We start from the raw sequence: 57,439 nt of genomic DNA, 5'->3' as shown, positions 1-57,439 counted from the left end.
ACCTCGCCGAGATTGTGCGGCGGCATGTTCGTCGCCATGCCGACGGCGATGCCCGACGAGCCGTTCACCAGGAGGTTCGGGTACGCGGCCGGGAGGGCGACCGGCTCCTGCTCCTGGCCGTCGTAGTTCGGCGAGAAGTCGACCGTGTCCTCGTCGATGGACTCGGTCATCAGCGAGGTGGCGTCGGCCATCCGGCACTCGGTGTACCGCATCGCGGCCGGCGGGTCGTCATTGCCGAGGGAACCGAAGTTGCCGTGGCCGTCGACGAGGGGCAGGCGCATGGAGAACGGTTGCGCCATGCGCACCAGCGCGTCGTAGATCGACGCGTCGCCGTGCGGGTGGAGCTTGCCCATGACCTCGCCGACGACGCGCGCGCACTTCACATAGCCGCGGTCGGGGCGCAGGCCCATCTCGTTCATCTGGTAGACGATGCGCCGCTGTACCGGCTTCATACCGTCGCGGGCGTCGGGCAGCGCGCGGGAGTAGATGACCGAGTATGCGTACTCAAGGAAGGAGCCCTGCATCTCGTCGACGACGTCGATGTCGAGGATCTTCTCCTCGAAGTCGTCGGGCGGCGGGGTCTTCGTGCTGCGGCGGGCCATCGCGCTGCGGCTCCTTCACACTGTGCCGGGGCATGGAACGGAATCGGATGCGGACCATTGTGGACCGCCCCACTGACAACGCCGACCGCGACCCGTCCGTTGGACGTGCCAGGAGGTCGCACGACCCGACGATCCGCCGGCCCGGAGACCCCCGTATCGGCCCCGGTCACACCCCGGTCACACTCGGGTCGGACCCTGGTCCGGCCGTACCGTACGGGAGACCGCTGCTCGCTCTCGGCGTAGCCCGGCCGGGAACTTCGCCAGGTGTCAGCACGCTTGCATACAGTGGCAGGACTGGCACGCAATCTTGAGTTTTCGCGATCGAAGGGACGTACATGCCCATGGGTCACACGGCCACCCAGGCCGGTTCCGGCGGCCTGACAGCGACCGAGCACCGCCTGGCCAACGGCCTGCGCGTGGTGCTTTCCGAGGACCACCTGACCCCGGTCGCCGCGGTCTGCCTCTGGTACGACGTCGGCTCGCGCCACGAGGTCAAGGGACGCACCGGCCTTGCTCACCTTTTCGAGCACCTGATGTTCAGGGGCTCGCGCCAGGTGCACGGCAACGGTCACTTCGAGCTGGTGCAGGGTGCCGGAGGCTCGCTGAACGGCACCACCAGCTTCGAGCGCACCAACTACTTCGAGACCATGCCCACGCACCAGCTGGAGCTCGCGCTGTGGCTGGAGGCCGACCGCATGGGCTCCTTGCTCGACGCGCTCGACCTGGAGTCCCTGGACAACCAGCGGGCCGTCGTCAAGAACGAACGCCGCCAGAGCTACGACAACGTGCCCTACGGCACCGCGTTCGAGAAGCTGACCGCGCTCTCGTTCCCGCAGGGGCATCCCTACCACCACACGCCGATCGGTTCCATGGCCGACCTGGACGCGGCGACCCTGGACGACGCGCGGGCCTTCTTCCGCACGTACTACGCGCCGGACAACGCCGTCCTGTCGGTCGTCGGGGACATCGACCCGGAGCAGACGCTCGCCTGGATCGAGAAGTACTTCGGCTCGATCCCCGTCCATGACGGCAAGCCCGCCCCGCGCGACGGCGGTCTGCCCGACATCGTCGGCGAGGAACTGCGCGAGGTCGTCGAGGAAGAGGTCCCCTCGCGCGCGTTGATGGCCGCCTACCGGCTGCCGGAGGACGGTACGCGCGCGTGCGACGCGGCCGACCTGGCGCTCACCCTCCTCGGCGGCGGCGACTCCTCGCGTATCTACAACCGCCTGGTACGCCGTGACCGTACCGCCGTGGCGGCCGGGTTCGGGCTGCTGCGCCTCGCGGGCGCGCCGTCCCTCGGCTGGCTGGACGTGAAGACCTCCGCCGACGTGGAGGTCCCCGTCATCGAGGCCGCCGTGGACGAGGAGCTGGCCCGCTTCGCCGCCGAAGGCCCGACGCCCGAGGAAATGGAGCGTGCGCAGGCCCAGTTGGAGCGCGAGTGGCTGGACCGGCTGGGCACGGTCTCCGGACGCGCGAACGAACTGTGCCGGTTCGCGGTCCTGTTCGGCGACCCGCAGCTCGCCCTGACGGCCGTCGAGCGGGTCCTGGACATCACCGTGGACGAGGTCCAGGCGGTCGCGAAGGCCCGTCTGCGCCCCGACAACCGCGCGGTGCTGGTCTACGAGCCCACAGAGGCCACCGAGTCCACAGAGGCCACAGAGGCCGCTGAGGCCACAGAGGCCACAGAGGCCGCTGAGGCCACAGAGGCCACAGAGGCCGCTGAGGCCACAGAGGCCACAGAGGCGACTGGCCAGAACGCCGGCGACACCGACCAGACCGCAGAGGAGGCGGCCAAGTGACCGAGGCCCAGCCCACCGTGACCATGGAATTCCACCCCCAGCCGCAGGCCGGCGAGGCCAAGCCGTGGGCCTTCCCGGCCCCCACGCGCGGGACCCTCGGCAACGGCCTGACGGTCCTGCGCTGCGACCGCCCCGGCCAGCAGGTCATCGCCGTCGAGGTGCTGCTCGACAGCCCGCTGGACGCCGAGCCGAGCGGGCTCGACGGCGTCGGTACGATCATGGCGCGGGCCTTCTCCGAGGGCACCGACAAGCACTCGGCCGAGGACTTCGCCGCCGAGCTGGAGCGCTGCGGCGCGACGCTCGACGCGCACGCCGACCACCCGGGCGTACGCCTGTCCCTCGAAGTCCCCGTCTCCCGACTGCCGAAGGCACTCGGGCTGCTCGCGGACGCCCTGCGCGCGCCCGCGTTCGCCGACAGCGAGGTCGAGCGGCTCGTCCGCAACCGCCTGGACGAGATCCCGCACGAGACCGCCAACCCGGCCCGGCGGGCCGCGAAGGAACTCTCCAAGGAACTGTTCCCGGCGGCCTTGCGCATGTCGCGTCCGCGCCAGGGCACCGAGGAGACCGTCGCCGCGATCGACTCGGCCGCCGTCCGCGCCTTCTACGAGAAGCACGTACGCCCCGCGACAGCCACCGCGGTGGTCGTGGGCGACCTCGCGGGCACCGATGTGGACGCGGTTCTCGCGGACACCCTCGGCGCCTGGACGGGCGGCACCGCGCAGCCGCGTCCCATGCCGCCGGTGACCGCCGACGACACCGGCCGTGTGATCATCGTGGACCGGCCCGGCGCCGTGCAGACGCAGCTCCTCATCGGGCGCGTCGGCGCGGACCGGCACGACCGCGTATGGCCCGCGCAGGTCCTCGGTACGTACTGCCTGGGCGGCACCCTCACCTCGCGCCTGGACCGCGTCCTGCGCGAGGAGAAGGGCTACACCTACGGCGTGCGCGCGTTCAGCCAGGTGCTGCGTTCCGCGGCGGACGGCACGGGCGCGGCGATGCTCGCCATCTCCGGCTCCGTGGACACGCCGTCCACCGGCCCCGCGCTCGACGACCTGTGGAAGGTGCTGCGCACCCTCGCCGACGAGGGGCTCACGGACGCGGAGCGGGATGTCGCCGTGCAGAACCTGGTGGGCGTCGCGCCGCTCAAGTACGAGATGGCGGCGTCCGTCGCGGGCACGCTGGCCGACCAGGTCGAGCAGCACCTCCCGGACGACTTCCAGGCGGAGTTGTACCACCGGCTCGCCGCGACGGGCACCGTGGAAGCGACGGCGGCCGTCGTCAACGCGTTCCCGGTGGACCGGCTCGTGACCGTGCTGGTGGGGGACGCGTCCGAGATCGAGGAGCCCGTCAAGGCCCTCGGTATCGGCGAAGTCACCGTCGTCCACGGCTGATCGGCGTACCGCGCGCGTGAGGACCCTGATGACTCCCGAGGCGACTCCCGAGCCACCGGGGTCCTCGGGGTCCTCGGGGTCCTCATATGTCCGAAATGGCAAGGACGTTGGTGTCTGACCTGTGGCATGCGCTACAAAAGCGGTGATCCGTTTGTTGATTGGCAGATGTCCCCTTTAGCGTCGGTCCGGCTGTTCGTCGGGCAGTACGCCACGGCCGTGGCACCGGACAGTCATCGCCGAGTCCCCGTACGGCGCGAGCCAGGGGAGCCGGGGACCCACACCATGTCCCCCGGGGTGAATCGGACGCCCGGCGCGCGCACGCGCGCAGGGGGCCCGTAGGAGACCTTCCTGCTCCGAACCCGTCAGCTAACCCGGTAGGCGAGAAGGAAGGAAAGGATCAGCCACTTCATGGCGTTCACTCGCGCCACCGGCACTCGCCGTGCCACCGGGAAGCACCGCCGTCCCAGCCGTCTCACCCGCACCACCGTGAGCGTGGCCGGCGTCGCCGCCCTCACCACCACCGGCGTCATCGGGAGCCTCGCCGCCCCCGCACTCGCCGCCGACGACTCCCTTCCCGCTGACACCGGCCTCACCCAGGCCGTCGCCATCGGCACCTCGCTCGCCGAGAAGATCGACGAGCAGGCCGCGGCCCAGCGTCAGGCGGCCGACGAGGCCGCCGCCAAGCGTCAGGCGGAGGCCGAGGCGAAGAAGACAGCCGCCGAGGAGAAGCGCAAGGCCGAGGCGAAGGCCAAGAAGGAACGCGAGGCCAAGCAGCGCGCCGCGCGTGAGGCCGAGCGCAAGCGACTGACCGCCTATGTGACCCCGATCGCCGGTTCGTACGTGTCGACCGGCTACCAGTCGGGCGGCTCCGTCTGGTCGTCCGGCAGCCACACCGGCGTCGACTTCCACGCCGCCTCCGGCACCCCCGTACGCGCGGTCGGCTCCGGCACGGTCGTCGAAGCGGGCTGGGGCGGCGCCTACGGCAACAACATCGTCATCCGGATGCACGACGGCACGTACACCCAGTACGGCCACCTGTCGTCCGTCGGCGTCTCCGTCGGGCAGACCGTGACACCGGGCCAACAGATAGCCCTCTCGGGCGCCACCGGCAACGTCACCGGACCGCACCTGCACTTCGAAGCCCGTACGAGCCCGGAGTACGGCTCCGACCTCGACCCGGTCGCGTACCTCCGGGCACACGGCGTCAGCCTCTGAAGCCGGCTTCTGGAGCCCGCCTCCGAAGCCCCTGAGCGAACCTGCGAAGTCTCCGGCGCGGATCTGACGCGAGCCCCCCGGCGCAGACCTGACCGGTGACCGCCACAGAACGTCCCGAAAGCCCCGGCCCATGCCGGGGCTTTCGGCGTTCCGCACCCCCGCTTGTCCAAAAAATATCCCCGGGATCCGGTCCACCGTCGGAAATTCAGGCACCCTGCAATAGAGTCGCAGAACAGGTGTCGATCGACCGCGTTTCGCGGGGATTAAGGCGGAGGTCCGGTCATGCGCATTCCCGCGCACTCGGTATGCACGGCCATCCGGGACGACATCGTCAGCGGCGCGCACGCGCGGGGCAGCCGGCTCACCGAAGAAGTGCTCGCGCGCCGCTACGGAGTCTCGCGGGTCCCCGTACGCGAGGCGCTGCGGACCCTGGAGGCCGAGGGTTTCGTCGTCACCCGGCGGCACGCGGGCGCCTGTGTCGCGGAGCCCACCGAGCAGGAGGCGGCCGACCTCCTGGACATCCGGGTGCTCCTCGAACCGCTCGGCGCGGCGCGTGCGGCACAGCGCCGCACGGAGGCCCATCTCAAGGTGTTGCGCGGCCTGGTGAGGCTCGGTCAGGAGCGGGCCAGGAGCGGGACCAGCGAGGATCTGCGCTCGCTCAGCGGCTGGTTCCACGAGACGCTGGCCCAGGCGTCCGGCAGCCAGGGCCTCACCGCGCTGCTCACCCAGCTCAGGCACAAGATCGCCTGGATGTACACCGTCGAGCCCTCGGCGCACCCCGCCGACGCGTGGTCGGAGCACGGCGCGATCGTCGATGCGGTGGCCCGGGGCGACGGCGAGCGGGCGCGGGCACTGATGACCGTGCACACGGAGCGCTCGGTCCCGTCACACCGGTGGCGATTCCCGGGACGTACCGCACTCGGCGACCGCGTGAGGACCTCGCAACATGCCGTAAACACGGCAAGCGCCTGCCAGTAACAAAGGGGCCGTATACAAAGAGAGGGAAATTCGAGGAGGCGGCTTTGTGCTGCCCTTATTTCCATATTCCCGTATCCCGTATTTCGCGGGTGCACGATATTTCGCGGCCCCGAAGTTGGGGGTCGCGCGCTTACGTGGCGGCAAAGAAAAGTGGTGGTGTCCGCCGAAGCGACGCACACCACCACCCGAATTGACGCACACCCACCCGAATCACGGGACCTCAGACGGTCTCGGGAAGCTCCTCAAGACCCTCGGAGACCAGCTTCGCGAGCCGGTCGAGCGCGGCGTCCGCGCCATCGGCTTCGGAGGACAGGACGATCTCCTCGCCGCCCTGGGCACCCAGACCCAGGACCGCGAGCATGGAGCCGGCGTTGACCGGGTCGCCGCCGGTCTTGGCGATCGTCATGGGGACGCCGGCGGCCGTGGCCGCGCGGACGAAGATAGAGGCGGGGCGGGCGTGAAGGCCCTCCGCCCAGCCGACGTTGACGCGGCGCTCAGCCATGTGATGCTGCCCTTCAGATGTCTCATGGTTGTCTAGACCAGTGTCCCATACCGCCGGACGTGACCCGTTCCGACCCGGGCAGAACCCGGACGCCACCGGGACCGCACCAGGATGCCACCGGGACCGCACCCGGCCGCCGACCGCACCGAACGGCAGCCCTCGCGATCCCCTCAGCCTGCCCCGCACCTTCCGGTGCCGCGACCCGTACGCTGGCCCCATGCGGAACCCGGACGACCGGCATACGTACCCCTCGCACTGGGAGGCGGACGTGGTGCTGCGTGACGGCGGCACCGCGCGGATCAGGCCCATCACCGTTGATGACGCCGACCGGCTGGTCAGTTTCTACGAGCAGGTCTCGGACGAGTCGAAGTACTACCGCTTCTTCGCACCGTACCCACGCCTGTCGGACAAGGACGTTCATCGCTTCACCCACCACGACTTCGTGGACCGGGTGGGACTCGCGGCCACGGTGGGCGGCGAGTTCATCGCCACCGTACGCTACGACCGCATCGACGCGAACGGCCTCTCCGCCACCGCGCCCGCCGACGAGGCGGAGGTCGCCTTCCTGGTCCAGGACGCGCACCAGGGCCGTGGCGTCGCCTCCGCGCTGCTCGAACACATCGCGGCCGTCGCCCGTGAACGGGACATCCGCCGCTTCGCCGCAGAGGTACTGCCCGCCAACAACAAGATGATCAAGGTGTTCACGGACGCCGGGTACCAGCAGAAGCGCAGCTTCGAGGACGGTGTCGTCCGCCTGGAGTTCGACCTCGAACCCACCGAGGCGTCGGTCGCCGTGCAGCGCGCCCGCGAGCAGCGCGCCGAGGCACGGTCCGTGCAGCGGCTGCTGCGGCCGGGATCGGTCGCCGTGATCGGCGTGGGGCGGACCCCCGGCGGCGTCGGCCGCAGCCTCCTGAACAACCTCGTCTCCGGCGGCTTCACAGGGCGCCTGTACGCCGTCAACAAGGCGTTTCCCGACGACCTCACGGAACTCGACGGGGTGCCCGCGCACCGCTCGCTGCCGGAGATCCCGGAGAGCGTCGACCTCGCCGTGGTCGCCGTGCCCGCGCCGCAGGTGCCCGAGGCCGTCGACGCGTGCGGGGCGCACGGGGTGCGGGGGCTCGTCGTGATCTCCGCCGGATACGCGGAGAGCGGCGACGGGGGCAGGGAACGGCAGCGCGCACTGGTACGCCAGGTCCGCTCCTACGGCATGCGCCTCATCGGTCCCAATGCCTTCGGCGTGATCAACACCGCCCCTGGGATCCTCCTCAACGCGTCCCTCGCGCCCGAGTTGCCGCGCGCGGGACGGATCGGCCTGTTCGCCCAGTCCGGCGCCATCGGTATCGCCCTGCTCGCCCGGCTGCACCGGCGCGGCGGGGGAGTGACCGGCGCCATGGGTGTGTCGACCTTCGTCGCGGCGGGCAACCGCGCCGACGTGTCCGGGAACGACGTGCTCCAGTACTGGTACGAGGACCTGGACACCGATGTCGCCCTCATGTACCTCGAATCCATCGGCAACCCGCGCAAGTTCACCCGGCTCGCCCGGCGGACCGCCGCCGCCAAACCCCTCGTCGTGGTGCAGGGCGCGCGGCACAGCGGTGTCGCGCCCCTGGGGCACGCCGTGCCCGCGACCCGGCTGCCGCACGCGACCGTGTCCGCGCTGCTGCGGCAGGCCGGAGTCGTCCGCGTGGACACCATCACCGAACTGGTCGACGTGGGCCTGCTGCTCGCGGGCCGGCCGCTGCCGCGCGGGCCCCGCGTCGCGATCCTCGGGAACTCCGAGTCGCTGGGGCTGCTCACGTACGACGCGTGTCTCGCCGAAGGGCTGCGCCCGCTGCGGCCCCGGGATCTGACCACGGCGGCGACTCCCGGGGACTTCCATGACGCGCTGTGCGAGGCGTTGGCGGACCGGGCGTCCGACGCGGTGGTGGTGACCGCGATGCCCCGGGTGGGTGAGGGCGTGGACGGTGTGGTCGGTGACGAGGAGTTGGCCGACGCGCTGCGGGCTGCCGCCGGGGCGTATCCGGGGAAGCCCGTGGCTGTGGTGCATGTGGAGTTGGGGGGATTGGCGGAGGCGCTTGCCGCGGCGAGCGGGACGGGACCGGAGGCATCGGCCGGAGGGCGCGCGGGTGTGCATCCCGTTGCCCCTCCGTCCGGTACTTCACTGCCATCGGACAGCGGGCTGCCCACGAGAGAAGCGGGGCATGTGCCCGTGACGGAGACCGGCGTGACGGAGACGGACGTGGCGGAGACGGACGTGGCGGTGGATGCCGACGTAAGCGTTTACGTGCGGCTTCCCGCCTATCCCGCCGCCGAGCGGGCCGTTCACGCGCTCGGCGAAGCCGTCAAGTACGCGCAGTGGCGGCGCGATGCCGCCGAACCCGGGAAAGTGCCCGAGTTCGAGGACGTGGACAAAGGCGGGGCCGCCGAGCTGATCGACGGGCTCCTCGCGCGCGGGGACGGTGATCCGCACGGGTTCACGCCGGCCGCCGACGCCACCGGTGAACTGCTCGGACGGTACGGGATCACGGTCCTGCCCACGCTGCCCGCGCCCGACCCCGACGAGGCGGTCCGGGTCGCCGGTGCGCTCGGCTGGCCGGTGGCGCTCAAGACGACCGCCCCGCATCTGCGGCACCGCGCCGACCTCGGTGGTGTCCGGCTCGACCTCGCCGACGAGGACCAACTGCGCCGCGCCTACGCCGAGATGACCGAGACCCTCGGCAGGCCCGACGAACTGCGGCTCGTCGTGCAGGGCATGGCGCCACGCGGTGTGGACACCGTCGTACGGACCGTGATCGACCCCGTCGTCGGAGCGGTGCTCTCCTTCGGGCTCGCGGGAGCCCCCTCTGAGCTGCTGGGCGACACGGCCCACCGGCTGATTCCGGTCACCGACCGGGACGCGCAGTCGATCATCCGGTCGATCCGGACCGCGCCGGTCCTCTTCGGCTGGCGCGGCTCCGCACCGGCCGATACGGCGGCGCTCGAAGACCTGATCCAGCGCGTGTCCCTCCTCGTCGACGAACACCCGGAGGTCGTCGGCGTGACCCTGGAGCCGGTCGTGGTGGCCCAGCACGGACTGTCCGTGCTCGGCGCCTCCGTCCGGCTCGCGCCCCCTCCCGCGCGCGACGACCTCGGTCCCCGCACCCTCCCCGCCTACTAGGCCCCCACCAGGGGCACCGCCCTGAGTCCAGGGGGCACCCTCCTGAGTCGCTTCGCGCCCTTGCGGGGGCCGTAGGATGGGCCGCATGGCCAAGACCAGTACTTCGACCCAGGGGCTGCGCGCGGCGATCGAGCGCAGCGGCTACTACCCGGCCCTCGTGGCCGAGGCGGTGGAGGCCGCCGTGGGCGGCGAGCCCGTCGGGTCGTACCTGGTCCACCAGGAGACGACGTTCGACGCGAACGAGGTGCGCAGGCACGTCACGGTGCTCGTGCTCACCGGCACCCGGTTCCTCGTCAGCCACACCGACGAGCAGGCCGCGGACGGTACGTCCCCGACGCCGTACGCCACCACCTCCACGGAGTCCGTGAAAATTGGCCGGATCTCGTCGGTCGTATTGAGCCGGGTCGTCGCCAACCCGGAGTCGTACACACCGGGCACCCTGCCCCGTGAGGTCGTCCTCACCATCGGCTGGGGCGCCGTCTCCCGTATCGACCTGGAGCCCGCCGCCTGCGGAGACCCCAACTGCGAGGCCGACCACGGCTACACCGGCAGCTCCACGGCCGACGACCTCAGTCTGCGGGTCAGCGAGGCCGGGGACGGCCCGGACGCCGTACAGCAGACGCTCGCGTTCGCGCAGGCACTCTCCGAGGCGACCGCGGACACCGGCCGCTGATGGTCCAGCCCGCCTGGGACGACGTGGAGCCGCTGGCCGTCGGCTCCGCTCCCGTGCCCGAGTACGGCAGTGGATCACTCGCCGACCTGCTTCCCACCCTCGCCGCCGGTATGGCGGTGCCCGGTATGCGCGCCGCGATGCCCGAGCTGACCGCCGCCGACCGGAACTGCGTCTTCCTGATCGATGGGCTCGGCTGGGAACAGCTCAGGGCCCACCCCGACGAAGCGCCTTTCATGACTTCCCTGCTCGGCAGCTCCCGTGGCGGCACCGGGCGCCCGATCACGGCGGGCTATCCGGCGACGACCGCGACCTCGCTCGCGTCCGTGGGGACCGGGCTCCCGCCGGGTGCGCACGGCCTGCCCGGATACACCGTGCGCGATCCGGACACCGGTGAGCTGATGAACCAGCTCCGCTGGCAGCCGTGGACCGACCCGCGCGCGTGGCAGCCGTATCCGACGGTCTTCCAGCTCGCCGACGAGGCGGGCGTCCACACCGCGCAGGTGTCGTCACCGCACTTCCAGAACACGCCGCTCACCAAGGTCGCGCTCAGCGGCGGCACCTTCCACGGCAGGCTCTCCGGCGAGGACCGCATGGACCTCGCCGCCGAGCAACTCGCCGTGGGGGACCGCTCCCTCGTCTACACGTACTACGCCGAGGTCGACGGCAAAGGGCACCGTTACGGCGTCGACTCGGACGCCTGGCGAGGCCAGCTCATGTACGTCGACCGGCTGGTGCAGCGCCTCGCCGAGCAACTGCCGCCCCGCAGCGCCCTGTACGTCACGGCCGACCACGGCATGATCGACGTGCCGTTCGACGACCGGCACCGTATCGACTTCGACGAGGACTGGGAGCTGCGCGCGGGCGTCGCCCTGCTGGGCGGTGAGGGTCGCGCACGCCATGTGTACGCGGTTCCCGGCGCCGAGACCGATGTGCTCACGGTGTGGCGCGAGGTGCTCGGCGAGCAGTTCTGGGTGGCAGGGCGCGACGAGGCCGTCGCGGCGGGCTGGTTCGGGCCGTCCGTCGACGAACGCGTCCACGCGCGCATCGGTGACGTCGTGGCGGCGGCCCGCGACGACGTCCTGATCATCGCGTCGGAGCGGGAGCCCAAGGAGTCGGCCATGGTCGGCAACCACGGCTCGATGACCCCCGTCGAGCAGCTCGTACCCCTCCTCGAAGTACGCTCCTGAGGTTCCGCGAGCTCTTTCCGTACGTCCCCGCCCTCGCGCGAATCCGTGTCCCCGCGCGCGTACCGCGTTCCGTGTCCCGCGTCCGTGTCCCGAAAGGTGCTCACCTCCCCATGCCCGAGCTGGTGTTCTTCAGCGGAACGATGGACTGCGGAAAGAGCACACTGGCTCTTCAGATCGAGCACAACCGCTCGGCACGGGGCCTCCAGGGGCTGATCTTCACACGTAACGACCGGGCCGGCGAGGGCAAGCTGTCCTCGCGCCTGGGGCTCGTCACGGACGCCGTGGAGGTCGCGGACGACCTCGACTTCTACGGGTATCTGGTCGACCTGCTGTCGCAGGGCGGTCGCGCCGACTACGTGATCCTGGACGAGGCGCAGTTCCTGTCGCCCACGCAGATCGACCAGCTCGCGCGCGTGGTGGACGATTTGCGCATCAACGTCTTCGCGTTCGGCATCACCACCGACTTCCGTTCCAAACTGTTTCCCGGCTCCCAGCGGCTCGTCGAGATCGCCGACCGGGTCGAGGTGCTTCAGGTGGAGGCCCTGTGCTGGTGCGGCGCGCGGGCCACGCACAACGCCCGTACGGTCGCCGGTCGCATGGTCCTGGAGGGCGCCCAGGTGGTCGTCGGCGACGTCAACCACGCGGCGGACGAGGTCGGTTACGAGGTTCTGTGCCGCCGTCACCACCGGCACCGCATGACCGCGGCGACGGCCCGCGCGGGAGCACTGTCGCCGGATGTCCTGCCGGTGGACGCGCCGGTGATGGACGGCGGCGCGTAACTCGGCACCCCCGCATGGTGGGCGTGTAAGGGCACACCCCGCGCGCGGGAGTGCCGTCAGGCGGCCGAGGTGCGGGCGAGTGTGAACACCGCGCCCTCCGGGTCCGAGACGGTCGCCGTGCGCCCATGGCTCGTGTCGTGGGGCGGTGTCCGTACATGGCCGCCGAGTTCGGTCACCCGGGCCGCCGCCTCGTCCACGTCGGCGACCTCGAAGTGCGTCATCCAGTACGCGCCCCGGTCGCGCGGCAGGGCGCTGCCGACGCCGTGCACGGCGGCCACCGGGCGCCCGTCCACGAGCAGGGTCAGGTAGTCGGCGTCCGCCGGGTCGAGGGCCTCCTCGGTGTAGCCGAACACATACCGGTAGAACGTCGCGACATACGCGGTGTCCCGGGTGATCAACTCGTTCCAGGCCGGTGTTCCGGGAACCCCGGAGAGGGCCGTGCCGGCGTGCTCGGTGGCCTGCCAGATGCCGAACACCGCGCCCGCGGGGTCGGACGCGATGGCCATCCGGCCGGCCTCCGGGGCGTCCAGCGGCCCCACGCCGACCGTCCCGCCGCAGTGCCGCACCGTCTCCGCCGTCACGTCCACGTCGTCCGACGCGAGGTAGGGCGTCCAGGCCACGGGCAGATGGCGGTCGGGCGGCAACTGGCCGATACCCGCCACCTCCTGGCCGTCGAGCAGGGCCCGCACATAGGGACCCAACTGCTGGGGGCCCGGCCGGAACTCCCAGCCGAACAGCGCCCCGTAGAACTCCTGAGCCGCGGGCATCCCGTGCACCAGCAGGCTGACCCAGCTGGGTGTGCCTGGTGTGCGCCCCCTTCGCGCCGGTGTGCTCCGGGTCTGCTCCACGCCGTTGTGCGGGCCGGCCGACTGCCGTGCCTCGGTCATCGTCACTCTCTCCTCGGCCCATCGTGGACGTCGATCAGTTGTACACCGCGTGCGCGGCTCCGTACAGCGTGTGCTCGGCCATGCTCGGAGGGACGCACGGGCCGGGCCCGGGGTTCCCGGTCGGCCGGTGCGCGAGGATGGGGGTCATGAACGCCATCATCTCCGCATCCGAACTCGCGAGCGAATTGGCGGGCCCGACCCCGCCGGTCCTTCTTGATGTCCGCTGGCAGCTCCATGGCCCCACGCTCCGTTCCGCTTATGCGGAGGCTCACATTCCAGGTGCGGTTTTCGTCGACCTGGACAGCGAGTTGGCGGGCCCGTCGGGATCAGGTGGCCGGCATCCGCTGCCGGATCTCGCGGTCTTCGGCGCCGCGATGCGCGCGGCGGGCGTCTCGGCGGACCGTGCCGTCGTGGTGTACGACGGTGGACAGAACTGGGCCGCCGCGCGCGCGTGGTGGCTGCTGCGCTGGACCGGCCACCCTTCGGTACGGGTGCTCGACGGCGGGCTCGGCGGCTGGTCGGGACCGCTCGACGCGGAGGTTCCGCATCCGGCGCCCGGCAGCTTCGAGCCCGCGCCCGGGGCGGTTCCGCTTCTGGACGCGGACGGCGCTGCCGCACTGGCGCGTTCGGGGCTTCTGCTGGATGCGCGCGCGGGGGAGCGGTACCGGGGCGAGGTCGAGCCGATCGACCGGGTCGGCGGGCACATTCCGGGTGCGGTGTCGGCGCCGACGACGGAGAACGTCGCCGAGGACGGCCGCTTCCGGTCCGCCGGTGAACTGGCCACCCGCTTCAAGTCCCTGGGTGCGTCGGACAGTTCGACGGTGGGCGTGTACTGCGGTTCGGGTGTCTCCGGCGCGCACGAGGTACTCGCCCTGGCGGTGGCGGGGATTCCGGCGGCGCTGTACGTGGGGTCCTGGTCGGAGTGGAGCGCGGACGACACCCGACCGGTGGCGACGGGCGCCGACCCTCAGTGAGTCGCAGCTGAACCAACGCTGAACCAGTGCTGAAACAACAGGCCCGCACCTTCAAGGTGCGGGCCTGTTCAGTCCTGCTTCTTACGGCGTGTGCCGAAGACGATCTCGTCCCAACTGGGCACCGCGGCGCGGCGGCCGGGGCGGACCCCGTCGGCCTCGGCCTGCCGGTCGGTGGCCCCGACGAGCCGGTCCCGGTGGCTGGTGACGGAGCGCGGCATCAGCACATCGGCGTACGCGGACCCGGCGGACGCCGCAGGGGCCGGCGGCTCCTCCGGCTCGGGTTCCGTTTCGGGCTCTTCCGGGGGCCGTTCGGTTGTTGCCGGGCGTTCCGGTACGACCATGTCGCCGCGGAAGCTCGGGACGGCTTCGAGGAGGCTGGTGAGCGAGTCGCGGTCGCCGGCGCCCTCGTCGACGGTCTCGGGCACGGGCGGCAGTCCCGGTCGCTCGGACTGCCGGTCCAGGGCGCGGTCCAAGGGCCGGTCCCGGGGCAGTCGGGCGATCCTGGGCACGAAAGGAAAGCTCGGCTCGGGCGTCGTGATGTCGTCGGACTCACCGATGAGGGAGCGTGCCTCGTCGTCGACGGCCTGGACGAGCCGGCGCGGCGGGTCGTACGTCCAGCTCGCGGCGTGCGGTTCGCCCGCGACGAGGTAGACGAGGAGGACTTCCCAGGTGCCGTCGTCGCGGCGCCAGGAGTCCCACTGGACGCTGTCCTTCTCGGCACCGCGCAGCAACAGCCGTTCCTGGACGGCCTCGCCGAGTTGGGGTCCCGCGTTCTCACCGGGGCGGCGCACCGGGGTCTTGCGGGCGCGCTCGGCCATGAAGGCGCGCTCGGCGAGGACGGGGCCCTCGAAGCGACGCACGCGGTCGACGGGGATACCGGCGAGCTGGGCGACTTCTTCCGCGCTGGCGCCGGCCCGTATCCGTGCCTGGATGTCGCGGGGGCGGAGGTGGCTCTCGACCTCGATCTCGATCTGGCCGAGGCGGGGACGGTCGCCGCGCACGGCGGCGCGGAGCCGCTCGTCAATCGGAAGCGTGTACTCCGTGCTGTCCGCAGCCTTCAGCACCAGCCGTGTGCCGTCATTGGAGACGGCCACGACACGCAGTTCGGGCATGGGGACCTCCCGGGTGGTGCCTGCCGACGTCACGTGCGTCGCTGCTTCCGCTAGTCGAGTGTGGCCTGCCCGGGTGCAGCCTGCCACAACCTTGCCGAGTTGCCCGGCGTGTCGGGCAAGCGCCCTGGATGGCCGTTATGGCACGGTTACCAGTTCGCAACGCTGAGTGACCGACGTGGTCACCCTGTGCGACGGACTCCCTCCCGGTGGTCTGGCAGGCACCGGACGCCCTGGTGGGAGACCGGCCCCAGGGCTCGCAACAGTACTCCATTCGGGCCACCCGGGTGGCCCGGCACGCCGCCGAACTTCTTCTGGGGGGCGGGAGTTGGCGGAGCGGTTGGTCCGAAAAGTGAGGAAAGTGCGCCGGCGTGAAGTGTCACGAGGTGGCGCACTTCACGGAATCCCCCGAAACGGAACTATTCACTTCGCATGTACGTCCCTTTCTCGTGCAGTCGGTCGAGTAGGACCGCTTAAGTCAGAGATGGGTAAGAAAAGTACAAGAAGTTCGTGGAAGGCAGGCAAGGTTCGAAGATGGGCGAGAAGCCGGTTGTGGGTGAACAGGTGCGTACGAGCCCGGACGAGGGGTCCGATACGGCCGAAAACAGGGGAAGGAAAAGGCTCGATCTGAGCGTCCCCCAGGTCGCCGGAAGCGCGGTCGCCGCAGTCGTGGCCGCCAAACTCGCCTCGAACGTCGGGGTGTACGGGACGATCCTCGGCGCCGGCCTGGTGAGCGCGGTCGCCACCTGCGGAGGCTCGGTCTTCCAGCACTTCTTCAAGCGCACCGGCGAGCAGATACGTGATGCGGCGGTGCAGACGAAGCCCGGGGCCCGCCAAGTGCCGGTGACCGAAGACGGGTTCAGCGAGGGGACCGTCTATCGCGCGCGGGTGCGCGGTTGGAGCGGTTGGAAGCGTCCCCTGGTCGCCGCGGGGCTGGTGTTCGGCGTCACCATGGGGGGCATCACGACCTACGAACTGGTCGCGGGGGAGCCCTTCGACGGCGGTTCGAAGGGCACGACCATAGGGGACGCGTTCACCGGCCAGCGCGGCAAGTCCGGTCCGGACGGCACCCCTTCACCGTCGACGGACCCGTCCCGGTCGCCTTCCGGGGACGGCGGCGCTTCCGGTACGGGCTCGTCCGACGGGTCGCCTTCGGACGGTACGGGGGCGGGTACGGGTACGGGGGGTGCGGGGAACGACGGGCAGGACCAGGGCAACCCGTCCAAGTCGAGCCCCGCGCAGAGCGGTTCAGGTTCCGGTTCGGGATCCGGCAGCTCGGGATCCGGGGACCGCGGCACCTCTCCGCCCGCGACGAGCCCCACCCCGTCGGCACCGGGCAACGGCACCCCGGACACCCCGCAGCAGCAGGGCGCCACCCTTGCACCGTGACGGTCAACCGTGAGCGTCAACCGTGGGGGCCGACCGTGACGGTCAGTCGCCCAGTACGCGCCGCAGATAGTCGTTGCCGAACAGCCGGTCCGGGTCCAGGCGGTCGCGCAGCGCGGTGAACTCGCCGAAGCGGGGATAGACCCGGGAGAAGTACTCCGCGTCACGCGTGTGCACCTTGCCCCAGTGAGGGCGCCCGCCGTGCGCCGTGAAGATCCGCTCGGCGGCCGTGAAGTACGCCTGATACGGCGTGCCCCGGTACATGTGCACCGCGATGTAGCCGCTCTCCCGGTCCGAGGCCGTGGACAGGGTGATGTCGTCCGCGGGTGCCGTGCGGACCTCCACGGGGAAGCTCACCCGTAGATCGGAACGCTCCACCATGGTCCGCAGTTCCCTTAGCGCGCTGACGAGTTCCGCGCGCGGGAGGGCGTATTCCATCTCCATGAAGCGCACGCGGCGCGGACTCGTGAAGACCTTGTAGGGAATGTCCGTGTAGGTGCGGGCGGACAGGGCGCGGCTGGAGATCTTGGCGACGGCGGGGATGGTCGCGGGCAGGGCGCGGCCGAGCGTGTTGACCGCCTGGAAGAGGCCGTTGGAGAGGAACTCGTCCTCGATCCAGCCGCTGACCGCGTTCACGGGCCGCGCCGGACCCGCGCTGCGGTTGTTGCGCTTGGTGTTGCAGTTGCCGGTGTGCGGGAACCAGTAGAACTCGAAGTGCTCGTTCTCGGTGAACAGTTCGTCGAAGTCCGCCGTGACCCGGTCGAAGGTCATCGGCTCCTCGCGCGCGGTGAGCAGGAAGACCGGTTCGACGGCGAGGGTGATCGCGGTGACGACGCCCAGGGCGCCCAGGCCGATGCGGGCCGCCGCGAAGACGTCGGGGTTCTCCTTCTCGGAGCAGGTGAGGACCGAGCCGTCCGCGGTGACCAGTTCCAGGCCGCGGATCTGCGCGGCTATGGAGGCCGAGTCGCGTCCGGTGCCGTGGGTGCCGGTGCTGGTGGCCCCCGAGACGGTCTGCTCCATGATGTCGCCCATGTTGGCGAGCGAGAGGCCCTCGCGCGCGAGGGCGAGGTTCAGCCGCTTCAGCGGGGTGCCGGCCTCGACGGTCACGGTGCCCGCCGTACGGTCGATCCCGCGGATGCCCGTGAGGAGTTGCGGGCGGATCAGGACGCCGTCGGTCGCCGCCACCGCCGTGAACGAGTGACCCGTACCGACGGCCTTCACCTTGAGGCCGTCGGCGGCGGCCTTCCGTACGGCGGCGGACAGTTCCTCGACCGATGCGGGAGTGACCTCCCGTACCGGACGCGCGGTGACGTTCCCCGCCCAGTTACGCCACGCGGCGCTGTTCCCGCTCGTCGTCCCCGCCGTCCCCGTCGCCTTTGCTGCCGTCATCCTTGAGGACCCCTCCCCGCTGCGGCACCGGCTGCTTCAGCCGGCGGTACCCCAGGAAACCGACCACGACCGCGACGGCACCGGACACCGCCGGTACCACGTACCCCGCCTTCGCCCCGGCCGCGTCGATCACCCAGCCGGCCGCGGAGGAGCCGAGCGCGACGCCGACCGCGAGTCCCGTACTCGTCCAGGTCATGCCTTCGGTCAGCTTCGCGCGGGGTACGTGCTGTTCGACGAGGGCCATCGTCGTGATCATCGTGGGTGCTATGGCCAGGCCCGCCACGAACAGCGCCACGGCCAGGATGGGCAGGTTCCCGACCAGTTGAAGCGGGATCATACTCACGCCCATCGCACAGACACCCAGCAGGAACCTGCGCGCGGGCTCGCCCTTGAAGTGCAGCAGCCCGAAAACGACGCCCGCCGTGCAGGAGCCCGCCGCGTACAGCGCGAGGACGATGCTCGCGGCGGCCTTGTGGCCCTGCTCGTCCGCGAAGGCCACCGTCACGACGTCCACGGCCCCGAAGATCGCGCCGGTCGCCACGAAGGTCGCCACCAGCACCTGGAGCCCGGCAGCCCGCAGCGCCGAGCCGCCGGTGTGCTGTTCGCGCGGGTGCGGCACGGGTTCGGTGGCGCGCTGCGCGGTCAGCCAGAAGACGCCGATGCCGAGGAAGACCGCGGCGAGCAGGGGCCCCGCCTCCGGGAACCAGACTGTTGACAGACCGATCGAGACGATCGGGCCGAAGATGAAGCAGATCTCGTCGATCACGGACTCGAACGCGTACGCCGTGTGCAGTTGCGGGGTGTCCCGGTAGAGCGCGGCCCATCGCGCGCGGGTCATCGATCCGATGCTCGGCGTGCAGCCGATGAGTGCCGAGAAGACGAACAGGGTCCAGTCGGGCAGTGAGAACTTCGCCGAGAGGAGCAGTCCCGCGGCGGCCACCAGGGTCACCAGGGTGGCGGGGCGCAGCACCCGGCGCTGGCCGTGCCGGTCGACGAGCCGGGATATCTGGGGGCCCATCACGGCCGCGGACAGGGCGATGGTGGCCGACAGGGCGCCCGCGAGTCCGTAGCGGCCCGTGAGCTGCGACACCATCGTCACGACGCCGATGCCCATCATCGACAGGGGCATCCGGCCGAGGAATCCCGCGGTCGAGAAACCCTTGGTGCCGGGCGCGGTGAAGAGGGCGCGGTAAGGGCTGGGCAAGGGGCGCTCCTGGCGGGTCTCGGCACGGAAGCCGGGTAAGGCGTGAAGATGGCTGATACAGCTTACGGACCGCGATGAGCAGGGGCAGTCGCTTTCCGGTCCCCCAAGTGCAGGGGCCATCGGTATCCGAACCGGGCCCGATCGTCCGATGGCGGTTCCCCGGCTGTCGGACCCGGGTGGCAGGATCGGAACATGTCCGAAGCGCTCGATCCCGCACCCTACGACGCCCTGCTGCTGCTCTCCTTCGGCGGCCCCGAAGGCCCTGACGACGTGGTCCCGTTCCTGGAGAACGTGACGCGGGGCCGCGGTATCCCCACGGAGCGGCTCAAGGAGGTGGGGCAGCACTACTTCCTGTTCGGCGGGGTCAGCCCGATCAACGACCAGAACCGCGCCCTGCTGGAGGCGCTCCGCGAGGACTTCGCGAAGCACGGCCTGGACCTGCCCGTGTACTGGGGCAACCGCAACTGGGCGCCGTATCTGACGGACACCCTCCGCGAGATCGTTCGGGACGGCCACCGCCGTGTCCTGGTCCTGGCGACGAGCGCGTACGCCTCGTACTCGGGCTGCCGGCAGTACCGCGAGAACCTCGCCGACGCCCTGGCGACCCTGGAGGTCGAGGGGCTCGACCTGCCGCGCGTCGACAAGCTGCGGCACTACTTCAACCACCCCGGCTTCCTGGAGCCCATGACCGAGGGCCTGCTCGCCTCGCTGGCGGACCTGCCCGCCGACGCGCGCGCGGGGGCCCACATCGCCTTCACGACGCACTCCGTGCCGGTGGCCGCCGCCGACACCTCGGGGCCGGTCGAGGGCCACGGTGACGGCGGGGCGTACGTCGCGCAGCACCTGGACGTGGCCCGGCTGATCGTCGACGCCGTCCGGGAGCGCACGGGCGTCGCGTACCCCTGGCGCCTCGTCTACCAGTCGCGCTCCGGCGCCCCGCACATCCCCTGGCTGGAGCCCGATATCTGCGACCACCTGGAGGAGCTGCACGGCGCCGGGGTGCCCGCCGTCGTGATGGCGCCCATCGGGTTCGTGTCGGACCACATGGAGGTCCTGTACGACCTCGACACCGAAGCCACCGCCAAGGCAGCGGAGTTGGGGCTTGCGGTGCGCCGCTCGGCGACCGTCGGTGCCGACCCCCGGTTCGTCGCCGCCATCAGGGAGCTGGTCCTGGAGCGCGCCGCGACCCAGAGCGGGCGCGCGGTGGAGCGCTGCGCGCTCGGTTCCCTGGGCGCGAGCCACGACCTGTGCCCGGTGGGCTGCTGTCCGGCGAGGGCGCCGAGAGCGGCGGTCGCGGGTGCCGACAGTCCGTACGACCGCCTGGAGGAGATCCGTTGACCGAGCAGCCGAGGGTGACCGACACGGATGAGCGGCTGAAGGCCGAGCTGCTGGAACTGGCCCTGGAGGCGGCGGACCGCGCGGGCACGTTCCTGCGCGATGGCCGGCCCGCCGACCTGGGTGTGGCCGCGACCAAGACCAGCGCCGTCGATGTCGTCACGGAGATGGACATCGCGTCCGAGAAGCTGATCACCGATCTGCTGGCCGACCGCAGGCCGCACGACGGCGTGGTGGGCGAGGAGGGCGCCGACGTCCAGGGCAGCAGTGGTGTCGAGTGGGTGATCGACCCGGTCGACGGCACCGTCAACTACCTGTACGGGCTGCCGAGTTGGTCGGTGTCCATCGCGGCCCGCAAGGACGGCGAGACGCTGGTCGGAGTCGTGGCGGCCCCGATGCGGCGCGAGACGTACCGCGCGGTCCTCGGTGGGGGCGCCTTCGTCAACGACACGCGTGTGCACACCCGTCCCGCCCCGGCGTTCGGGTTGGCGCTGGTCGGGACCGGATTCGGCTATCTGAGCGACCGCAGGGCCCGGCAGGCCGAGGTCGTCCGGCAGTTGGTCCCACAGGTGCGGGACATCCGCAGGGGCGGGTCGGCGGCGATCGACCTGTGCGATGTGGCGGCGGGGCGCCTGGACGCTTACTACGAGCGGGGACTGAACCCCTGGGACCTCGCGGCCGGTGACCTCATCGCGCGTGAGGCGGGCGCCCTGACCGGTGGACGCCCCGGTGAGCCCCCGACGGGCGAGCTGACCATCGCGGCACCACCCGGCCTCTTCGAGCCGCTCCAGGCCCGCCTGGAGGAGCTGGGCGCCTGGCACGATTAGCCGTCCGGCTCGGGACCAGTGCGGTGCGCTGTGGTTCCGGTTGTCGGGTATGCCGCCGGACCCTCGCCGTCGTGGCCGCGCGCTGTCGCGGCGGGAGAAGATTCCGGCGCCTTGCGCCGGACCGGCAAGCGAGAGCCCGGAGAGGAACTCGGCGCCGTGCGCCGGATCGGCGAGCGGAGGCCCTGAGAAAACCCGGCGCTTTGCGCCGGGCCGGCAGGCGAGGGTCGGGAGGAAGGCTTGGCGCCATGCGCTGGGTCGGCAACCTCATCGCGCAGAAAGATCGCGCCTTGCGCCGGGGCGGCAGGTGAAGGTCGGGGCGGAGAAGATTCCAGCGGCCTCGTGCCGGACGGTAGGTGGAGCCGGCATACGGAAGGGGCTCCGGTATAGCCGGAGCCCCTTCCGTATGTCTCGTCGGTCCTGGTCTGTCAGACGCGTGTCGCGCCTACCTCTACGCCGTGTTCGGCGGCGAGCCGGTGGAGGTCGTCCAGCTCGGCCTGTTCGACCTCGGCAAGGAAGTCGTCGCCTGTCTCCCGAGCGCGGGTCAGATCGGACTCGGTCGCCCTTATGCGCTGGAGCAGTCCTGCGGTGAATGCGTCCATGGTTGCGCCCCCTCGTCCTGGGTCGTGGGTCGGTGGCACGGGGGTGTGCCCTGGGAAGGGGCGATCACGTCTCTTGCCGCCCTGCGGAAAAGCGGCTCGTGGCGTGCCACATGCAAAGCGTGATCGCGGGTGTGTGGTCGTCCTCCCCCCGCTCCCTTCACCGGAAACCTCAACCTCGCGAGAAAGACCCGCATTCCCGGGCATGCGCCGGTGGCACAACCCGACCGCCGGATCGGTCGCTCACTCTCGACGACCGCCGCCTTACCGCCGGTTTATGGCCGAAAGAGGCAGGATGGAGCCCTCACACCCCCGACGGAAGCTGCCCGACCGCGCCCGCAAGCGCACGGGCGCCACAGGAAGGACTGCGACGTGCGCGTACTCGTCGTCGAGGACGAGCAGCTGCTCGCCGATGCGGTGGCCACCGGACTGCGCCGGGAGGCCATGGCCGTCGACGTCGTGTACGACGGCGCGGCGGCCCTCGAACGCATCGGGGTGAACGACTACGACGTGGTCGTCCTCGACCGGGACCTCCCCCTCGTGCACGGCGACGACGTGTGCCGCAAGATCGTCGAACTGGGCATGCCCACCCGGGTCCTGATGCTCACCGCGTCCGGCGACGTCAGCGACCGCGTCGAGGGCCTGGAGATCGGCGCCGACGACTATCTGCCCAAGCCCTTCGCGTTCAGCGAGCTGATCGCGCGCGTGCGGGCGCTCGGGCGGCGTACGAGCGTGCCGCTGCCGCCCGTCCTGGAGCGCGCCGGCATCAAGCTCGACCCCAACCGCCGCGAGGTCTTCCGCGACGGCAAGGAGGTTCAACTCGCGCCCAAGGAGTTCGCCGTCCTGGAGGTACTGCTGCGCAGCGAGGGTGCCGTCGTCTCGGCGGAACAGCTCCTGGAGAAGGCGTGGGACGAGAACACCGACCCGTTCACCAACGTCGTGCGGGTCACCGTGATGACCCTGCGCCGCAAGCTCGGTGAGCCCGCGGTGATCGTCACCGTGCCCGGCTCCGGTTACCGGATCTGATCCTCGTGGCCGCGACACCGGCGCCCCCCTCGGCGCCTCCGAAGCCCACCTGGGACCCGAGGCGGCCGGAGCCGTTCCCGTGGCTCCGGCCGACCATCCGCATACGGTTGACGCTGCTGTACGGCGGCATGTTCCTGATCGCCGGGATCCTGCTCCTGTCGATCATCTATCTGCTCGCGGCCCAGGCGGTGCACGTCGGCAATGAGCTGCCGTTCCAGATCCTCCCCAACAGCAAGGTCCTGGTGTCCAGCACCCAGTGCCCCGACCTCGCGTCGTCGTCCTTCAGCAGCCAGACCGAGTTCAACAACGCCCTGAACGCCTGTGTGAACCACCAGCGCCAGCAGGCCCTTGACGATCTGCTCAGCCGCTCCCTGCTGGCCCTCCTGGGCCTCAGCGTGATCGCCTTCGCCTTCGGGTACGCGATGGCGGGCCGTGTCCTGTCGCCGCTCGGCCGCATCACGCGCACCGCGCGCCAGGTGGCCGGCTCCGACCTGACCCGGCGTATCGAGCTGGACGGCCCCGACGACGAGCTGAAGGAACTCGCGGACACCTTCGACGACATGCTGGAGCGGCTGGAGCGGGCCTTCTCGGCCCAGCAGCGGTTCGTCGGCAACGCCTCGCACGAGCTGCGAACCCCGCTGGCGATCAACCGCACCCTCCTGGAGGTGCACCTCTCGGACCCCGCCGCGCCCCCCGAACTGCATCAGCTCGGCAAGACCCTGCTCGCCACCAACGAGCGCAGCGAACAGCTCGTGGAGGGCCTGCTGCTGCTCGCCCGCAGCGACAACCAGATCGTGGAGCGCAAACCGGTCGACCTCGCCGAGGTCGCCTCCCGGGCCATCGACCAGGTGCACGCCGAGGCGGACCAGCGGGGCGTGGAGATCCGCGGGGAGTGCTCTCCCGTCGTCGTCCAGGGCAATGGCGTCCTGCTGGAGCGGATCGCCCTGAACCTCGTGCAGAACGCCGTCCGGTACAACGTTCCCGAGAACGGCTGGGTCGAGGTGACCACGGCGGCAGAGCACGGTCAGGCGGTGCTCATGGTGTCGAACACAGGCCCGGTCGTTCCCGCGTACGAGGTCGACAATATTTTCGAGCCGTTCCGGCGGCTGCGGACCGAGCGGACCGGCAGCGACAAGGGCGTCGGCCTGGGCCTGTCCATCGCCCGGTCGGTGGCCCGCGCCCACGGGGGCCGTATCATCGCCGAGCCGCGCGAAGGGGGAGGGCTCATGATGCGCGTCACCCTGCCGATCTGACATCCTGCCCTCCGACACGCAGAGGATGTTCGCTTTGCGCGGAATTTTCGGGACCTGCACCCCGGGAGGTCATGTGTGATCGATCACAGAGATGACTTTCTGGCCATCTACTCTCTGTGATCACGGATACCGGGAGAAAGCGCTGGAAAGTCCTGGTTTCCAGGGGGCTTGATCACGGGAAGTACACGGGGTGGCGCCCGTGAAGTGCGACATTCTGACCGTGTAAGGTCCCGGATCGCCATCCAAGTCGATCACTCGCGAGAGGTCCGATTGGGTGTCGATTGAGTAACAGACCTTGATGTGAGGCAAAATCTCCGCCTCAGGTCGGGCACAAGTCCGGCCTCTCACGCGTTACGTGCGCTGGAGACACTGAAAGCACCCAGAGGGGGAGAGGCATATGGCAACGGATTACGACACCCCACGCAAGACCGATGACGACCTCAACGAGGACAGCATCGAAGAGCTGAAGGCCCGGCGGAACGACAAGTCGACCTCCACGGTCGATGTCGACGAGTTCGAGGCCGCTGAAGGACTGGAGCTGCCTGGCGCCGACCTCTCGAACGAAGAGTTGGCGGTCCGGGTGATGCCCAAGCAGGCGGACGAGTTCACCTGCATGAGCTGCTTCCTGGTCCATCACCGCAGTCAGCTGGCCCGCGAGAAGAACGGCCAGCCGATCTGCCGCGACTGCGACTGAGGCGGGGTCGGCCGTGACTGGCTCGACCCCACCTCGGAAGCGCCGCTTCCGTAAGCAGCGGGAGGCGGACCCTGGCCTGACCGAAGGCGAGCGTGACGACGAGCGGGGCCGCACGGCCTCGCTCGAAGTAGCGGACGGCACCGGATCGACGGGTGCCCTGGAAAGGGCCGAGGACGCCCTGACACGGGGCGCGAAAGCCCCGGCGACCGGTGCCGCCCCGAGCGGCACGAGGAAGGCCGCACAGAGCCTCACAAGGACCACCGTGGCCGTCGCCCGGGACGGCGCCCGCAAGAGCGCCGATCGCGCCCGTGCAGGACTCGCGTATCTCACCGACCGGGTCATCGAGAGTGCGCCGCGCGTGCCGGTGCGTGACTTGGCGACCCTTCGCAGACAGTTCCCGGGCCTGGGGCCCGAAGATCTGGCGGACAAACTGGTCGCCGGCGCCGCGAACGCCACGTCGACCGTCGGCGCGGGCGTGGGCGCCGCCGCGATGATGCCCGTACCGCCCGCCATGGCCGCCGAACTGGCGGCCGAGGTGACCGGCGTCGCGGCGATCGAGCTGAAGCTCATTGCCGAACTGCACGAGGTCTACGGCCTGCGACCGCCGGGCAACCTCAAGGAGCGCAGCACCGCCTATCTGACCGCCTGGTCGGAGGAGCGCGGCATCGATGTGACCAAACCGTCGACGATCAACGGCGCGCTCGGCGGCCAGATGAAGCGCGAACTGCGGCAGCAGATCATGAAGCGCATGGTCAGGAATCTGCCGAACCTGATGCCGTTCATGGTGGGCGCCGCCGTTGGTGCGGTCATGAACCGCCGTGACACCAAGAAGCTCGCCGAGCGCGTCCGCAGGGACCTGCGCAAGAATCAGGTGCCCTGGAACCGGCTGCTCACCCTGCCGCCGCTGGAGCGGCCACGGGACGCACTGCCCGCCCCCGAGCCGGGACACCCGCTGCCGGAGTCCGTGGACGAGGAGCCGGGGTACCCGAGAGAACTCGGCCGCTGACGCCGGTCCTCAGTGGGCCCTCCAGGGCCGGACCGGGCGTGCCACAGGCCCCGAGGCCCGCTACAAGCCCCGACCCGGCCCCGAACCCTGCCCCGGCGCCTAGGCCGGGCGTACGGCCTTCAGTGCCGCCGCCAGGGCCTGAGGGTCGCGGGTCGACACGTACACGTACGGCGTCGGGTCCCGCGGGTCCGTGACCGGGATGCGGGCGGCCGTCGGGATGTAGCTGCGCAGCAGCATGAACGCGCGCGGGTCCGCCTTGTGGGAGCGCCAGGCGACGGCCTCGTCCTTGTCCAGGACCTCCAGCTCGCCGAGCGCCGCCACCGGGATCTTCGCGTCGCCCGCGACCAGTGAGTCCGCGACGACCCGGATCCGCACCGAGCCGTACGCGCTGACCACCACCGCCGCGACCGCCGTACCGCCCACGAGGCCGCCGAGCAGCGGCAACGAGCCGAACGGGAGCAGGATCAGCGCCATGGCGACCCCGACCAGAACCGAGACGGCCCACCAGGACCGTGGCGCGGTCAGGCGTTCTTCGTAGGGCTGGGCGACGGGCTCCGCGGGAAGGGGCATGGAGGCAAGCTTGGCACGGTGCGCGGGCACGGCCGACGCGCGGGTAAGGTCTGCGCCTGTGAGTGGTACATCCCCCAGTCTGACGCCCCCCGCCGACGCCACGGCGCCGGTCAGGCACCCCGAGGCTCCGGCACCCGGAGCACCCATCGGCACGCACTACGGCGAGTGTTTCGGCTGTGGCGGCGAGCAGCCCCACGGACTGCACTTGGCGGCCCGCGCGGGGGACGGGGTACGCGTCGCGGCGGAGTTCACGGTGCGCCCCGCCCACCAGGGCGCGCCGGGCCTCGCACACGGCGGGGTGCTGGCCACGGCCCTGGACGAGACACTCGGCTCGCTGAACTGGCTGCTGCGGGTCATCGCCGTGACCGGACGCCTGGAGACCGACTTCGTACGGCCCGTTCCGGTCGGCACCGTGCTGTATCTGGAGGCCGAGGTGACCGCGGTCGCCGGGCGCAAGATCTACTCCCGGGCCACCGGCCGCATCGGCGGACCCGAGGGTCCCGTCGCGGTCCGCGCCCAGGCCCTCTTCATCGAGGTGAAGGTCGACCACTTCATCGACAACGGCCGCCCGGAGGAGATCCAGGCGGCCATGAGCGACCCCGACCAGGTCCGCAGGGCCCGTGCCTTCGAGGTGAATCCATGAGCCGTCCCCCACTGGCTTGTACCGGGCCCGCCACCGTGCGTGACGACCTTCCGGTACTGATTCGACGCCTGGACCCGGACGTTCCCCTTCCGTCGTATGCGCTCCCCGGGGACGCGGGGGCCGATCTGCGGACCACGGAGGCGTACGAGCTGGCGCCCGGTGAGCGTGTCGTGCTGCCCACCGGGGTGTCGATCGCCCTGCCTGAGGGGTACGCCGCCTTCGTGCACCCACGGTCCGGACTGGCCGCCCGCTGCGGTGTCGCCCTGGTGAATGCCCCAGGGACGGTTGATGCCGGGTACCGTGGGGAGATCAAGGTGATCGTGGTGAATCTCGATCCGCGCGAGTCGGTGCGGTTCGAGCGCTTCGACCGGATTGCCCAACTCATCGTCCAGCAGGTGGAGAAGGTCCGCTTCCAGGAGGTCGCGGAGCTTCCCGCATCGGCGCGGGCCGAGGGGGGCTTCGGGTCCACCGGCGGTCATGCCGCCGTGGGCGGCGACGATGGGCTCGTGGGTGGCAATCGATACGCTTCGGTCGTATCCGACCGGGAAGGACAGTGACGTGTTCGGACGTCGCAAGAAGATGAGTTCCGCTGAGGACGCGGCGGACGCGGCGAGCGAGGCCGAGCAGGTCGTCGACGGCGTCGACAGTGACGCGGCGGACGAGGCAGCGGCGGAGCGCGTTCGGCTCGAACCGGAACCGCGCCCCGACGGACCGTGGGACAGTACCGAGGTGAGCGAGCCCGGCGAGGGCCGTGTGGACCTCGGCGGACTGCTCGTACCCGGGGTCGAGGGCATGGAGCTGCGGGTGGAGGTCGCCGGTGACGCCATCGTCGCGGCCACCGTCGTGCTCCAGGACAGCGCCATTCAGCTCCAGGGCTTCGCGGCCCCCAAGCGTGAGGGCATCTGGGGCGAGGTCCGCGAGGAGATCGCCAGCGGCATCACGCAGCAGGGCGGTGTCATCGACGAGGTCGAGGGGCCGCTCGGCTGGGAGCTGCGGGCGCAGGTCCCGGTGCAGCTGCCGGACGGCACGGGCGGTTTCCAGGTCGTGCGGTTCATCGGCGTGGACGGTCCGCGCTGGTTCCTGCGCGGGGTGATCTCCGGGCAGGGTGCCGTGCAGCCGCAGGCAGCGGGTCTCCTGGAGCAGATCTTCCGGGACACCGTGGTGCTGCGTGGCGACGGCCCGATGGCGCCCCGCGACCCGATCGTCCTCAAGCTGCCGGACGACGCGCAGATGGTGGCCGAGGGAGTCCAGCAGGAGGACCAGGAGGGCTCCCGCTTCTCCGGCGGCATGGGTCAGCTGGCCCGTGGACCGGAGATCACCGAGGTCCGCTGAGCCGTACGCGGACCGAGCCGCACGAGGGCCGGGTACACCCCACGCCCACAGAGGCCGAGCCGCGCAAGAGCTGAGCAAAGGCTGACCAGGAGTTGGCCAGGAGCTGAGCCGCGCCAGGGCCGGACCGCATCCGGCCGATCCACATTCTCGAACAGCGCAGCACGACCGAGAGGGCCGCACCCCGCGCGGGTGCGGCCCTCTCGCATGTCCGCGTCCTCGCCCAAGTTCTCGTATCTGAACGGTGATTGAGCAGCGGGTCTTCCTTCACCTCTTGACGGAAGTCTGGTCCGTACCTATGGTCCGGGCCAGCGCGTCTGTTCATGAATCCATGCATCGTTCATATACGAGAACGGATGGCCCTCGTATGGCAGGCACCCCCACCTCCGCGACCTCGGTCGTCGTCGCCCTTGTCGCCGGCCTCCTCGTCTGGCCCACCGCCACCCCCGAGGCGAAAGCCGCACCCGCGAACTTCGCGCACCCCGGCGTCACCGTCTCGCGCGGGCAGCTCGACTTCGTCCGCGACAAGGTCAACGCCGGCGCCCAGCCCTGGAAGTCGGCGTTCGACCAGATGATCGCGAGCAAGTACGCATCCCTCTCGCGCACACCGGCGCCCCGCGCGGTCGTCGAGTGCGGCTCCTACTCCAACCCCAACTACGGCTGCACCGACGAGCGCGAGGACGCGATCGCCGCGTACACCGACGCGCTCGCCTGGTACATCACGCGCGACGACCGCTACGCGAAGAAGGCCATCGAGCTGATGGACGCCTGGTCCGCGACGATCAAGGACCACACCAACAGCAACGCACCGCTCCAGACCGGCTGGGCGGGCTCCTCGTGGCCCAAGGCCGCCGAGATCATCAAGTACACGTACACCGGCGGCTGGGCCAATTCCGGGCGCTTCTCGACGATGCTGCGCAATGTGTACCTGCCCAAGGTGATCAACGGCTCCAACTCCAACGGGAACTGGGAGCTGTCGATGATGGAGGCCGCCGTCGACATCTCCGTCTTCCTGGAGGACAAGACCTCCTACGACAAGGCCATCTCCAAGTTCCGTACCCGCACGGCCGCGTACGTCTATCTGGAGTCGGACGGCGCGCTGCCGAAGACCGTGCCCAGCCAGAACCTCGACACCCGCGACAAGATCGTCAACTACTGGCAGGGGCAGGGCACGTTCGTCACCGGGCTCACCCAGGAGACCTGCCGCGACTTCACGCACACCGGGTACGGGATCTCCGCGATCTCGCACATCGCGGAGACCAGCCGGATCCAGGGCCAGGACCTGTACGGCACCGACGTGGGCGAGCGGCTGCGTCAGGCGCTGGGCTTCCAGGCCAAGTACGAGCTGGGCGAGGCGGCACCCGGCTGGCTGTGCGGCGGCGCCCTCAACCGAGGGCTCGGCCCGATCACCGAGGTCGGCTACAACGCCATGCACAACCGGCTGGGCTTCGCCATGACCAACACTCAGGCCCTCACCACCCGGAACCGTCCGGCCGGCTCCAACAACCTGTTCGTCGCCTGGGAGACCCTCACCCACGGGGATCAGCCCAACTGACCCGCGCGTACCCCTGAGCACGTCCCCGAGCACGTCCGAGGGGACCCCGGCATTGCTGTGACCGGGCGCCGGTGACCATACTGGCGCTCGGCCACGACCGTCACGGGGGAGCACACATGACACAGGACACCAGCGGGCAGACCGGCACCACCGCCGTGGCGGAGCGCGGGGACGGCCCCATGGTGCGGGTCGAGAACCTGCACCGGTCCTACGGCACCGGGGCAGCCGCCGTGCACGCCCTGCGCGGGGTCTCCTTCACCGTGCCGCGCGGTGAACTCGTCGCCCTGAAGGGACGTTCCGGCTCCGGGAAGACCACGCTCCTCAACCTCGTCGGCGGGCTCGACACCGCCGACCAGGGCTCCCTGCACGTCGATGGACTCGACCTCGCCGAACTGGGCGAGAACGGACTCCTGGAGCTGCGGCGCGACCGTATCGGCTTCATCTTCCAGTCCTTCGGGCTGATCCCGATCCTCAGTGCCGCAGAGAACGTCGGCGTTCCGCTGCGGCTGCGCAAGGTCGACCCGCGCGAGCGCGAGGAGCGGGTCGCGCTGATGCTCTCGCTGGTCGGGCTCGCCGATCACGCCCTCCAGCGGCCCGGCGAGCTGTCCGGCGGTCAGCAGCAGCGGGTGGCCATCGCCCGCGCGCTCGCCAACAAGCCGTCGCTCGTCATCGCGGACGAGCCCACCGGACAGCTCGACGCCGAGACCGGGCACGCCGTCATGGAGCTGCTGCGGGCCGTCGTCCGCAGTGAGGGCGTCACCGCGCTGGTGGCCACGCACGACGCGGCCCTGCTCGACCTCGCGGACCGGGTCCTTGAGCTGCGTGACGGCGAGATCGTCGAGCACGCCTGACCGCTGCCAGCGCCCGACCTCGGCGGGCCCCTCGCGGTCGTCCGGTATCTCCCCCTTCGGTCTCCCGTCGCCCTTTCCGAGGTCCTCTCCTGGTCCGCCTCGGGTCTACTCCAGGTCATCCCCAGGTCATCCCCAGGTCTTCCCCCGTACGGGTATCAGGGTTACGTCAAGGACGTCCCTGACCCGTGCACCTGTCCGATTTGTCGGAGTTCCTGGCTGTAACGTCTGACCGCGGCCAACGCAGCGTGCGGCCGTCACTGGAAGACAATGGGGCCATGGGACGCGGCAAGCTTCGGATCTACCTCGGTGCGGCACCGGGCGTCGGCAAGACCTACGCCATGCTCTCCGAGGCGCACCGGCGAGTGGAACGGGGCACGGACTGCGTCGTCGCCTTCGTGGAGCACCACGACCGGCCGCGTACCGAGGTCATGCTGCACGGCCTGGAACAGGTGGCGCGCAAGAACCTGGAGTACCGCGGCACGGCGTTCACGGAGATGGACGTCGACGCGGTCCTCGCCCGGCACCCCGCCGTCGCCCTCGTGGACGAACTCGCCCACACCAACGTCCCCGGCTCCCGCAACGCCAAGCGCTGGCGGGACGTCGAGGAACTCCTCACCGCCGGCATCGACGTCATCTCGACCGTCAACATCCAGCACCTGGAGTCCCTCGGCGACGTGGTCGAGTCGATCACCGGCGTACGGCAGCGCGAGACCGTACCGGACGAGGTCGTGCGGCGGGCCGACCAGATAGAGCTGGTCGACATGTCGCCCCAGGCGCTGCGCCGCCGCATGGCGCACGGCAACATCTACCAGTCCGACAAGGTCGACGCCGCCCTGTCCAACTACTTCCGCCCCGGCAACCTCACCGCGCTCCGCGAGCTGGCACTCCTCTGGGTCGCCGACCGGGTCGACGAATACCTTCAGGCGTACCGCGGCGAGCACAACATCCGCACCACCTGGCAGGCCCGCGAACGCATCGTGGTCGGCATCACCGGCGGACCCGAGGGGCGCACCCTGATCCGCCGGGCCGCCCGCCTCGCCGAGAAGGGCGCCGGCGGCGAGGTCCTCGCCGTCTACATCGCCCGCAGCGACGGCCTGACCGCCGCGTCACCGAAGGAACTCACCGTCCAGCGCACCCTGGTCGAAGACCTCGGCGGCACCTTCCACCACGTCATCGGCGACGACATCCCCACCGCGCTCCTGGAGTTCGCCCGGGGCGTCAACGCCACGCAGATCATCCTGGGCTCATCGCGCCGCAAGGCATGGCAGTACATGTTCGGGCCCGGCGTCGGCACCACCGTCGCCCGGGAGTCCGGCCCCGACCTCGACGTGCACATCGTCACCCACGAGGAGGTCGCCAAGGGCCGCGGCCTGCCCGTCGCCCGGGGCGCCCGGCTGGGCAGGCCCCGGATCATATGGGGCTGGCTGGTCGGCGTCGCGGGACCGGTCCTCCTCGCGACGGTCCTCAACAACGTCGACTCGCAGCTCGGGCTCGCCAACGACATGCTGCTGTTCCTCGCGCTGACGGTCGCCGCCGCCCTCCTCGGCGGACTGCTGCCGGCCCTCGCGTCGGCGGCCTTCGGATCGTTCCTGCTCAACTGGTTCTTCACACCGCCACTGCACCGCGTCACCATCGCCGACCCCAAGAACATCGTCGCCATCGTGATCTTCGTCGGGGTCGCCGTGTCGGTCGCCTCCGTGGTGGACCTCGCCGCGCGCCGCACCCATCAGGCCGCCCGGCTGCGCGCCGAGGCCGAGATCCTGTCCTTCCTCGCCGGCAGCGTCCTGCGCGGCGAGACCACCCTCGACGCCCTCCTTGAGCGGGTACGCGAAACCTTCGGGATGGAGTCGGTGGCCCTGCTGGAACGCGAGAGCGACGTCACGCCCTGGACCTGCGCGGGCAGCGTCGGGCCCAACCCCTCCGACCGGCCCGAGGACGCCGATGTGGACATGCCCGTCGGCGACCACATGGCCCTCGCGCTTTCCGGCCGGGTGCTGCCCGCCTCGGACCGCCGTGTCCTGGCCGCGTTCGCCGCCCAGGCCGCCGTCGTGGTCGACCGCCAGCGCCTCAAGCAGGAGGCCGACCAGGCCCGCACGCTCGCTGAGGGCAACCGCATCCGCACCGCGCTCCTCGCCGCCGTCAGCCACGATCTGCGCACCCCGCTCGCCGCCATCAAGGCCGCCGTCTCCTCACTCAGGTCCGACGACGTGGCGTGGTCCGAGGAGGACCAGGCCGAACTGCTCGCCGCCATCGAGGAGGGCGCCGACCGCCTCGACCACCTGGTCGGCAACCTCCTCGACATGTCCCGCCTCCAGACCGGCACCGTCGAACCCCTGATCCGCGAGATCGACCTGGACGAGGTCGTGCCGATGGCGCTGGGCGGCGTGCCCGAGGACAGCGTGGAGCTGGAGATCCCGGAGAGCCTGCCCATGGTCGGCGTCGACCCGGGCCTCCTGGAGCGGGCCGTCGCGAACATCGTCGAGAACGCCGTCAAGTACAGCCCCGAGGAGCGGCACGTCCTGGTCGCCGCCAGCGCCCTCGGCGACCGGGTGGAGGTCCGGGTGGTCGACCGCGGCCCAGGAGTCCCCGACGACGCCAAGGAACGCATCTTCGAGCCGTTCCAGCGGCACGGGGACGCCCCGCGCGGCGCGGGCGTCGGCCTCGGTCTCGCCGTCGCCCGCGGCTTCGTGGAGGCGATGGGCGGCACCCTCGCCGCCGAGGACACCCCTGGCGGCGGTCTCACCATGGTCCTCACCCTCAAGGCCGCCGCGGGCCGGCCCAGACCGGCGCAGGTCCGGCCGGCCGAGGCGGTCACATGATCCCCGTCCACGCCCCGGTCACATCGGAACCCGGACCACCAGAAAGGCAGGCGCCCATGACCCGGGTGCTCGTGGTCGACGACGAACCGCAGATCGTCCGCGCGCTCGTGATCAACCTCAAGGCTCGCAAGTACGAGGTGGACGCCGCGTCCGACGGCGCCGGCGCGCTCCAGCTCGCCGCTGCCCGCCACCCCGACGTCGTGGTCCTCGACCTCGGCCTGCCGGACATGGACGGCGTCGAGGTGATCAGGGGGCTGCGCGGCTGGACCCGGGTGCCGATCCTCGTCCTGTCCGCCCGGCACAGCTCCGACGAGAAGGTGGAGGCGCTCGACGCGGGCGCCGACGACTACGTCACCAAGCCGTTCGGCATGGACGAACTCCTCGCCCGGCTGCGCGCCGCCGTCCGCCGCGCGGAGCCCACCGGAGGCGGCGAGGACGATGTGATCGTCGACACCGGGGACTTCACGGTCGACCTGGCCGCGAAGCGGGTCAACCGCGCGGGACGTGATGTCCGCCTCACCCCGACCGAGTGGCACCTGCTGGAGGTCCTGGTACGCAACACCGGCCGCCTGGTCAGCCAGAAACAGCTGCTCCAGGAGGTCTGGGGCCCCTCCTACGGCACCGAGACCAACTACCTCCGGGTCTACATGGCCCAACTGCGCCGCAAGCTGGAGGCGGACCCCTCGCACCCCCGGCACTTCATCACCGAACCTGGCATGGGTTACCGCTTCGAGCGATAGGTACGCTTCCCCGTATGAGTGCTGTTCCTCGACCCGACAAGCCGACGGGCCGGTTCCGGCGCCTGCTCGACCGGCTCGCCGACATCTCGGCGTCCCAGGAGGACCTGGAGTCGGAGGAGCTGCGCGAGGACTCCGCGACCACCGGCTGTACCCGCATCGGTGACTGCCGCGACCGCCAGATAGTCACCGTAACTGGTACCTTGCGCACGGTCACTCTGCGCCCACGGGCCGGAGTGCCCGCCCTGGAGGCGGAGCTGTTCGACGGCTCGGCCGCGCTGGACGTCGTCTGGCTCGGCAGGCGTTCCATCGTCGGGATCGAGCCGGGGCGCAGACTGATCGCGTCCGGGCGGATCTCGCTGAGCCATGGCCGCCGGGTGCTGTTCAACCCCAAGTACGAACTCAGACCCCTCGGACGGGAGTAGCCGGTGACGTCCCTCGACAAGCCGACCGACCACCGGAGCACAGCGCGGGACACCGGATCCGCGCAGGACACCGGGTCCGCCGACTCCAGAGCCGTGACCGAGGCAGCGCTCTTCGAGGCGTTCGGCGGGGTACGGGGGATGGTGGAGACCGTCGTCCCCGGGCTGCTCTTCGTCACCGTCTTCACGATCAACAAGAACCTGCATGTGTCGGCGCTCGCCGCGCTCGGCGTGTCACTGCTGCTCGTCGTCGTGCGCCTGGTGATGCGGGACACCGTCAAGCACGCCTTCAGCGGGGTCTTCGGGGTCGCCTTCGGTGTCGTCTTCGCGATGATGACCGGCAACGCCAAGGACTTCTATCTGCCCGGCATGCTCTACACGCTCGGGCTCGCCCTCGCCTACATCATCACCACCCTCGCGGGTGTCCCGCTGATCGGTCTGATCCTCGGCCCGGTCTTCAAGGAGAACCTGTCCTGGCGGACCAGGAACCCGGGCCGCAAGAAGGCGTACGCGAAGGCCAGTTGGGCATGGGGCCTCATCCTGCTCGCCAAGTGCGCGATTCTCTTCCCGCTGTACTGGTGGGCCGACACCGCCCAGCTCGGCTGGGTTCTCGTCGCGCTGAAGATTCCGCCGTTCCTGCTGGCGGTATGGCTGACCTGGGTGTTCCTGGCGAAGGCGCCCGCGCCGATTGACGTGTTCGCGGAAATGGAGGCCGAAGAGGCCGCCGCGAAGCGTCCTGCGGACGGCTGACCCGTATTGGTGCCGTTCGTTGTGATTCCGCCGGACACTCGCCGTGGGGGCGCGCCGCCGTTGCGGCGGGATTCAGGCTGCGCCTGACGCTCTGATACCTCTGGTACGGGGAGGGGGGCGCCGGAAGTATCCGGCGCCCCCCTCCCCGTACCAGAGGCCGAAGCGTCTGCTCAGTCCGTCATTTCCTTGCGGACCGAGAGCAGGTCTTCGAGTTGTTCCTCTCGGGCCTGGGCCGCTACGAAGAGGAGTTCGTCGCCCGCTTCCAGGGAGTCCTCCTGGGTGGGTGCCATGACGCGGGTGCCGCGGATGATCGTGACCAGTGAGGTGTCCTCGGGCCACTGGACGTCGCCCACCTGCGTACCGGCGAGGGCCGACTCGGGCGGCAGGGTCAGTTCGACGAGGTTGGCGTCGCCGTGGCTGAAGCGCAGCAGCCGCACCAGGTCGCCGACGCTCACGGCCTCCTCGACCAGGGCCGACATCAGGCGCGGCGTCGAGACGGCGACGTCGACGCCCCAGGACTCGTTGAACAGCCACTCGTTCTTCGGGTTGTTGACGCGGGCGACGACGCGCGGGACGCCGTACTCGGTCTTCGCGAGCAGTGACACGACCAGGTTGACCTTGTCGTCGCCGGTCGCGGCGATCACGACATTGCAGCGCTGGAGCGCGGCCTCGTCGAGCGAGGTGATCTCGCAGGCGTCGGCGAGCAGCCACTCGGCCTGCGGGACGCGCTCGACCGAGATCGCGGTCGGCGCCTTGTCGATCAGCAGGATCTCGTGCCCGTTCTCCAGCAGCTCTCCGGCGATGGACCGGCCCACCGCGCCCGCTCCGGCAATGGCGACCCTCATCAGTGACCGCCCTCCTCGGGGCCTTCGGCGAAGGCCGCCTCGACCTTCTCGACGTCGTCTGTCCGCATCATCACGTGGACCAGGTCGCCCTCCTGGAGGACCGTCTGCGAAGACGGCAGGATCGCCTCGCCCAGCCGGGTGAGGAACGCGACCCGCACCCCGGTCTCCTCCTGGAGTTGGCTGATCTTGTGGCCGACCCAGGCCGTCGACGCGTGCACCTCGGCGAGCTGCACCCCTCCGGTCGGGTCCCGCCACAGCGGCTCGGCACCGGACGGCAGCAGCCGGCGCAGCATCTGGTCGGCGGTCCAGCGGACCGTGGCGACCGTCGGGATGCCCAGGCGCTGGTAGACCTCGGCGCGGCGGGGGTCGTAGATCCGGGCCGCGACGTTCTCGATGCCGAACATCTCGCGGGCCACGCGCGCGGCGATGATGTTCGAGTTGTCGCCACTGGAGACCGCGGCGAACGCGCCGGCCTCCTCGATCCCGGCCTCGCGCAAGGTGTCCTGATCGAAGCCGACGCCGGTGACCCGACGGCCGCCGAACCCGGAGCCGAGGCGCCGGAAGGCGGTGGGGTCCTGGTCGATCACGGCGACCGTGTGCCCCTGCTGTTCCAGGGTCTGCGCGAGAGCGGAACCCACTCTGCCGCAGCCCATGATGACGATGTGCACCTAGCCCTACCCCGAGTTCCTGGTCAACACGCTGACCTGCGAAAACACCCTGCTCACTTCTCTCTCTCAGTCTGCCAGGCAACAACGGGGCAACAGCATGCGGTATTGCAGGAAATGAGCTTATGCCGTAACCGCCGTCTTGCCCTCATCGGTGCGGGCTCCGACCTTGTGACGCGGGCGGTGAGCGCCTCGCCGTTCAGGCGCTGGGCGGCCGGTGACTCAGGCGCTGAGGGCCGTCCGCTCGGCCTCGGTCAGCGGAGGGCCGTCGAGGAGGGGCAGTTTCCGGCCGAAGAACACCCGCAGCACCATGTCGGGCCTGAGCAGCCGGGTCGGCGGGCGCTCCATGCTCATCACGTCGAGCAGGGCGCGCAGGGCGTGCGGGTTCCGGGCGCCCGTGTCGACGGCGCGGTCGATGAAGGTGGCGAAGACCTTCTCCAGCGGGGTGGGCGGCTGCTCGCTGGCGCCGGGATAGAAGATGTCCTGGCCCACCGCGAGGTCCCAGGCGCGGCCCACCGGCCGCGCCGCCGCGCGCTGGATCCGCCGGGCCGTCCCCGGCCCGTCCGGGCCGTGCTCGCGCAGGACGTCCTGAAGGGCCACGGCACTTTGCGCCGCCGCCGTCAGGCCGTGCCCGTACACCGGGTTGTATCCGGCGACGGCGTCACCGAGTACGGCGAAGCCGGCCGGCCAGTCGGTCATCTTCTCGTAGTAGCGCCGGATGTTGGCGGTGCTACGGGTGGTGACCACGTCGGTGAGGGGGTGCGCGTCGGCCAGCAGGTCCGCGATGACGCGATGGGGGAGTGACCGCGTGAAGGGGACGAAGTCGTCGTTGTCGCCGGTGGGTTCTCCGCCGCGGGTTCCGGAGAGTGTCACCAGCCAGCGTCGGGTTTTGGAGGCGCCGCTCTCGGACGGGCCGTCCTCTATCGGGAGGATGACGCCGCCCCGGCCGGGCGGCTGCCGGGGGTCGGCCTGCACATTGACGATCGGGAAGTTGTCGCCCGCGGACGCGGGTGCCTCGTAGATCCGGCTGGCGTAGCGGACGCCGGCGTCCACGACGCGCTCGTGGACCGGTGGATGCCCCAGTTCCGCGAGCCAGTGCGGGGCGCGACTGCCGCGGCCACTCGCGTCGATCACCAGGTCGGCGGTGAGGGACTCCTCCGCGCCCTGGTTCCGGCCCTGATCCTGGCCCTGATCCCGGCTCTGGTTCCCGTCCTTGCCCAGGTCGCCGCCTACCGGCCGGACCCGGACTCCGGTGACGCGCCCGGCGGTGCCCGTCAGGGCGACCGGCTCGGTCCGCTCCCGCAGCGTGACGCCTTTGCGGCTGAGCACCTCGGCGCGGATCGTGTCGTCCAGGAGGTCACGGCTACAGACGACGTTGACGTGGTGGGCGTGGTTGAACCTGCGGAACCACTGGCCCGACGGTGCCTTGGAGACCATGCCGCTCATGATCGGAACGCGGCGGGCACCATGGGCCACCAGCCGGTCGAGGACTCCGGGCAGCAGATGTTCGATCGCCTTCGCGCCGCCGGACCACAGCAGGTGCGCGTGGCGGGCCTGCGGCAGTCCCTTGCGGGGAGCGGGGCCGTCGGGCAGGACGTCCCGCTCGATGACGGTGACCTCTGCGTGGTCGGCGAGTACGGCGGCGGCGAGCATGCCGGTCATGCCCCCTCCGATGACGATCGCGGTACCTCGACGGGCGGAGGTTCTGTCAGGCATGGGCGGCCCTCTCTGTTCGGCGCACGCCGTGGAGGGCGGGATGTCGTCAACTTCCGTTGTTCCAGGCATGCGTGACGTTCACTCGAACGAGTGACAGCTTCAGAACATTACGACGGGCGGGGCTCCGTGGCACGCGTCGCCCCGGCCGCCCGCCGCCGGGCTTCGGCGACGATCGGCGAGGACGACAGGGCCTGGGCGAGGCCCACCATCAGATGCGGCTCGTTGACGGACCGCAGCAGGCCCATGTCCGCCGGGATCTCGGCACTCCGGTCGGCCGCCATCCGTACCCGGGCCGCGGCGAGCATGGCGGCTTCGGCCACGATTTCGGCGGGGTCCGGGTCCACGGGGGCGGGTACGGCGGGGTCCGGTGTCCTGGCGCCCGGAGTCCTGGGGTCCGGTGTTCCGGGGATCGGTGCGATGGGGTTCGGCGCCGTGGGGTTCGCCGGTCTCGCGGGCTCGCATTCCGCTTCCGAACCCGCTGCCGAATTCGGATCCGCTGCCGAATCCACTTCCGAACCCGGTTCCGCTGTCGCGTCCCGCGCGCGTGCGGCTGCGTACGCCGTCCTCCTGATCTCGTCGTCGAGGTACGGGGCGCAGAGCAGGACGCCGTCCAGGATCGCGATCTCCTGGCGGGCCAGACGTACCACGGGCGGGTCCCACCAGTGGGCGTCCGAGCCCGAGGGCCGCAGCGCGCGCATCTCCACCCAGAGGGGCCGCAGCAGCCGGCGGCGCTTCCAGGCACGGACGTTGTCCGCGACCGACGGGCCGACCCGGGGCAGCGCGAAGCCCGCGGCGACGGTGAGACCGGCCGCCGCCACGAGGGGAGGCGACACGGTCGTGGAGAGGACATCCCAGTCGTGGCCGATCCAACGGGCGGCCATGGCCGTGTACTTGGCGATCTGGTACGACAGATCGAACAGCGCGCCCACGACGATCAGGGTCAGTCCCGTGCGGGTCAGGTCGCGTACCTCCCGCAGCCAGCAGAGGCCCATGGTCGCGAGGGCGACGGTCGCCGCGGTGTGGAAGACCAGGTACAGCATGATCATCTCGCGCATGTACGGCGTCGTGGCGTAGTACGTGTCCAGGTCCCGGGTCCGCTCGACGGGGACGTCGGCCAGCGCGAAGAGGACCACGATGCCGATGATCACCAGCACGTAGACGCCCACGACCAGACGGCAGGCGCGGCCCACCTGGTCGGTCGGCCCGCCCCGCCAGACGATCATCAGGACGAGGTAGCAGGCACTGAGCGCCGACATACCGGAGTAGACGAGTGCGGCGGAGAAGTTGGCGATGCCGGTCAGGCCGTTGACGGCACCGATCGTGGTGGGCGCGGACAGGAGGCAGACGAGGGAGCCGACGAGCAGCAGCGCACTGCTCGCGGCCAGCGGCGGGTCACGCCACGATTCCTTCGTGGTCGAGAGTTTGAGGGCCACCGTGAGCAGAAGGACCACGCCGGGGACGTAGAAGACGATGTCCATGGCGTCACGGGTCTTCCGCGCGGGGCGGCGGCACGTGACCGACCGCCGTGCGGACCGCAACGGTGACGGCCGCGCCCATCGGGACGGCTGTGGCTGTCGGGGTGGCGCTCCGAGGTGGTCGGCTCATGTGGAGGATTTCTCGCCATCTTCGACCGAGGACGACGAGTTCGCCTGGGACGAGGGGTTCGCCGGGGACGACGAGTTCGCCGAGGACGAGGCGTTCGCCGTGGTCGCGGACATCGCGGGGGTGTCCTCGCGTACCGCCCTCACGACCGGTGACGTACGCAACGCGTCGGACACCTCCGGCAGGGTGTCCCGCAGGGCGTCGATCTCGGCGTGTTCGGGGACGACGGCGGGCCGGTCCCGCGTACCCTCACGGGTCGCCTGGACAGCGGCGGCGATCATCGCGGCGTGCCCGATGTGAGCGGCATCGGCGGCGGTGTGTCCGGCGGCATCGGCGGCGTCCCGCGCACGCGCGCGGACGGCGTCGTCGAGACACGGTCCCACCAGACTCAGCCCGTCCTGGATGCCCGCCTCGCGGCGCGTGAGGCGGACGTACGGCGGTGAGTGCCAGGGGATGGGCGCGGCGAGTGGGAGCCGGGGCGAGGCGGTGCCGAGTTCGTGCCACAGGGGGCCGAGCCGTCGGTACGTGGTCATCGCCCGCCGGGTCGAGGCCAGCCAGGGCCCCACGAGCGGCAGCAGGAAGCCGACGGTGGCGCAGGGGGCGGACAGGGCGGAGAGCAGAGGGGCCAGGTCCGTGCTGAGGGTGTTCCAGTCCCGGCCGGTCCACTGGGCGACCACCGCGACCAGTTTGAGGCCGCTGAACGTCAGGTTGAGCAGCCAGCCGACGACGAGGATCCACAGGCCCGCGCGCAGCCACCCCCGGACCTGGAGGGCCCAGCGCCAGCACATCACCGTGGTGACGAGTGCGGCGGTCATATGGGCGAGCAGATACAGCAGGATCATCTCGCCGATGAACGGCGTCGTCGCGTAGTAGGTGTCGAAGTCGGTGAGGCGGTTCACGGGGGCGTCACCGAGGGCGAACAGGACGACCAGCGCGGATGCGACCAGGAGGTATCCGGCCTGCCACCGGCGCGAGACACGGGTCACGTAGGCGGGCGGGCCGCCGCGCCAGTGGATGACCAGCAGCAGACAGGACGCGCTGAAGCCGCTGATGATGCTGTACACGAGGGGGCTGGAGAAGTTCGCCACGCCACTGGCCTCGTTCACGGCGGCGATCGTGGGCGGGGCCGCGAAGAAGAAGCCGGCGCCGCCCACGGCGATGACCAGGCCGACGGTCCGTACGAGTGGGTCGCGCCACCCCCGTACCAGACCGGGCAGTTTCACGGCCAGGCCGATCCACAGGGCGACGGCGGGTATGTAGTAGTCCGATGAGTCCACGGCTGCGATCCGGCTCAGACCCGTGGGCGGCGGTGTCCCAGTGACGCCCCGATGCGTCCCGCGATCCGGCGCCGGTCCGTGGGCACGCCCTCGGGGCCGCCCTCCAGCCGGACCCGGAACCGGGTGACCGCCAGCAGCCCGAACCGCTCGGCGTCCGCTTCCTCGGTGCTGTCGAACTCGGTGCGCGCGGCCACCTTCAGCACCGCCTCCTGGAGCTGGGGAAGATCGGGAAGACCAGGGATGTCGGCGCGTGCCGAGAGCATCCGGGCCGCCACCGCCTTGCCCACGGCATGCCCGCCGCAGTCTCCCTTGACCATGTGCCAGACCTCGTGGAAGAAGATCGCCAACTGGTGCAGCGGGGTCGCCCGCCGGTCGACCACGATGAGATCGTGGCCGGGCAGGTCGAGCCAGAGTCCGCTCGCGGTCCGGTGCGGGAACTCCTCCTTGACGAGGGTCACCTCACGGCCCCTGATCCGGCTCAGGTCGGCGATCAGGGCGTCGAACAGCGCATCGCCTTCCGTGCGGACGGGCAGGCCGAGGCCGCCGTCCAGACGGTCGATGAGGTGACGCATCTCCCTCGCTTTGCGCACTGCTCTCCCCGGGAACGTCGAATCTGCGGGACCGCGACTCTGCACGCAATATGCCAAAGCCGCCGCTCCCACGGCCACAGTGGAATGCCCCCGTCCGCAGCCGCCTCAGGATCTCTACGGAGATCGGCTCGGGTATGAGCCGATATGCCCGACACGGGTACGACGCTCGCGTGGCTGGAATCGGATGCCGCGACGGGTCCGGAGCGATGCCCGACAGGTCCGGTGTGATCATCCGTAAGCCTTGTGGGGTGGTGGGTGGGCGCTCCCCCGTTCGACCGCTTACGATCCTCTCCGTGTCCAAACTGACCGACGTGCCCAAACGGATCCTCATCGGGCGCGCCCTGCGCAGTGATCGGCTAGGAGAGACGCTCCTGCCGAAGCGCATCGCCCTACCCGTTTTCGCCTCCGACCCGCTGTCCTCCGTGGCCTACGCGCCGGGTGAGGTGTTGCTGGTTCTTTCGATCGCGGGTGTGTCGGCCTACCACTTCAGTCCCTGGATCGCCCTCGCCGTCGTCGTCCTCATGTTCACCGTCGTCGCCTCGTACCGGCAGAACGTCCACGCGTACCCCAGCGGCGGCGGCGACTACGAGGTCGCGACGACCAATCTCGGCCCCAAGGCGGGCCTGACCGTCGCCAGCGCGCTCCTCGTCGACTACGTGCTCACGGTGGCCGTGTCCATCTCCTCCGGCGTCGAGAACCTCGGCTCCGCGATCCCCTTCGTCGTCGAGCACAAGGTGCTGAGCGCCGTCGTCGTGATCGTGCTCCTGACCCTGATGAATCTGCGCGGGGTGAAGGAGTCCGGAAAGCTCTTCGCGATCCCCACCTATGTCTTCGTCACGGGCGTCTTCCTCATGATCGCCTGGGGCGCGTTCCGCGGACTCGTCCTCAACGACACCATGCGGGCACCCACCTCCGATCTGCACATCCAGGCCGAGCACCAGGGGCTCGCCGGCTTCGCGCTGGTCTTCCTGCTGCTGCGTGCCTTCTCCTCGGGCTGTGCCGCGCTCACCGGCGTCGAGGCCATCAGCAACGGCGTCCCGGCCTTCCGCAAGCCCAAGTCGAAGAACGCCGCGACCACCCTCGCGGCCATGGGCCTGCTCGCCGTCACCATGTTCTGCGGCATCATCGCGCTGGCCATGGCCACCAACGTCCGGATGGCCGAGAACCCCGCCAAGGACCTGCTGCGCGACGGCGTCCCGGTCGGCGGCGGCTATGTCCAGGACCCGGTGATCTCCCAGGTCGCCGCCGCGGTCTTCGGCGCGAACACCTTCTTCTTCGTGATCCTCGCCGCCGCGACGGCCCTCGTCCTGTTCCTCGCCGCGAACACCGCGTACAACGGCTTCCCGCTGCTCGGCTCGATCCTCGCGCAGGACCGCTATCTGCCGCGCCAACTGCACACACGCGGCGACCGGCTCGCCTTCTCCAACGGCATCGTGGTGCTCGCCGGCGCCGCCGCCCTCCTCGTCGTCATCTACGGTGCGGACTCGACCCGGCTGATCCAGCTCTACATCGTCGGTGTGTTCGTGTCGTTCACGCTCAGCCAGACCGGCATGGTCCGGCACTGGAACCGGCATCTGCGGACCGAGAAGGACCCCGGCAAGCGCCGCCACATGATCCGCTCCCGCGCGATCAACACCTTCGGCGCCTTCTTCACCGGTCTGGTGCTCGTCGTCGTCCTCGGCACCAAGTTCACGCACGGCGCCTGGGTCGCCCTCCTCGGCATGTGCATCTTCTACGCGACGATGACCGCGATCCGCCGCCACTACGACCGCGTCGCCGAGGAGATCCATGCTCCGGAGGTCCCCACCGACGACGTGGTCCGTCCCTCACGCGTCCACTCCATCGTGCTCGTCTCCAAGATCCACCGGCCGACGCTGCGCGCCCTCGCGTACGCCAAGCTGATGCGCTCGGACACCCTGGAGGCGCTGAGCGTCAATGTCGACCCGGCCGACACCAAGGCGCTCAAGGAGGAATGGGACCGGCGCGGTATCGACGTACCCCTGAAGGTGCTGGACTCGCCGTACCGGGAGGTCACGCGGCCCGTGGTCGAGTATGTGCGGGGGCTGCGCAGGGAATCGCCGCGCGAGGTGGTCAGCGTGATCATTCCCGAGTACGTGGTGGGTCACTGGTACGAGCATCTGCTGCACAACCAGAGCGCGTTGCGCCTCAAGGGCAGGCTCCTGTTCACGCCCGGTGTGATGGTGACCTCGATCCCGTACCAACTGGAGTCCTCCGAGGTGGCCAAGAAGCGGGCCCGCAAGCGGCAGGAGTGGAACGCGCCGGGCGCGGTGCGGCGCGGGCCGGTCGAGAAGCGGGGCTCTTCGTCCCACGCGGGCGGTTCGACGAAGAAGGGCTGACCCGGGGCCCGCGCGGCCGTGTTCCGGGAGGCCGGCGGTTTCGGGGGTCTCGCGGCCGTGTGGTGAGCGGGTGGTCGGGGCGCACGTAGACTGGTGGGCTGTTGTCCTGCCGGGCGGTGCCCGGCCGCTCGCCTCTCACGTTGTGGAGTCACCCCGCCATGCAGGCAGAACCGAAGAAGTCGCTGGTGGGCGAGGAGTACGAGGTCGAGATCGGCCCCGTCGCCCATGGCGGCCACTGCGTCGCCCGTACCGACGAGGGCCAGGTCCTCTTCGTACGGCACACCCTGCCGGGGGAGCGGGTGATCGCACGGGTGACCGACGGCGAGGAGGACTCCCGCTTCCTGCGGGCCGACGCCGTGACGATCCTGGACCCGTCCAAGGACCGCGTCGAAGCACCCTGCCCCTACGCGGGTCCGGGCCGCTGCGGTGGCTGCGACTGGCAGCACGCCAAGCCGGGCGCCCAGCGCCGCCTCAAGGGCGAGGTCCTCACCGAACAGCTCCAGCGGCTCGCCGACCTCACCCCCGAGGAGGCCGGCTGGGACGGCACGGTGATGCCCGCCGACGGCGACAAACTGCCCCCGGGCGAGGTGCCCGCGTGGCGCACCCGGGTCCAGTACGCGGTCGACGACGAGGGCAGGGCCGGGCTGCGCAGGCACCGTTCGCACGAGGTCGAGCCCGTCGACCACTGCCTGATCGCGGCGGAGGGCGTCAGCGAACTCGGCATCGAGCGGCGGGACTGGTCGGGCATGGACACCGTCGAGGCCATCGCCGCGACCGGCTCCCAGGACCGGCAGGTCATCCTCACCCCGCGTCCCGGCGCCCGGCTGCCCCTCGTGGAACTCGACCGTCCGGTGTCCGTGATGCGGGTGGACGAGAAGGACGGCGGCGTCCATCGGGTGCACGGCCGCCCCTTCGTGCGCGAGCGGGCCGACGACCGCACCTACCGGGTCGGCAGCGGCGGCTTCTGGCAGGTCCACCCGAAGGCCGCCGACACGCTGGTCACGGCGGTCATGCAGGGCCTCATGCCACGCAAGGGCGAGACGGCGCTCGACCTGTACTGCGGCGTCGGCCTGTTCGCCGGCGCGCTCGCCGACCGGGTCGGCGAGACGGGTGCGGTACTCGGCATTGAGTCCGGCAAGCGGGCCGTCGAGGACGCCCGCCACAACCTGGCCGGCTTCGACCGGGTCCGGATCGAACAGGGCAAGGTGGAGTCCGTCCTCCCGCGCACCGGCATCACCGAGGCCGACCTCGTCGTCCTCGACCCGCCCCGCGCCGGCGCGGGCCGCCCCACGGTCGCCCACCTCACCCAACTCGGCGCCCGCCGCATCGCCTACGTGGCCTGCGACCCGGCGGCGCTGTCCCGGGACCTTGCGTACTTCCGCGCGGGGGGTTACCGGGTACGGACGCTCCGCGCGTTCGATCTGTTTCCTATGACGCATCATGTGGAGTGCGTGGCGATTCTTGAGCCGGTGGCTAAGGGCTCCTGAGCTGCGGTTTGGTGCGTGCGCGTTATGTGCGATGTGGGCGTTATGGGCGATATCTCGCCATTCCGCACAGGGTATGGCTGGTCCCTCAATACTTCGTCGCATGAAGCACTACATCGGATGACCATTCCTTCGGCGAGGGGATTGGCTTGCGGGACCTGTCACCTCGCCGCCCTCAATACGCAGACTTCAACTGCGTATTGAGGTGTAATAACGCACAAGTCATACCCGCTCATCACTTCAGGGCTACGAGCGTGATCCACCCGTTCGGCTCGCCCAGGCCCCACAGGTCGGATCTCTCCAGAGAGTAGGGGTGGGACGGGGGCCCCACAAGAGTTCGGTCATACTTTGCACAAAATCAAGTCGCGGGCTGCCGGGGTCCTCGTTTCCCGCGTCGGCCGCGGGCTGTGCGGGGGTGGCGAGCGTCATGGTGGGGGCTGGAGCCGGATGAGTGCCCCTCGCGCGCGGCGGGCCGGGCGTGACTCGGAGTGCGTGCACCAGTACTGGCGATTCATCCGATCTATTAAGGGAAAATTTCTGCGCTCTATGCCTTGCTGCGGATGTCGGCGCCCTCTAGCCTCCCAACACCTCATACACATCGGACCTCTAGGGGTGCTGGCATGACTGACGCAAGTAATGGGTCCATGGAGCCGCTCGGTAGACGCGGCTTCCTCAGCACGCTCGCCGCCAGCGCTGCCGTACTCGGCCTTCCCTCGCTCGCCGAAGCCGCGACCCCTGGAGCGAACGGCACCGTGGTGCTGCACGACCGGGTGGCGTCCCATCAGGCATGGGCCGCGTATCTGCGCGAGCAGGACATGATCTGGTCCGAGGTTCCCGACGGGTTCTACGAAAGCCCCTTCCTCGGCAACGGCGGCCTTGGCGCAGCGGTCTTTCGCGACACGAACAGCAAGCGGCTGAAGATCGAGGTCGGCGACACCCGCGTCCGCGACCACCAGAAGTCCGGTGATGTGCGATTCGGCACGGCTCGTCTGCGGGTGGGTTACTTCATCGTGCAGACCGAAGGCGACCTGGTCGAGGTCGACTTGCGGCTGTCGCTGTGGAACGCCGAACTGACCGGCACGATCACCACCACCCGCGGCACCTTGAAGCTGAGAGCCTTCGTGCACGCGACGAAGGACGTGCTGGTCTTCTCGCTGACGCCGGACGCCGAGGAGAAGGGGACCGCTTTCACCTTCACGCCGTACCCGGCCAAGAGCACCACATTGCTGTACGAGAAGGGGCCCGGCAATCTGCGGGTCAACCCGGAGCCCAAGTTGGAGCAGACCCCCGAGGGCGGTGTGTGCGAACAGCCGCTGGACGCGGGTGGCGGTCACGCGACCGTGTGGCAGGTCGTCACCGAGGACGACGGACTCACCCGCAGCCTGGTGGCGAGTGTCGCCGCGTCCTTCCCGGATCCGACCGCCGTGGACACCGCCCGGTCGGCAGCCAACAGTGCAGCCCGGCAGCCTGTGCAGCGCCTGCGCAACGAGCACCAGAAGTGGTGGCACGACTTCTATCCGAGGAGCTTCGTCGCGGTTCCCGACGCCCGGCTGCAGAGCTTCTACTGGATCCAGCTGTACAAGATGGCGTGCATCACCAGGCGCAATCTGCCCGTGACCACCACGATGGCCCAGTGGATCGAGCGCACCCCCTGGCCGGCCGCCTGGTGGAACCTCAACATCCAGCTCACCTACTGGTTCCTCAACCCGACCAGCCACTTCGAACTCGACTCGCTCACACGGTCGCTGGACGAGCACCGCGAGGCCCTGGACAAGAACGTCCTGCCCGCCTATCAGCACGACTCCGCCGCGATCAACCGGGCCAGCCAGGAGGACCTGGTCACCTCGCCGATCGGTGTTCCCGGGACGGGTACGCCCGAGGTCGGCAACCTCACCTGGGCGATGCACAACGTCTGGCTCACCTATCGGCACACCATGGACGAGGACCTGCTGCGCTATGTCGTCTTCCCCATCCTGCGCCGGTCGGTCAACTACTACTTCCACTTCCTCTTCGAGGGGGCGGACGGACGGCTGCATCTGCCGACCACGCTGTCGCCGGAGTACGCCGGGGCGAAGGACTGCAACTACGACCTGGCGCTGCTGCGCTGGGGCTGTACGACACTGATCGAGTCGGCGCACCAGTTGTCCATCGAGGACGAGCTGCTGCCGAAGTGGCAGGACGTACTCAAACGTCTGGTGGACCCGCCCCAGGGCCCGGACGGGCTGTGGATCGGTGCCGACCGTCAACTCACCGATTCTCACCGTCACTACTCCCACCTGCTGTGGTTCTACCCGCTCTACCTCCTGGACCCGACGGAGCCCGGGAACCGCGATCTGCTGGAGCGTTCGCTGAAGCACTGGGTCGGCTTCACCGGGGCGTTGCAGGGCTACACCTTTACCGGCGCGGCATCGATGAGCGCATCGATGGGCAAGGGCGAGGACGCGCTGAACTACCTCAACACACTGCTCGACAAGTTCGTCCAGCCCAACACGATGTACCGCGAGTCGGGACCGGTGCTGGAGACACCCTTGTCCGGTGCGCAGGTGATGCACGACATGCTGGTGCAGAGCTGGGGAGACACGGTCCGGGTGTTCCCGGCGGTTCCGGGCGCGTGGCAGGATGCGCAGATCCACAATCTGCGCACCCAGGGCGCGTTCATGGTGTCCGCGCGGCGCAACGGCGGCAGGACCGAGTACGTGCGGGTCCGCAGCCTCGCCGGCGAGCCGCTGAAGCTGGCACACAGCCTGGAGGGACCCGTCACCGTCCGGCGCGTGCAGGTCGCACCCGGCGGCGGATCGCCCACGGACCGGCCGCTCACCTGGCGGGACCTGGGCGACGGAGTCATCGGCATCGACATCGAGAAGGGCGAGGACGTGATCGTCCTCGCCGCCGGCAAGGCGTCGAACCAGGACGTAAAGCCCGTGTCGATCAGCAAGCCCGCTAGACCGTGGGGCTTCGTCGGCGTGCTGCCCCGGCCCGAGGGACCGGTGGTCCCCGTCGACCTGACCGCCGTGTTCGACAACGACGGCTTCACGAGGGGCACACCACCCGACGGAAACTTCGACAACTCCGGCTACACCTACCCGGCGAACGAGCTGCCCCCGGCGGGCAACTTCCGCAACGGAGGAGTGACCTTCGTCTTCCCCGGCAGCACGGACGGCGCGAAGAACAACGTCACCTCACGCGGCGCGGTCATCGCAGTGCCACGCGGCACATACCGCAGACTCCGGCTCCTGGGGGCGTGCCACGGCGGCAGCGCGAGCGCCGACGCGGTCGCCGCGTACGCGGACGGCACCACGGGAACGGTCAAGATCTCGCTCACCGACTGGGGCAGGCAACCGGCATACGGGGAAGCCGTCGCGGTGCTGACCACGCAGCGGATCGGCACCGCCGGTCCGCAGAACTTCCCGGTCCGCATCTTCCACCAGGTCGTGGACCTCGACCCGGCCCGTGAGCTGGTATCGCTGAAGCTGCCGAACCAGAACTACCCGCTCATGCACTTCTTCGCGATGAGCCTGGAGAGCGGAGGCTGACATCGCCGACGGCGGATCCGGCGCAGCGGCTACCGCGGCCCGCCGGATCATGCCTTCTTGCGTGACGCGAGTGCAACTGACGGACAAGGAATGGGAGTTCAACGGGCCGTACCTGCCGATCGGCGAGTACGGTCCGTACCCCGGACACGTCGTCCGGATCAGGTTCAGGTCCGGGTGCGGCTGCGGCTGCGGCTGCGGGTGATCGTCGAACCATGGAGACCGGGAGACTCGCCTACTGGGGCTGGGCCAGCTTCTGGAACAGCGCGCCGATCTCCGCGCGGTCCGCGACCAACGGGAGGGTGTCGAAGTACAGCTCCCACTCACCGCCGGGGCCGAAGCGCTCCACGATCCCGAACGGAATGTCCTTGCCCTTCGGGCCGGAGACCGTGCCGTGCCATTCCACGTACGTTGTGGTGCTGCCGAAGGCGACCTGGCCGGCCTTGAAGCGGACGTCCGCCGTGTCGAAGAACCGCTGGAGATAAGCCCGCCGGCCGGACTCCGTCGCCAGGGGAGCGGCCAACCCCGGGCCGGACAGCCGGGCTCTGCCCATGCGGGAGACCAGGGCGCCGACGTCCTCGCCGTTCCAGGCCGCCAGGCGGTCCGGTATCTCCCTGGCCCGGAAAGGCTCGCGCGCCGGGCCAGGGGAGGGTGCGGGGCCGCTGTCCGCTATCCCGTTGAACAGGCCCTCGGGCGCCAGCTCCGGGACGGTGTCCCGGAAGAGCGCGTAACGGTCGTAGTAGCGCCGGGCCTGGAGGCTCTTGCCGTCGTCCCCGAGAACATTGCGCGCGATCTGCGGGTAGGCCACCTTACGGCCCTTCAACGTGACCTCGTTCCACTGGCCGAACATCATCGCGCTACCGTCGGCCACCACGTCCGTACCCCGGTAACGCAGGTCCGGGGCCAGCCGCAGGGAGTTCGTGATGGAGGTGCCGATCACGGTCTGGCCGCGCTGCGGAGCGTCACTCGCCTCCCAGAGCGTTGCATCCGCGTCGAAGATGCCGAGATATGCCTTCACCCGAGGGTGGTTCAGGCCCCCGACGGCAGGCGGGGTACCCGTGGGGATCTCACCGAAGGCGACCTGGCGCTGCATGAACGCGCAGGCGTTCGGGGTGATTCGGCCTTCCAGTCGCTCGACCTTCGCGCGCACCTGTGGGCAGTCGCCCTGGGCGGCGGGCTCCGCATCGTCCGGCAGTGCCACCGCGGTGGTCGACACCCCCGCGACCACCGCCGCCACAACAATCCCGACAAGACCACGCCGACCTGCGAACATGCCGTACTCCCTCTCTTCACGCGCTGCGGAGTGCTCCGCTCGGCCACCACCCTGCCCGGCGGCCAGGCAGAGCACGATTACCCGCGAGGTAATGCCGATGCGTTGCCACGCGGGAGCTGTGCCGCGCGTTGCTGTACAGCAGGATCGAACGACAACGACAGAAGCCCACGGCACCTGAACTGGTCAGAGCCGTGGGCTTCTTCAGTCTCGCGGATCATCGAGCCTGCCCGGACGGACTTCGCCGCTGTACAGCACGACGCGTTCCCGCTTGCCCGCCCTGCGGTCGTACTCGTGCACAACACGGCCGTGTGCCCGAGTTGTTCAGGGACCAGCCTCGATCTCAGGTCAAGCCAGCCTCCATGTCATTTCCCTAGCGTTGGATCGGGCGTGCGCCTTGTTCCATTCGGCTGTTCGGGAGATGCGTATGGAGCATATTGTGGAACGGGCCGTACAGATCATCCGGGAACGGTACGCGGAACCACTCAGTCTTGATGAAATCGCTCGTTCAGTGTTGGTGAGCAAATTCCATCTTTTGCGTGTATTCAGTCAGGTTACCGGGGTGACCCCGGGGCGTTTTCTCAGTGCGGTGCGCATTGGGGAAGCGAAACGTCTGCTGCAGAATTCCGATCTCGGTGTCGCCACCATATCCTCCACGGTCGGGTACAGCAGTACGGGTAGCTTCACCAGTCGCTTCACCGAATCTGTGGGAATCCCGCCCACCCAGTACCGCCAGTTGAGCCGGGGCGAGGGCGAGTATGCCGTGCGTTCCTCGGCCGGCGGCCGGGGCGACACGCGCTGCCAGTTGCGTGGCGTGGCACGGGCCGCGGCGGAGCCCGTCTCCTCGATCTACATCGGTTCCTTCGACAGCCCCATACTCCAGGGGCAGCCGTCCAGTTGGACCACCACGGGGCGCCTCGGTCCCTTTGTGCTGCAACAGGTGCCGCACGGGACCTGTTACCTGCACGCGACCATGCGGGCGGCACGGGAGCTACCGGGCCAGCCGCTGGAGACCACGCTGCTCACGGCCACGCTCGGGCCCCTACGCATCGACCCCTACGCCAGCTCCGAGGTGGAACTGGTGTTGTGTCCGCGGGACTGGTCGCACCCGCCCATCCTGTTCGCGGCTCCCGGCTTCGAGATGCTCGCCGAGGCGGCTCCTCGACCCGGATTCAAGCGGATATCGAGCGGATTCAAGTAAATTTCCAGTGACTTCAAGCGGATTTCAAGAACTGGCTCGTCATGCTTTTTGGAAGGTCAGCAATTAAGGAGAAGACAGGTCGTGACTCAGGCTGCAAGGCTCCTTGATGAGCGCGGCGAGGGCCGCGTCTCGGCGGTCCGGTGGATCGCCTTCTGTGAATCTCCCGAAGGGATGCTGCATGCGCGACGCATATGTAATCCGAGCGGAGTCGGCCGACGAATTCGGCGTGTGGGACATGGCTCCTGTGTGGGACATGGCCCCCGAGGACCTCAAGGTGTGGGACCAGGCGTTCGAGGACCTGAAGGTCTGGGACCGCGCTTTCGAGGACCTCAAGGTCTGGGACCAGGCTTTCGACGAGTTGAAGGTCTGGGACCTTGCTCCCGAGGACCTGAAGGTCTGGGACCTGGCCCCCGAGGACCTCAAGGTCTGGGACCGGTCCTGCGACGATCTCAAGGTCTGGGACCGGTCCTGCGACGAACTGGCGGTCTGGGACCAGGCTCCGGTCTGGGACCGAGTGCAGGAACTGCAGGCGGCCTGACGGTCGACCCACAGTCCATTCGGCCCGGCAGCCTTGTACGTTGCCGGGCCGGACGGGCTTCGCGCATGGCCGGAAGGGAAATGCCGTGACGCCACACCGCCCCGAGCCGGCGCTGGGCACCGCCGGGCTGCACATGCGCACCGAAGTCCCGGAAAGCTGGGACGGCTGGATCGGCAGAGCTCCGGTCACATTGCGCCGGCGCTGGATCTCTCTCGCCGAGGGCAGGATCCCCGGCGGCGCCCGTACCTTCGGCCTCTCCGGTCCGGACGGGGACCAAGTGGCCCTGGTCGGCGGCGTGATGGAGGCCCCCACCGGACATGTGCGTTTCGATCCGCAGCGGGTGCTCTCGGGCGGTTCGGTCGCCGACGGGGTGGTCGCCGACGGGCCGCACCCCTGGCAGGGACTCTCCGCCGACGAACTGTTCCCGTCCTGTGTACTGATGGGCCCCAACTACGAGTCGGCGCCGGCCGGTCCGGGCTCCCGCGATCCGCGGGTGCTGCGGGCGTATCTGGAGGCCCTGCTCGACTGGTGCCGTGACCAGGGGATGCGCAGTGTCTCGGCGCTGTTCCTGCGCCCCGACTATCCCGAGTTCCTGGACGTGTTGCGCACAGCGGGGTTCGCCGTGGTCCCGATGGTGGACCGCAGCGACATGGATGTCACCTGGGACGATCTGGACGGCTACATAGCGGGGCTGCGGCGCAATCAGCGCTTCGCGGTACGGCGTGAGCTGCGCGAGATCGCGGCCCGGGGTATCGAGATCAGCGAACGTCCGATCGGCGACGAGGAGCCTGAACTCATCCCGCTGCGGGCCCAGATCGTGGCCAAGTACGGCGGTGTGCCCGACGACAAGCGCGAGGCGGACTCGTTCCGGCATCTGCGCGACCACTTCGGTCCGGAGAACGTCTGGATCGTCGAGGCCCGGAAGGGGGGCGCTCTGCTCTCCTTCACGATGCTGGTGCGGGACGGTGACCAGTGGACCGCGCTGATGAGCGCCACCGACTACGAGCATCCCGACGCCTCGTTCACGTACTTCGCCACGATGTTCTACCGACCTGCCGAGCTGGCCCCCGGGCAGGGGATCACCACGATCGCCTACGGGCTCGGAACTGTGCAGGCCAAACGGCTGCGTGGCTGCACTGTCAGCACGCTGTCCGCCGCGGGCCTGTTGCTCGACCGATCCGACTGAAGGAGTAACGCCCATGTCGCCCCATCGAGCCACCCCGGCCCCCCGGCACGACGGGAAGGTACTCCTCGTCGCCGACCAGGGTCTGCAGTCCGCCGAGCGCATGACCGCCACGCAGGTCGACCGGAAGGTCTCCGACTTCTGGGCCGGCATCGGCGGTGCCGAGTTCTTCCAGGCGCTCACCACCCGCTTCTACGAGCTGGTCTCGGAGGACGAGGTGCTGTCCCCGCTCTTCGCCGTCCCCGACTGGAGCCGCCACGCCGCACGGCTGAACGACCACTTCCGCCGGATCTACGGCGAGAACGACCTGGCCGTGGCCTGGGACCCGAAGATGCACCAGGCGCACGCGCACTTCCTGATCACCCGCGAGCAACGGGTGCGCTGGCTGGACCTGATGAAGGAGGCCGGCACCCAACTGGACGCTGCCGAACCGCACTTCACCGACTTCCTCACCATCATGAAGATAGCGAGTGGTGAGATGACCGCGGTGTCCCGGGGAGCCGCGCTGGCCCGTGGCGAGCGGTTCCACTGGGACGGGACACCGGCATGAGCGGCACTCCTGTCCGCACCGTGGCCGTGGTGGGCGGAGGTCCCGCCGGGGCCTTCTGCGCGCTGGAGCTGGCCCGGCTGCTACCCGATACGGCCATCGACCTTTACGACCGCGAGGACCGGGGGCCGGGGGCCGGCATCGTGCTGACGGACGAGTTCGCCGCGCGCATCCGGGCCGTACACCCCGAGGCGCTGCGGCTGCCGGAGTCCGCGTACGCCACCTGGGACGAGACGATCACGCTGATCGACGGCGAACGCATCCCGTCCGGCGCCTTCGGCATGTCCGGGGTCTCCCGGCAGGTCTTCCACGCGCATGTCCGCGCGCTGGCCGCGCAGCACGCCAATGTGCGGCTGATCAGGCGCACCGTCACCGAGCTGCCGGAGCAGGCGGATCTGGTGGTGCTGGCGGACGGCGCGGGCAGCGAACTGCGCCGGGAGCGCGCCGACCGGTTCGGCACCTCCGTCTCCCCGGGCCGCACCCGGTATCTGTGGATGAGCACACCCACGGCACTCGAACCGTGTTTCCTCCTCAAGGACATGGGCCCGGGGCCCCTGGTGGTGCACGCCTATCCGCATGCGGCCGGCGAGAGCACCTTCATTGTCGAGGCCGATCCGGACACTCTGTCCGCCCTCGGCCTGCTCGACCTGCCGGCGGCCGAGGCGGAGCCGCGGCTCGCCGCGCTGTTCCGTGGCGAGTTGGGCGGCGCCCCCTTGACGGCCCGGACAGCGGGTTGGCAGCCGTTCCGTACGGTCGTCAACCGCCGCTGGTCCGACGGCCGGACGGTGCTGGCCGGGGACGCCGCGCACACGGTCCACTTCTCGACCGGCTCGGGCACCGCTCTGGCCATTGATGACGCCCTGTGCCTCGCCCGATGTATCGCCGGACACGACGATCCGCTCCAGGCGGCGGCCGAGTACGAGAGCATCCGGCGGCCGGTCGCGGAGCAGACCCAGGCGGAGGCGGCGGAGAGCACCGCGTGGTTCGAGGAGCTGTGCCGTGGTGAGCGGCTGGAGGGGCACCAGACGGTGTTCTCGCTGCGTAGCCGCCGGACGGTGAACACCTTCAGCCGACTGCGGGAGCGGGATCCGGAGTTCGTCGCGCGTACCGTGGCGCGGCTGGCCGGCCACCCCACCGACGCGGAGCCCGTCGACGTGCCGCTGACGGTGGGTCGGGTGCGGCTGGACCACCGGCTGGTCGAGTTGGAGTGCCGGGACGGCCGGTGTGTGCTGCGTGGCGCGGACGGCAGCCGGGCGGTGGGGCTGGTCGTGGACCGGGCCCCCGACCTGCCCCTGCCGGGGATCGACTTCCTCGCGGTGCAGGCCGGGCCGGAGGGCGGCCGGGTGACCAGGAGCGCTTCCGCCGCGCGGATCCGCAGCGGGGCGGCGCTCCCGATCGCGCTCCTTGTCGACGAGGAGTTGCCCCGGGACGAGGCCAACACCCTGATCGCCGCGGCGCGTACGGATCTGGTGGCCGTGCCATGAGCCTGAGCCCTGGGCCGTGTCCGCCGGGCTCAGAAGTAGTCGCGCATCAGCTCGCCGGACCAGGCCGGACCCCGCACCTCACCGCGCGGGGCGAACTCCGGCAGATACGGTTTGACGTCGAGTACGGGGGAGCCCTCGACGGCGTCGAGGCCGTGCACCGTGAGTGTCAGGCCGTCGACGGCGGCGAGGGCGCACACGGACACCCCGAGGTGGTTGGGCCGGTTGGGCGCGCGCTGCGCCAGGATGCCGGAGAGCGGCCAGTCGGTGTTGCCTCGGGGGTGCTGGGTGGCGGTGCAGGTCCGCGTCGCCAGATGGAACGCGAAGATCACTTCCACGTGCGAGTAGTCGTCGAGGCCGGAGGTCGCCGACGCGTCGAACACGGCCGGGTCCAGTTCGATCCGCGAGACCACCGCCCCCCATCCGTCCTCGTGGACCTGTTGGCGTCCGCCGCGTACCACCCCGATGGGACTGATCGGCCGCATTCCATCCCCGCTTCCTGTCCGGTGGGTCCTGGTCGCCCGGAACCCGCGAAGCATGTCCGCCCGCCCGTCGCAGAGTCAACCGCCCCCCACCGAGCGAGGTGCCAGCCATGGCCCGCCTGATGTCCCGCCTGCTTCCCGAGCCCGGTGCCGGCCGATTGCTGGTCCTGTGCACCGCCGTGGCCAGCCTCGGCAACGGACTTTATGTCACCGGCGGCGCCGTCTACTTCGTCCATGTCGTGGGGCTGTCACCGGGTCAGGTGGGCATCGGCATGTCGCTGGCCGGCATCCTGGCGCTGGCTCTGGGAGTGCCGGCCGGACAGCTCGCCGACCGGTTCGGGCCGCGGGGGACCGCCGCGGTGTTCGTGCTCGGGAAGGCGGTGGCGCTGGCCGCCGCGGCCTTCGTGCACTCCTTCTCGGCCTATCTGGTGATGGCCGTGGCCCTCGGCCTGGCCGAGCAGTGCGGCAATGTCGCCCGGGGCGCGCTGGTGGCGGGGGTGATGGGCCGGGAGGGCCGGGTGCGGATCTCGGCGTACATGCGCAGTGTGTTCAACGGCGGATTCTCGCTGGCCTCGCTGGCGGTCGGCGTGGTCATCGCCGCCGATTCGACGACCGCCTATCTCGCCCTGTTCTGGGGCAATGCCGTGGCCATGGTGCTGGTGGCCGCGCTCTACATGCGGCTGCCCAAGGTCCCGGGCGTCCCGCGCGCACCCCGGGGCGAGAAGCCGCGCGGTGCGGTGCGCGACGTCCCCTATCTGCTGGTCGCCCAGGTTTCCGGGATCGCCAGGATCGGGCCGACCGCGCTGGCGGTGGGGCTGCCGCTCTGGCTGGTGGTGCACACCGACGCCCCTCGGGCCCTGGCGGCATGGATCATGCTGGTCAACACGCTGATGGTGGTGTTCCTCCAGGTGCGGATGGCGCGCGACGCGGACACCGTTCGGGGGGCGGCGCGTCTGCAGCGGTTCACCGCTGCGGTCCTCGCCGTCGCCTGTGCCGTCACCGCGCTGACCGGATCGATGCCCGGAT

The 57,439-nt window shown here is 70.2% G+C and carries 50 protein-coding genes and 1 riboswitch (2 of these 51 cut by a window edge); of the genes, 34 read left to right on the top strand and 16 right to left on the bottom strand.

Features of this window, described 5'->3' with window-relative positions:
• On the bottom strand, positions 1-602 hold the start of the coding sequence (locus ACFVT5_RS19850) for a DNA topoisomerase (ATP-hydrolyzing) subunit A (protein ID WP_389889133.1). The gene continues 1,849 nt to the left of window position 1, outside the view; 602 of the gene's 2,451 nt are visible here — the first part of the coding sequence; its start codon is at positions 600-602; the stop codon falls past the left edge of the window.
• 341 nt (positions 603-943) lie between these two features.
• Between ACFVT5_RS19850 and ACFVT5_RS19845 the strand changes: the two genes are divergently transcribed.
• From ACFVT5_RS19845 to ACFVT5_RS19830, 4 genes are all read left to right on the top strand, one after another.
• Positions 944-2,401 (top strand): M16 family metallopeptidase, encoded by a 1,458-nt coding sequence (locus ACFVT5_RS19845; RefSeq protein WP_389889449.1) that lies wholly within the window; start codon positions 944-946, stop codon positions 2,399-2,401.
• A gap of 23 nt (positions 2,402-2,424) precedes the next feature.
• Entirely contained in the window at positions 2,425-3,792 is a 1,368-nt protein-coding gene (locus ACFVT5_RS19840) for a M16 family metallopeptidase (RefSeq protein ID WP_389889446.1), read from the top strand.
• Positions 3,793-4,016: 224 nt separating this feature from the next.
• A riboswitch (cyclic di-AMP (ydaO/yuaA leader) is annotated at positions 4,017-4,187 on the top strand.
• 13 nt (positions 4,188-4,200) lie between these two features.
• Positions 4,201-5,007 carry a M23 family metallopeptidase gene (locus ACFVT5_RS19835; RefSeq protein ID WP_389889130.1) on the top strand — a complete coding sequence of 269 codons (807 nt, stop codon included), beginning with the start codon at positions 4,201-4,203 and terminating at the stop codon, positions 5,005-5,007.
• Between the two features lie 282 nt (positions 5,008-5,289).
• Complete coding sequence (locus ACFVT5_RS19830) at positions 5,290-5,985, top strand: GntR family transcriptional regulator (RefSeq protein ID WP_389889127.1); 696 nt, start codon at positions 5,290-5,292, stop codon at positions 5,983-5,985.
• Between the two features lie 220 nt (positions 5,986-6,205).
• Here the strand turns inward: ACFVT5_RS19830 and ACFVT5_RS19825 are convergent, their stop codons facing one another.
• Positions 6,206-6,487, bottom strand: coding sequence for an HPr family phosphocarrier protein (locus tag ACFVT5_RS19825; RefSeq protein ID WP_389889124.1), 282 nt, complete (start codon positions 6,485-6,487; stop codon positions 6,206-6,208).
• Between the two features lie 217 nt (positions 6,488-6,704).
• Here ACFVT5_RS19825 and ACFVT5_RS19820 point away from each other — a divergent pair, with 217 nt between their 5' ends.
• The 4 genes from ACFVT5_RS19820 to ACFVT5_RS19805 all read left to right on the top strand — a co-directional run bounded on the left by ACFVT5_RS19820 (position 6,705) and on the right by ACFVT5_RS19805 (position 12,283).
• Positions 6,705-9,644 (top strand): GNAT family N-acetyltransferase, encoded by a 2,940-nt coding sequence (locus ACFVT5_RS19820; protein WP_389889121.1) that lies wholly within the window; start codon positions 6,705-6,707, stop codon positions 9,642-9,644.
• Between the two features lie 85 nt (positions 9,645-9,729).
• Positions 9,730-10,317 carry a DUF5998 family protein gene (locus ACFVT5_RS19815; RefSeq protein ID WP_389889118.1) on the top strand — a complete coding sequence of 196 codons (588 nt, stop codon included), beginning with the start codon at positions 9,730-9,732 and terminating at the stop codon, positions 10,315-10,317.
• Positions 10,317-11,504 carry an alkaline phosphatase family protein gene (locus tag ACFVT5_RS19810; protein WP_389889115.1) on the top strand — a complete coding sequence of 396 codons (1,188 nt, stop codon included), beginning with the start codon at positions 10,317-10,319 and terminating at the stop codon, positions 11,502-11,504. Before ACFVT5_RS19815 ends, ACFVT5_RS19810 begins: the two co-directional genes overlap by 1 nt.
• Positions 11,505-11,614: 110 nt before the next feature.
• Positions 11,615-12,283 (top strand): thymidine kinase, encoded by a 669-nt coding sequence (locus ACFVT5_RS19805; RefSeq protein ID WP_389889112.1) that lies wholly within the window; start codon positions 11,615-11,617, stop codon positions 12,281-12,283.
• A gap of 56 nt (positions 12,284-12,339) precedes the next feature.
• On the opposite strand, the gene ACFVT5_RS19800 is transcribed toward ACFVT5_RS19805, so the two are convergent.
• The gene (locus ACFVT5_RS19800) at positions 12,340-13,170 is read right to left on the bottom strand and encodes a VOC family protein (protein WP_389889109.1); all 831 of its coding nucleotides are present in this window, start codon (positions 13,168-13,170) and stop codon (positions 12,340-12,342) included.
• Between the two features lie 146 nt (positions 13,171-13,316).
• On the opposite strand from ACFVT5_RS19800, the gene ACFVT5_RS19795 reads away from it, so the two are divergent.
• On the top strand, positions 13,317-14,144 hold the full coding sequence (locus ACFVT5_RS19795; protein WP_389889107.1) for a sulfurtransferase: 828 nt from the start codon (positions 13,317-13,319) through the stop codon (positions 14,142-14,144).
• A gap of 68 nt (positions 14,145-14,212) precedes the next feature.
• Here the strand turns inward: ACFVT5_RS19795 and sepH are convergent, their stop codons facing one another.
• Positions 14,213-15,256, bottom strand: coding sequence for a septation protein SepH (gene sepH / locus ACFVT5_RS19790; protein WP_389889105.1), 1,044 nt, complete (start codon positions 15,254-15,256; stop codon positions 14,213-14,215).
• Positions 15,257-15,787: 531 nt separating this feature from the next.
• On the opposite strand from sepH, the gene ACFVT5_RS19785 reads away from it, so the two are divergent.
• Complete coding sequence (locus ACFVT5_RS19785) at positions 15,788-16,642, top strand: hypothetical protein (protein WP_389889102.1); 855 nt, start codon at positions 15,788-15,790, stop codon at positions 16,640-16,642.
• Between the two features lie 42 nt (positions 16,643-16,684).
• On the opposite strand, the gene ACFVT5_RS19780 is transcribed toward ACFVT5_RS19785, so the two are convergent.
• Both ACFVT5_RS19780 and ACFVT5_RS19775 read right to left on the bottom strand, forming a co-directional pair.
• Positions 16,685-18,028 carry a D-arabinono-1,4-lactone oxidase gene (locus ACFVT5_RS19780; RefSeq protein WP_389889099.1) on the bottom strand — a complete coding sequence of 448 codons (1,344 nt, stop codon included), beginning with the start codon at positions 18,026-18,028 and terminating at the stop codon, positions 16,685-16,687.
• A complete protein-coding gene (locus tag ACFVT5_RS19775) occupies positions 17,964-19,232 on the bottom strand; it encodes an MFS transporter (protein ID WP_389889096.1) in 1,269 nt (422 codons plus the stop codon). The genes ACFVT5_RS19780 and ACFVT5_RS19775 overlap by 65 nt, the downstream gene beginning before the upstream one ends.
• Before the next feature lie 192 nt (positions 19,233-19,424).
• Here ACFVT5_RS19775 and ACFVT5_RS19770 point away from each other — a divergent pair, with 192 nt between their 5' ends.
• Positions 19,425-20,570 (top strand): ferrochelatase, encoded by a 1,146-nt coding sequence (locus ACFVT5_RS19770; RefSeq protein WP_389889093.1) that lies wholly within the window; start codon positions 19,425-19,427, stop codon positions 20,568-20,570.
• Entirely contained in the window at positions 20,567-21,394 is an 828-nt protein-coding gene (locus ACFVT5_RS19765; protein ID WP_389889090.1) for an inositol monophosphatase family protein, read from the top strand. Before ACFVT5_RS19770 ends, ACFVT5_RS19765 begins: the two co-directional genes overlap by 4 nt.
• Positions 21,395-21,819: 425 nt before the next feature.
• On the opposite strand, the gene ACFVT5_RS19760 is transcribed toward ACFVT5_RS19765, so the two are convergent.
• Positions 21,820-21,993, bottom strand: a complete 174-nt coding sequence (locus tag ACFVT5_RS19760) for a hypothetical protein (RefSeq protein ID WP_167459062.1) — start codon at positions 21,991-21,993, stop codon at positions 21,820-21,822.
• A gap of 369 nt (positions 21,994-22,362) precedes the next feature.
• Here ACFVT5_RS19760 and ACFVT5_RS19755 point away from each other — a divergent pair, with 369 nt between their 5' ends.
• The 4 genes from ACFVT5_RS19755 to ACFVT5_RS19740 all read left to right on the top strand — a co-directional run bounded on the left by ACFVT5_RS19755 (position 22,363) and on the right by ACFVT5_RS19740 (position 25,969).
• Positions 22,363-23,016, top strand: a complete 654-nt coding sequence (locus ACFVT5_RS19755) for a response regulator transcription factor (protein ID WP_389889087.1) — start codon at positions 22,363-22,365, stop codon at positions 23,014-23,016.
• 5 nt (positions 23,017-23,021) lie between these two features.
• Positions 23,022-24,269 carry a sensor histidine kinase gene (locus tag ACFVT5_RS19750; RefSeq protein WP_389889084.1) on the top strand — a complete coding sequence of 416 codons (1,248 nt, stop codon included), beginning with the start codon at positions 23,022-23,024 and terminating at the stop codon, positions 24,267-24,269.
• A 397-nt stretch (positions 24,270-24,666) separates the two neighbouring features.
• Positions 24,667-24,963 carry a DUF4193 domain-containing protein gene (locus tag ACFVT5_RS19745; protein ID WP_389889081.1) on the top strand — a complete coding sequence of 99 codons (297 nt, stop codon included), beginning with the start codon at positions 24,667-24,669 and terminating at the stop codon, positions 24,961-24,963.
• A 13-nt stretch (positions 24,964-24,976) separates the two neighbouring features.
• Positions 24,977-25,969: a hypothetical protein gene (locus tag ACFVT5_RS19740; RefSeq protein ID WP_389889078.1), complete on the top strand. Its 993-nt coding sequence runs from the start codon at positions 24,977-24,979 to the stop codon at positions 25,967-25,969.
• Positions 25,970-26,068: 99 nt separating this feature from the next.
• Here the strand turns inward: ACFVT5_RS19740 and ACFVT5_RS19735 are convergent, their stop codons facing one another.
• On the bottom strand, positions 26,069-26,539 hold the full coding sequence (locus tag ACFVT5_RS19735) for a DUF3093 domain-containing protein (RefSeq protein ID WP_389889075.1): 471 nt from the start codon (positions 26,537-26,539) through the stop codon (positions 26,069-26,071).
• Between the two features lie 58 nt (positions 26,540-26,597).
• Here ACFVT5_RS19735 and ACFVT5_RS19730 point away from each other — a divergent pair, with 58 nt between their 5' ends.
• From ACFVT5_RS19730 to ACFVT5_RS19690, 9 genes are all read left to right on the top strand, one after another.
• Entirely contained in the window at positions 26,598-27,182 is a 585-nt protein-coding gene (locus tag ACFVT5_RS19730) for a PaaI family thioesterase (protein WP_389889072.1), read from the top strand.
• Positions 27,179-27,739 carry a dUTP diphosphatase gene (gene dut, locus ACFVT5_RS19725; protein ID WP_389889069.1) on the top strand — a complete coding sequence of 187 codons (561 nt, stop codon included), beginning with the start codon at positions 27,179-27,181 and terminating at the stop codon, positions 27,737-27,739. The genes ACFVT5_RS19730 and dut overlap by 4 nt, the downstream gene beginning before the upstream one ends.
• A gap of 1 nt (position 27,740) precedes the next feature.
• On the top strand, positions 27,741-28,514 hold the full coding sequence (locus tag ACFVT5_RS19720; RefSeq protein WP_389889066.1) for a DUF3710 domain-containing protein: 774 nt from the start codon (positions 27,741-27,743) through the stop codon (positions 28,512-28,514).
• A 364-nt stretch (positions 28,515-28,878) separates the two neighbouring features.
• Positions 28,879-30,066, top strand: coding sequence for an alginate lyase family protein (locus tag ACFVT5_RS19715; RefSeq protein ID WP_389889064.1), 1,188 nt, complete (start codon positions 28,879-28,881; stop codon positions 30,064-30,066).
• Between the two features lie 116 nt (positions 30,067-30,182).
• Positions 30,183-30,917, top strand: coding sequence for an ABC transporter ATP-binding protein (locus tag ACFVT5_RS19710; RefSeq protein WP_389889061.1), 735 nt, complete (start codon positions 30,183-30,185; stop codon positions 30,915-30,917).
• Positions 30,918-31,192: 275 nt separating this feature from the next.
• Entirely contained in the window at positions 31,193-33,736 is a 2,544-nt protein-coding gene (locus ACFVT5_RS19705) for an ATP-binding protein (RefSeq protein ID WP_389889058.1), read from the top strand.
• A 56-nt stretch (positions 33,737-33,792) separates the two neighbouring features.
• Positions 33,793-34,476: a response regulator gene (locus tag ACFVT5_RS19700; protein ID WP_389889055.1), complete on the top strand. Its 684-nt coding sequence runs from the start codon at positions 33,793-33,795 to the stop codon at positions 34,474-34,476.
• Between the two features lie 14 nt (positions 34,477-34,490).
• Positions 34,491-34,898 (top strand): OB-fold nucleic acid binding domain-containing protein, encoded by a 408-nt coding sequence (locus tag ACFVT5_RS19695; protein WP_389889052.1) that lies wholly within the window; start codon positions 34,491-34,493, stop codon positions 34,896-34,898.
• Between the two features lie 3 nt (positions 34,899-34,901).
• Positions 34,902-35,645, top strand: a complete 744-nt coding sequence (locus ACFVT5_RS19690) for a DUF3159 domain-containing protein (protein ID WP_389889049.1) — start codon at positions 34,902-34,904, stop codon at positions 35,643-35,645.
• A gap of 170 nt (positions 35,646-35,815) precedes the next feature.
• On the opposite strand, the gene ACFVT5_RS19685 is transcribed toward ACFVT5_RS19690, so the two are convergent.
• The 6 genes from ACFVT5_RS19685 to ACFVT5_RS19660 all read right to left on the bottom strand — a co-directional run bounded on the left by ACFVT5_RS19685 (position 35,816) and on the right by ACFVT5_RS19660 (position 42,322).
• On the bottom strand, positions 35,816-36,490 hold the full coding sequence (locus tag ACFVT5_RS19685) for a potassium channel family protein (protein WP_389889046.1): 675 nt from the start codon (positions 36,488-36,490) through the stop codon (positions 35,816-35,818).
• Positions 36,490-37,158, bottom strand: a complete 669-nt coding sequence (locus ACFVT5_RS19680; protein ID WP_389889044.1) for a potassium channel family protein — start codon at positions 37,156-37,158, stop codon at positions 36,490-36,492. Before ACFVT5_RS19680 ends, ACFVT5_RS19685 begins: the two co-directional genes overlap by 1 nt.
• A gap of 219 nt (positions 37,159-37,377) precedes the next feature.
• Positions 37,378-38,871: an FAD-dependent oxidoreductase gene (locus ACFVT5_RS19675; protein WP_389889041.1), complete on the bottom strand. Its 1,494-nt coding sequence runs from the start codon at positions 38,869-38,871 to the stop codon at positions 37,378-37,380.
• Positions 38,872-38,978: 107 nt separating this feature from the next.
• A complete protein-coding gene (locus ACFVT5_RS19670) occupies positions 38,979-40,349 on the bottom strand; it encodes a hypothetical protein (RefSeq protein ID WP_389889038.1) in 1,371 nt (456 codons plus the stop codon).
• A 123-nt stretch (positions 40,350-40,472) separates the two neighbouring features.
• On the bottom strand, positions 40,473-41,750 hold the full coding sequence (locus ACFVT5_RS19665; RefSeq protein ID WP_389889036.1) for an MAB_1171c family putative transporter: 1,278 nt from the start codon (positions 41,748-41,750) through the stop codon (positions 40,473-40,475).
• A gap of 14 nt (positions 41,751-41,764) precedes the next feature.
• Positions 41,765-42,322, bottom strand: a complete 558-nt coding sequence (locus ACFVT5_RS19660; protein ID WP_389889033.1) for a toxin-antitoxin system, toxin component — start codon at positions 42,320-42,322, stop codon at positions 41,765-41,767.
• Between the two features lie 311 nt (positions 42,323-42,633).
• On the opposite strand from ACFVT5_RS19660, the gene ACFVT5_RS19655 reads away from it, so the two are divergent.
• The 3 genes from ACFVT5_RS19655 (at position 42,634) to ACFVT5_RS19645 (ending at position 49,714) form a co-directional block, all read left to right on the top strand.
• Positions 42,634-44,697: an APC family permease gene (locus tag ACFVT5_RS19655; protein ID WP_389889031.1), complete on the top strand. Its 2,064-nt coding sequence runs from the start codon at positions 42,634-42,636 to the stop codon at positions 44,695-44,697.
• A gap of 158 nt (positions 44,698-44,855) precedes the next feature.
• Positions 44,856-46,184 (top strand): class I SAM-dependent RNA methyltransferase, encoded by a 1,329-nt coding sequence (locus ACFVT5_RS19650; RefSeq protein ID WP_389889028.1) that lies wholly within the window; start codon positions 44,856-44,858, stop codon positions 46,182-46,184.
• Between the two features lie 617 nt (positions 46,185-46,801).
• On the top strand, positions 46,802-49,714 hold the full coding sequence (locus ACFVT5_RS19645) for a glycoside hydrolase family 95-like protein (protein ID WP_389889025.1): 2,913 nt from the start codon (positions 46,802-46,804) through the stop codon (positions 49,712-49,714).
• A gap of 232 nt (positions 49,715-49,946) precedes the next feature.
• Here the strand turns inward: ACFVT5_RS19645 and ACFVT5_RS19640 are convergent, their stop codons facing one another.
• Complete coding sequence (locus ACFVT5_RS19640; protein ID WP_389889022.1) at positions 49,947-50,984, bottom strand: hypothetical protein; 1,038 nt, start codon at positions 50,982-50,984, stop codon at positions 49,947-49,949.
• A 424-nt stretch (positions 50,985-51,408) separates the two neighbouring features.
• Between ACFVT5_RS19640 and ACFVT5_RS19635 the strand changes: the two genes are divergently transcribed.
• The 5 genes from ACFVT5_RS19635 to ACFVT5_RS19615 all read left to right on the top strand — a co-directional run bounded on the left by ACFVT5_RS19635 (position 51,409) and on the right by ACFVT5_RS19615 (position 55,934).
• Positions 51,409-52,182, top strand: coding sequence for a helix-turn-helix domain-containing protein (locus ACFVT5_RS19635; protein ID WP_389889020.1), 774 nt, complete (start codon positions 51,409-51,411; stop codon positions 52,180-52,182).
• 178 nt (positions 52,183-52,360) lie between these two features.
• Entirely contained in the window at positions 52,361-52,720 is a 360-nt protein-coding gene (locus tag ACFVT5_RS19630; RefSeq protein WP_389889017.1) for a hypothetical protein, read from the top strand.
• A gap of 85 nt (positions 52,721-52,805) precedes the next feature.
• The gene (locus ACFVT5_RS19625; RefSeq protein ID WP_389889014.1) at positions 52,806-53,906 is read left to right on the top strand and encodes a GNAT family N-acetyltransferase; all 1,101 of its coding nucleotides are present in this window, start codon (positions 52,806-52,808) and stop codon (positions 53,904-53,906) included.
• Between the two features lie 13 nt (positions 53,907-53,919).
• Entirely contained in the window at positions 53,920-54,453 is a 534-nt protein-coding gene (locus tag ACFVT5_RS19620) for a truncated hemoglobin (RefSeq protein ID WP_389889012.1), read from the top strand.
• Entirely contained in the window at positions 54,450-55,934 is a 1,485-nt protein-coding gene (locus ACFVT5_RS19615; protein ID WP_389889009.1) for an FAD-dependent monooxygenase, read from the top strand. The genes ACFVT5_RS19620 and ACFVT5_RS19615 overlap by 4 nt, the downstream gene beginning before the upstream one ends.
• A 29-nt stretch (positions 55,935-55,963) precedes the next feature.
• Here ACFVT5_RS19615 and ACFVT5_RS19610 read toward each other — a convergent pair whose 3' ends face one another.
• The gene (locus ACFVT5_RS19610) at positions 55,964-56,416 is read right to left on the bottom strand and encodes an SAM-dependent methyltransferase (protein WP_389889006.1); all 453 of its coding nucleotides are present in this window, start codon (positions 56,414-56,416) and stop codon (positions 55,964-55,966) included.
• Positions 56,417-56,523: 107 nt separating this feature from the next.
• On the opposite strand from ACFVT5_RS19610, the gene ACFVT5_RS19605 reads away from it, so the two are divergent.
• On the top strand, positions 56,524-57,439 hold the 5' portion of the coding sequence (locus tag ACFVT5_RS19605; protein WP_389889003.1) for an MFS transporter. The gene runs 338 nt beyond the window's last position; the window shows 916 of its 1,254 coding nt (coding positions 1-916); it begins with the start codon at positions 56,524-56,526; the stop codon falls past the right edge of the window.

It is taken from the genome of Streptomyces sp. NPDC058001 (assembly GCF_042886315.1).
Classification (GTDB): domain Bacteria; phylum Actinomycetota; class Actinomycetes; order Streptomycetales; family Streptomycetaceae; genus Streptomyces.
Note: the sequence above shows the minus strand (reverse complement) of the source record. Positions and strands in the feature narration are given on the sequence as shown.

Coding starts and splice junctions, on each gene's coding strand:
- ACFVT5_RS19845 (WP_389889449.1), top strand. CDS start 944: ATGGGTCACACGGCCACCCAGGCCGGTTCCGGCGGCCTGACAGCGACC.
- ACFVT5_RS19840 (WP_389889446.1), top strand. CDS start 2,425: ATGGAATTCCACCCCCAGCCGCAGGCCGGCGAGGCCAAGCCGTGGGCC.
- ACFVT5_RS19835 (WP_389889130.1), top strand. CDS start 4,201: ATGGCGTTCACTCGCGCCACCGGCACTCGCCGTGCCACCGGGAAGCAC.
- ACFVT5_RS19830 (WP_389889127.1), top strand. CDS start 5,290: ATGCGCATTCCCGCGCACTCGGTATGCACGGCCATCCGGGACGACATC.
- ACFVT5_RS19825 (WP_389889124.1), bottom strand. CDS start 6,487: ATGGCTGAGCGCCGCGTCAACGTCGGCTGGGCGGAGGGCCTTCACGCC.
- ACFVT5_RS19820 (WP_389889121.1), top strand. CDS start 6,705: ATGCGGAACCCGGACGACCGGCATACGTACCCCTCGCACTGGGAGGCG.
- ACFVT5_RS19815 (WP_389889118.1), top strand. CDS start 9,730: ATGGCCAAGACCAGTACTTCGACCCAGGGGCTGCGCGCGGCGATCGAG.
- ACFVT5_RS19810 (WP_389889115.1), top strand. CDS start 10,317: ATGGTCCAGCCCGCCTGGGACGACGTGGAGCCGCTGGCCGTCGGCTCC.
- ACFVT5_RS19805 (WP_389889112.1), top strand. CDS start 11,615: ATGCCCGAGCTGGTGTTCTTCAGCGGAACGATGGACTGCGGAAAGAGC.
- ACFVT5_RS19800 (WP_389889109.1), bottom strand. CDS start 13,170: ATGACCGAGGCACGGCAGTCGGCCGGCCCGCACAACGGCGTGGAGCAG.
- ACFVT5_RS19795 (WP_389889107.1), top strand. CDS start 13,317: ATGAACGCCATCATCTCCGCATCCGAACTCGCGAGCGAATTGGCGGGC.
- sepH (WP_389889105.1), bottom strand. CDS start 15,256: ATGCCCGAACTGCGTGTCGTGGCCGTCTCCAATGACGGCACACGGCTG.
- ACFVT5_RS19785 (WP_389889102.1), top strand. CDS start 15,788: ATGGGCGAGAAGCCGGTTGTGGGTGAACAGGTGCGTACGAGCCCGGAC.
- ACFVT5_RS19780 (WP_389889099.1), bottom strand. CDS start 18,028: ATGACGGCAGCAAAGGCGACGGGGACGGCGGGGACGACGAGCGGGAAC.
- ACFVT5_RS19770 (WP_389889093.1), top strand. CDS start 19,425: ATGTCCGAAGCGCTCGATCCCGCACCCTACGACGCCCTGCTGCTGCTC.
- ACFVT5_RS19760 (WP_167459062.1), bottom strand. CDS start 21,993: ATGGACGCATTCACCGCAGGACTGCTCCAGCGCATAAGGGCGACCGAG.
- ACFVT5_RS19745 (WP_389889081.1), top strand. CDS start 24,667: ATGGCAACGGATTACGACACCCCACGCAAGACCGATGACGACCTCAAC.
- ACFVT5_RS19735 (WP_389889075.1), bottom strand. CDS start 26,539: ATGCCCCTTCCCGCGGAGCCCGTCGCCCAGCCCTACGAAGAACGCCTG.
- dut (WP_389889069.1), top strand. CDS start 27,179: ATGAGCCGTCCCCCACTGGCTTGTACCGGGCCCGCCACCGTGCGTGAC.
- ACFVT5_RS19715 (WP_389889064.1), top strand. CDS start 28,879: ATGGCAGGCACCCCCACCTCCGCGACCTCGGTCGTCGTCGCCCTTGTC.
- ACFVT5_RS19710 (WP_389889061.1), top strand. CDS start 30,183: ATGACACAGGACACCAGCGGGCAGACCGGCACCACCGCCGTGGCGGAG.
- ACFVT5_RS19705 (WP_389889058.1), top strand. CDS start 31,193: ATGGGACGCGGCAAGCTTCGGATCTACCTCGGTGCGGCACCGGGCGTC.
- ACFVT5_RS19700 (WP_389889055.1), top strand. CDS start 33,793: ATGACCCGGGTGCTCGTGGTCGACGACGAACCGCAGATCGTCCGCGCG.
- ACFVT5_RS19695 (WP_389889052.1), top strand. CDS start 34,491: ATGAGTGCTGTTCCTCGACCCGACAAGCCGACGGGCCGGTTCCGGCGC.
- ACFVT5_RS19685 (WP_389889046.1), bottom strand. CDS start 36,490: ATGAGGGTCGCCATTGCCGGAGCGGGCGCGGTGGGCCGGTCCATCGCC.
- ACFVT5_RS19675 (WP_389889041.1), bottom strand. CDS start 38,871: ATGCCTGACAGAACCTCCGCCCGTCGAGGTACCGCGATCGTCATCGGA.
- ACFVT5_RS19670 (WP_389889038.1), bottom strand. CDS start 40,349: ATGGACATCGTCTTCTACGTCCCCGGCGTGGTCCTTCTGCTCACGGTG.
- ACFVT5_RS19660 (WP_389889033.1), bottom strand. CDS start 42,322: ATGCGTCACCTCATCGACCGTCTGGACGGCGGCCTCGGCCTGCCCGTC.
- ACFVT5_RS19650 (WP_389889028.1), top strand. CDS start 44,856: ATGCAGGCAGAACCGAAGAAGTCGCTGGTGGGCGAGGAGTACGAGGTC.
- ACFVT5_RS19645 (WP_389889025.1), top strand. CDS start 46,802: ATGACTGACGCAAGTAATGGGTCCATGGAGCCGCTCGGTAGACGCGGC.
- ACFVT5_RS19640 (WP_389889022.1), bottom strand. CDS start 50,984: ATGTTCGCAGGTCGGCGTGGTCTTGTCGGGATTGTTGTGGCGGCGGTG.
- ACFVT5_RS19635 (WP_389889020.1), top strand. CDS start 51,409: ATGGAGCATATTGTGGAACGGGCCGTACAGATCATCCGGGAACGGTAC.
- ACFVT5_RS19630 (WP_389889017.1), top strand. CDS start 52,361: ATGCGCGACGCATATGTAATCCGAGCGGAGTCGGCCGACGAATTCGGC.
- ACFVT5_RS19620 (WP_389889012.1), top strand. CDS start 53,920: ATGTCGCCCCATCGAGCCACCCCGGCCCCCCGGCACGACGGGAAGGTA.
- ACFVT5_RS19615 (WP_389889009.1), top strand. CDS start 54,450: ATGAGCGGCACTCCTGTCCGCACCGTGGCCGTGGTGGGCGGAGGTCCC.
- ACFVT5_RS19610 (WP_389889006.1), bottom strand. CDS start 56,416: ATGCGGCCGATCAGTCCCATCGGGGTGGTACGCGGCGGACGCCAACAG.